The organism is Mesorhizobium sp. CA10 (assembly GCF_020165285.1).
Classification (GTDB): Bacteria; Pseudomonadota; Alphaproteobacteria; order Rhizobiales; family Rhizobiaceae; genus Mesorhizobium.
The window spans coordinates 1-54,679 of sequence record NZ_JAIUHV010000013.1; the positions used below are offsets into that span (position 1 = coordinate 1).

The following is a 54,679-nucleotide window of genomic DNA, read 5'->3' on the forward strand; positions in this document are numbered from 1 at the left end:
TATCATTCGCGACAAAACCGCATTCGCGTGAACACAGTTGCCATGCCGTGACGCCTGAGCGCCGCCACGGTGCAGAATGAGGTTTTCTGGGCGAAGCGGCCTGCCCAAGGCTTCTTTGTTCTGCATCGTTGCATCCTTCGGCACCGGTAACGGAATGGATCCTAGGGTCTGCGCGCCGCTACGCGGCGCTCCGCCCTAGGATGACGAACGCGAAGGTTTGCGTCTCTTAGCCGCCGACGTCCAACCTCAATCCAATTCAAATTTCGCAATCACCGGCACATGGTCGGACGGCTTCTCCCAGCCGCGCGCCGCCTGCAGGATCTCGTAGCCGGCAAAGCTCGACACCAGATTGGCGGATGACCAGACATGATCGAGGCGGCGGCCGCGGTTCGACGCCTGCCAGTCTTTCGCGCGATAGCTCCACCAGGTGTAGAGTTTCTGCTCGGCCGGCACGTTGAGCCGCATCAGGTCGACCCAGCCGCCGGCCGTGCGCATCGCCTCGAAATTTGTCGTCTCGACCGGCGTGTGGCTGACGACGTTGAGCAATTGCTTGTGCGACCAGACGTCGTGCTCCTGCGGTGCGATGTTCAGGTCTCCGACCAGGATCGAGGCGGACGATTCGTCCCCGCTCGCCGGTACGGAGTTCATCTCGTAGACGAAATCGAGCTTGTGCCTGAATTTGCGGTTGATCTCCGGATCCGGCTCGTCGCCGCCGGCGGGCACGTAGAAATTATGCACCAGCACCGACTTGCCGCCCGCCTGCACCCTGACCGACAGATGCCGGCTGTCATCGATCTCGCAGAACCGTCGCTTTTCGACCAGCTCGATCGGGCGGCGGGCGACGGTGGCGACGCCGTGATAGCCCTTCTGGCCGTGGAACAGCATGTGCTCGTAGCCCGCCTTGCGGAAGGCTTTTTCCGGGAACAGCTCGTCGGGAACCTTGGTCTCCTGCAGGCAGAGCACATCGGGCGCGTGCTCTTTCAGGAGCCGCTCGACGATCGGCATGCGCAGGCGCACGGAGTTGATGTTCCAGGTGGCGATGGTGAAGGGCATTCAGGCGGGGTCCGGCAAGAGATCGCCGATCTAGTGCCAGCCGCGCGCGGTAAAGACAAGCCGGACTATGCCCTTCGCCAGGTTGTAGGTTCGCTGAGATTCAGGTCAGGACGAGCCGAGAATGGTGGCTTCCGAGAACCGGAGCGGAGCGTACTTGAAGTACGTGAGCACCGGAAGCGCAGGAAGCCGCCATTCGCAGGCCGGCCTCACCTGAATATCGGCGGACCTACCTGGTCTTGGTATTGAGCTCTCTGTTCGCCGTATAGTCGATCGCGAAAGTGTCGGCCGGGAAGTTGCCGCCTTCCTTGACGTTGAAGATCATCACCGTCGTGTCTTTCCCTTGAGCGTCGGTGATCGTCCACTGGCGCAGCTCGTAGGTCTTCGGATCGAACATCATGGTGATCGTCGCATTGCCGAACACCGATTTGTCGGAAAGCTTGATGGTGGTGAGGTCGTCCTCTTCCTTGACCGCCTTGACGCGCCCGCCGGAGAGGTCGATCCGGTCGTCGAGCAGCAATTTCAGCGGCGTCTTCGACAGTGGGTAGAGGTCGGAGGTGTTGAGCTTCTTATTGAGGATCACCACCGACTTGCCGTCGGAGATGACGCGGAAGTTCGAGGATCCGTCATAGTTGAAGCGGATCTTGCCCGGACGTTCGAGGAAGAACTTGCCGCCGGTCTGCTCGCCTTTCGGCCCGAACTGGACGAACTCGCCGCTCATCGACTTCACCGAGGAGAAATGGTCGGCGATCTTCTGCGCCGCCGGCGGTACCGCGGCCTGCGCGGCGGCCACGAGCTGATAGCCCGGCACGAGATTGAGAGCGGCGGCTCCGCCAAGCATCAGGCCGAGGCCAAGGACCTGGCGGCGGGTGAGGGCGAATTTGGTCTGGGTCTTCATGCCGGTCACTTTCTGTGATTCGTGTGGTGGCAGTATCTGGACTCCCACTAGGGCCTAAGTTTGGCGGTGCGAGACAGCCCCAGCGCATGAACGCACAAGATGATTTCGAGTTGCTAGCCGAACCGTTTCGGCGTCTCACCGGGCCAGGGTTTGTCGAGATTCAGGTCAGGCCGAGTCGAAAATGGTGGCTTCCGAGAACCGGAGCGGAGCGCACTTAAAGGACGTGAGCACCGGAAGCGCAGGAAGCCGCCATTTGCAGGTCGGCCTCACCTGAATATCGGCAAACCCTAGAATTTGTCCTCTTCCGTCGGCACCAGGATCTCGCGTTTGCCGGCGTGATTGGCCGGGCCGACAATGCCTTCCTTCTCCATCTTCTCGATGATCGAGGCGGCGCGGTTATAGCCGATGCCGAGCCGGCGCTGGATGTAGCTGGTCGAGGCCTTGCCGTCGCGCAGCACCACCGCCACCGCCTGGTCGTAGGGGTCATCGGAATCCTCGAAATTGCCGCCGCCGCCGCCGGAACCGCCCTTGCCCGACGGACCGTCCTCGTCGTCTTCCTCGTCGTCCTCGGTGATGGCGTCGAGATATTCCGGCACGCCCTGCAGCTTCAGATGTCCGACGACCTTCTCGACCTCGTCGTCCGAGACGAACGGGCCGTGGACGCGCTGGATGCGCCCGCCGCCTGCCATGTAGAGCATATCGCCCATGCCGAGCAGCTGCTCGGCGCCCTGCTCGCCAAGAATGGTGCGGCTGTCGATCTTCGACGTCACCTGGAAGGAGATGCGGGTCGGGAAATTGGCCTTGATGGTGCCGGTGATGACGTCGACCGACGGGCGCTGCGTCGCCATGATGACATGGATGCCGGCGGCGCGCGCCATCTGCGCCAGGCGCTGCACCGCGCCTTCGATGTCCTTGCCGGCCACCATCATCAGGTCGGCCATCTCGTCGATGATGACCACGATATAAGGCATCGGCTCGAGATCGAGGTCCTCGGTCTCGTAGATCGCCTCGCCCGTCTGGCGGTCGAAGCCGGTCTGCACGGTGCGAGAGATCTTTTCGCCCTTCTTCTCGGCCTGCTGGACGCGCGCGTTGAAGCCGTCGATGTTGCGCACGCCGACCTTGGACATCTTGCGATAGCGGTCCTCCATCTCGCGCACCGTCCATTTCAGCGCGACGACCGCCTTCTTCGGATCGGTGACGACCGGCGTGAGCAAATGCGGGATGCCGTCATAGACCGACAGTTCCAGCATCTTGGGGTCGATCATGATCAGCCGGCATTCCTGCGGCGTCAGCCGGTAAAGCAGCGACAGGATCATGGTATTGATGGCGACCGATTTGCCCGAGCCGGTGGTGCCGGCGACCAGTACGTGCGGCATCTTGGCGATGTCGACGATGACGGCCTCGCCGTTGATCGTCTTGCCGAGCGCCAGCGCCAGCTTGGCCTTGGTCGTCTCGAAATCCCGGCTGGCCATGATCTCTCTGAGATAGACCGTCTCGCGCTTGGCGTTGGGCAGCTCGATGCCGATGGCGTTGCGTCCCGGAACGACGGCGACGCGGCAGGCGATCGCGCTCATCGAGCGGGCGATGTCGTCGGAAAGCCCGATGACGCGCGAGGACTTGATGCCGGGCGCCGGCTCGAGCTCGTAAAGCGTGACGACCGGGCCTGGGCGGACATGGATGATCTCGCCCTTGACGCCGAAATCTTCGAGCACGCCTTCGAGCAGGCGCGCGTTCTGCTCCAGCGCGTCCTTCGACAGGCTTGGATCCTTGGCGATGTTCTTCGGCTCGGACAGGAAATGCAGGGACGGCATCTCGAACGTGTCGGAACCGATCAGCGACGTCTGCGCCTCGCGCTGGACGCGGGCGCCCGGCACGGGTCGCGCCGCCGGAGCCGCGACGCGGGTAGCGGCATCGGAGCGGAAATTTTGTACTCTGGCGCCCGGCGCGGCGCGGCGCGGGGTGGGCGCCTCGTCGTCGAAATCGTCAACGTCGGCGTCTTCGTCCTCCTCGTCGCCGAAAATGTCTTCATCCACCGGGTCGACCGAAACGCTGCGGTCATTGACCATGGCGGCGAAGAATTCCGGCTCGACGCGGGCGCGGCCGCCGGGGCTCATGCGGGCCTCGGCGAACTCGGCCGATTCGACCCGCTCGGCCGCGCGCCGCCAGGCGCTTGCCTTCGGTTCCATCGGCGGTTCGAACTCGTCGCGCTCCCGCCTGCGCCGCTCGGCGCGGCGATGCAGGAAGGCGCGGAACGACAGCCACCAATGGGTGATGGCGCCGAGCGCAAGTATCCCCTCATCGCCCTCGTCCTCATCCTCGTCGAACAGCATCTCGTCCTGCTCGCGCGGATCGGGCCGGGTGGCGCGCTCCGTGACGGCAAAGCCGTTCTTGCGCGCGATCAGCGCCGAGCCATAGGCGAACAGCCACAACATCGGCGCGGCGAGGATGACCGCTATGATGCTGGCGAACAGGCCTTTCGGATAACCGCCGACCGCGATGCCAGGGATTTTCAGCACCATGTCGCCGAACACGCCGCCGAGGCCGGTGGGCAGCGGCCAGGTGTTTGGCGGCGTCACGCAGCCGGCGATGGCTGCGGCGGTGAGCGCAAAGCCGAACCATGCGAAGCCGCGCTTCGGCAATTTGTCGACGCCGCGCGCGGAAAACAGAAGGAAGCCCCAGATCACCGCCGGCACCAGCCCCGCGACGGCGGCAAGGCCGAAGAACTGCATGGCGAGGTCGGAGAACACCGCACCGGCATAGCCCATGGCGTTGGTGACGACGTTGCTGGTGGCGTGCGAGAAGCTCGGATCGGCGACATTCCATGTGGCTAGAGCGGCAATGCCGAAGGCGGTGAACAGGAACAGCCCCGCGCCGACCAGCCGCCCGACCTGACGCCGCGCGAATGCCTGGATGCCGTGCCCCGTATCGGTCAGCGCGAGCGGTGCTGAAGCGCCTGAACGCATGCTCTTCCCCGTGATCGTTGCCTGGCCGGGCGCATGGCGCATTCCGGCAGATTCGAACGCCAGACTATCGGGGGGAAGGTTAAGGCCGCATTAACCATGGGCCTTTACCCGCATGGCGCGGAGACCATGGCGCGGAAACAAAGATGGCAGGCCTCGCGGCCCGCCACCTCCCTGTCTTCAAACGCCGATAGGATCAGGCCCTTCCGGGACCTGACCTTCCACGATCACTTGTTGGCGCCGCCATAGGCCATGAGATTGGCGCAGAATTCGGCGTGAGGCTTGCTCATCGCCGCGTCCTGACATTCCTTCATCATCATGTCCTGCTTGTCCTTCGGCATCGAAGCCCAGGCCGCCTTGAATTCGGCTTCCGGCTTCATGGTCTTCATGCTGGAGTCGGTGAAGAACGGGGCCATGTTGGACGGCTCATCGAGAGCACCGGCGAGTGCAACGCCGCTGATCATCGAAAGAGCCATTGCTCCCAGGACGATGTTCTTGATGTTCATCAGGTGGTTTCCTTCCCTCTTGTTTTGACGCCTTGATGACGCTCGCTATCCCAGTACGGAATCTGACGGGCTGATGTTTCATGCCGACGGATCAAGTGAATGTGATCGAATGGCTTGGATGGTCGCCCGACAAAAAGGAGGCCCGGAAGGGTGTTCCGGGCCTCAAGGCGTGAGCCCCTTTCGAGAGCGTCACGACGGGATCTTGGGAGGAATTCCGGGCCGGCGGGAGGAGGATCCGCCGGCCCTTGGCGAAGTCTGCCTTACGGCACAACTTCGCCGTGCTGGGTGACGTCGAGGCCTTCGACCTCTTCCTGGGTCGACGGACGCAGGCCGACCAGAGCCTTGACGATGTAGAGGATTACGAAGGTGGCGATCGCGGTCCACAGGATGGTGAAGGCGATGCCGTAGAGCTGCTTGCCGACCGAGGCGTCCTTGCCGAGGGCGTTGATCGCCGGATCTGCCAGCGCGCCGGTGAGCAGCGCGCCGACGATGCCGCCGACGCCGTGGACGCCGAAAGCATCGAGCGAGTCGTCATAGCCGAACGCGTGCTTGAGCTTGACCGCCGAGAGGTAGCAAACCACGCCGGCGATGATGCCGATGATGAAGGCGCCGGTCGGGTTGACGAAGCCGGAAGCCGGCGTCACCGCGACGAGGCCGGCGACGGCGCCCGAGATGATGCCGAGCACCGAAGGCTTCCTGGCGACGACCCATTCGGCGAACATCCAGGCCAGCGCCGCGGCGGCGGTGGCGACCTGCGTGTTCATCATCGCCGCGCCCGCAAGGCCGTCGGCAGCCAGTTCCGAGCCGGCGTTGAAGCCGAACCAGCCGACCCACAGCAGCGACGCGCCGATCACCGAATAAACGAGGTTGTGCGGCGCCATGTTGGTGGTGCCGTAGCCCTCGCGCTTGCCGAGCACCAGCGCGCAGACCAGGCCCGCGACACCAGCGTTGATATGGACGACCGTGCCGCCGGCGAAGTCGAGCACGCCGGCCGAACCGAGGAAGCCGCCGCCCCACACCCAATGCGCGATCGGCGCGTAGACGAAGACCAGCCACAGGCCCATGAAGATCAGCAGCGCCGAGAATTTCATGCGCTCGGCGAAGGCGCCGGCGATCAGCGCCGGCGTGATGATGGCGAAGGTCATCTGGAACATCGAGAAGACGAATTCAGGAATGTTCGCCACGCCCGGCGCCCAAAGCGTCGAGACGGTGATGCCGTGATGGAAGAATTTCGAGAAGCCGCCGAGATAGGCGTTCGTGGCGCCGCCGTCGGAGAAGGCGAGCGAATAGCCGAACATGAACCACAGCACCGTCACCAGGCAGGTGATGGCGAAGCTCTGCATGATGGTGGCGAGCACGTTCTTCTTGCGCACCATGCCGCCGTAGAACAGCGCCAGGCCGGGAATCGTCATCATCAGCACCAGCGCCGTCGAGGTCAGCATCCAGGCGGTGTTGCCGGTGTCGAGCGCCGGCGCCGGCGCGGCGGGCGCCGCGGCAGTAGCTGCCGGGGCGGCCTCCTGCGCGATGGCGGCGACGGTGCTCATGGCCACGAGCGCGAGCGAAGCGGCCGCGCGTCCCGTCGTCTTCAAGGTGGAAGGAATATTCATTGAACTCTCCGTTGGAATGGATGGTCGCCGCTTAGAGCGCGTCGGTGTCTGTTTCGCCGGTGCGGATGCGTACCGCCTGATCGATGCCGAAGACGAAGATCTTGCCGTCGCCGATCTGGCCGGTCTTGGCGGCCGCGGTGATGGCTTCGACGGCCTTGTCGACCATGTCGGCGCCGACTGCGACCTCGATCTTGATCTTGGGCAGGAAACTGACCGCGTATTCCGCGCCGCGATAGATTTCGGTATGCCCCTTCTGACGCCCGTAGCCTTTGACCTCGGTGACGGTCAGGCCCTGGATGCCGACGGCGGTTAGCGCTTCGCGCACCTCGTCGAGCTTGAACGGCTTGATGATTGCCATCACGATTTTCATAAGGTTTCACCCTTTGCTGTTGCGGTCCCCCGCGTTTGCACACCTTCACCGATCCCGAGGAGCCGGAGAGTGCCCGATAGGATTCAAGCTCCGTGCCAATTGCCGAAGCAGGGTGTTAACCTATTGTAAACAAAGAGAATGGGCGATCGGTGCACATCATTCGCGCACGGGCATGGCAGCATGCCTGCTTATAAAATGGGCAAAAAATCGAAAATGCACGTATTCCAGGCAGTAGCCTGAAGCCGGCTCAGCGTTTCAGCCGAATCAGGCCTTCCTGGGCGACCGAGGCGATCAGCGTCCCATTCCGCGCGAACAGCGAGCCGCGAGTGAAGCCGCGCGACCCTTGCGTCGACGGGCTGTCCTGATTGTAGAGAATCCAGTCGTCCAGCGAATGGCTGCGGTGGAACCACATGGCGTGGTCGAGGCTGGCGGCCTGGATGTCGCGGTCGAAAATGGCGCGGCCATGCGCGAAGGTAGAGGTGTCGAGCAGCGTCATGTCCGAAAGATAGGCAAGCACGGCCGCCTGAATGGCGCGGTCTTCCGGCACCGGGCCGGTGGTGCGGATCCAGATGTTCTGCTGCGGCTCCAGTTTCTCGCGGCTCGTGTAGTGCTTCAGCATCACCGGCTTCATCTCGATCGGCCGGTCGCGCTCCCAGTAGCGCCTGATGCCTTCCGGCACCGCCTCGCCGAACTTGCCGAGCAGCTCGCGTTGTGTGAGCAGGGTGTCGGGCGCCGGCACGTCGCGCGGCATCGGCAGCTGATGCTCGAGCCCGACCTCGTCCTGCTGGAAGGACGCCTCCAGCGAGAAGATCGCCTGGCCATGCTGGATCGCCACCACCCGGCGCGTGGTGAAGGAGCCGCCGTCGCGGATGCGGTCGACCTCGTAGACGATCGGCAGCTTGGTGTCGCCCGGCCGCATGAAATAGCCGTGCAGCGAATGCACGTGGCGTTCGGGCTCCACCGTGCGCTGGGCGGCCACCAGCGCTTGGGCGATGGTCTGGCCGCCGAAGACGCGCTGCCAGTCGACCTTGGGGCTGCGACCACGATACAGATTGTGTTCGAGCTGCTCGAGATCGAGAATGTCGAGAAGCTCGTCCATGGCCGCGGTCATGTCTGAAATCCTTCAAGGATGTGCCATGGCCGGTTTCGGACAGGACGCGCAGGCCGTCAAGGCCGCAGACTGCAGCCGATCGAAGCCGCGAAAGGATGATGCCATGGTCGACCGCAAGCCGAAGGAAGCGGAAGCGAACGGGAGCCGCGAGGCGCCGCTCGACGTGCTCATCGCCGGCGCCGGCTATGTCGGCCTCACCGCCGCCGTGTCGCTGAAGCAGGCGCGCCCTAGCCTCGCCATAGCCATCGTCGATGCCGCCCCCGCCGGCGTCTGGCAGAAAGACGGCCGCGCCTCGGCCATCGCGGCGGCCGCCAGCCGCATGCTGGAACAGCTCGGCGTCTGGGAAGAGATCGCCCCGGAAGCGCAAGCGATCACCGAGATGATCATCACCGATTCGCGCGCCGCCGACCCGGTGCGTCCAGTGTTTTTGACCTTCGACGGCGAGGTGGCGCCTGGCGAGCCATTCGCCCACATGGTGGCCAACCGCGACCTGAACGGCGCGCTGCGCCGGCGCGCCGAAAAGCTTGGCATCGACATCATCGAAGGCATGGCGGTCAGCGCCTTCGACACCAATGGCGCCGGCGTCACCGTGCATCTGGCCGACGGCGCGACGCTCAAGGCGCGGCTGCTGGTCGCCGCCGACGGCGTCAATTCGAAGCTGCGCGACATGGCCGGCATCAAGACGGTCAAGTGGGAATACGGCCAGTCCGGCATCGTCTGCACCGTGGCGCATGAGCGCCCGCACAACGGCCGCGCCGAGGAGCATTTCCTCCCCGCCGGCCCCTTCGCAACGCTGCCGCTGAAGCCGGACAAGGACGGCACCAACCGCTCGTCGATCGTCTGGGTGGAGCGCACGCAAGATGCCAAGGCGCTGGTCGAGGGCGACGAGTTCGTCTTCGAGCACGATCTGGAGCAGCGCTTCGGCCTGAAGCTCGGCGAAATAAGAGTTGCCGACAAGCCGCGCGCCTGGCCGCTCGGCCTGACGCTCGCCCGCGCCTTCGTTGCACCGCGCTTCGCGCTGGCCGGCGACGCCGCGCACGGCATCCACCCGATCGCCGGCCAAGGCCTCAATCTCGGCTTCAAGGACGTGGCGGCGCTCGCCGAAGTGGTGGTCGAGGCCGACCGGCTCGGCCAGGATATCGGCGCGCTCGACGTGCTCGAGCGCTACCAGCAATGGCGCCGCTTCGACACGCTGCAGATGGGCATCACCACCGACGTCTTGAACCGCCTCTTCTCAAACGACATCGGCCCGCTGCGCCAGGTCCGCGACATCGGGCTGGGGCTGGTGGAACGCATGCCGAGGCTGAAGGAGTTCTTCATCCGCCAGGCCTCGGGCCTCTCCGGCGACACGCCGAGGCTGTTGAAGGGCGAGGCGATCTGAACGCCTTACTGGCCGAAGCCTACACGACGGTCGTCATCCACGGGCGGAGCGGGAGCGCAGCGGACGCGCAGACCATAGAATGACGAGGCGAGAGGCGTTTCGGCCAATCACGAAGTCAGGCGATCTGATCGCCTTGTGGCGCCGTGGCAAATTCAGGTCAGGCCGAGTCGAAAATGGCGGCTTCCGAGAACCGGAGCGGAGCGTACTTGAAGTACGTGAGCACCGGAAGCGCAGGAAGCCACCATTTGCAGGCCGGCCTCACCTGAATTCTAGTTCACCTCGAAGCCCAGCTTCTGCCGCAACCTCAGCATCCGCTGGTCGGCGATCCTGAGGCTCTGCCCGCCGCCTTGCGCGACGCGGTTCAACATCCTGAGCAGGTCGTCCCGCTCATGCGGATCGAGGCGCTCGCGCAGGAACGGCGCCAGCTTGTCGATGACGATCGTCGTGTCGTCGATCTGCGCAGCGGCCCATTTGGCGTAGACGACCGCCTCATCGGTCTTCTTCTGGCTGTCCGCGATCTGCGCGATCACCTCGCGAATGACCGCCTCGCGCTGCGGCAGGACCGGACCGTGCTCTGCGACGATCGCGGTGATCAGCGTCGCCGCCGCCACCACCGGATCGTCGATCGCCGTCAGCGGTGAGAGCGCGGCCTGATTGCGCAATTTCTTGCGACGGATGTTGCCCTGGACACGGCCGACGACATCGGCGACCTCGCGCGCGGCGTCGCTCATATATTTCAGCCGGTACCACCAGATGGCGGCCGCTCCGAGCAGGCCGAGGATGGCGATCAGAAAAGGCATGCCGAATTCCCCCGAAATCGCGGCGACGATAAAAGAAGCGCGGCACCGCTTCAACACGCAACGGTTGCGGCCGGTGAAGAAACCCTGAAGATGTTTCCTAAGAGACAACTTCAACCGGCGTCGCGCCCATGCTGACCGGCGGCTATGACCCCGGGACGTTGTAGATCGCCCTGATCTCGACCGTGCCGAGCTCCGCCAGCGGGATCTTGGCCGCGATGTCGAGCGCCTCGGCAAGATCCGCCGCCTCGACCATGACGAAGCCGAGCAATTGCTCCTTGGTCTCGGCGAAGGGGCCGTCAGTCACCAGCACCTTGCCCTTGCGCCGCCGGAGCGATTTCGACGTCTTCACCGACTGCAGCGCCTGCGCGATGACCAGCTTGCCTTGCCGGTCGAGCTCCCGATCATAGCCGAGCGAGTCGGCATCGAGCTTGGCCATACGCTCGGGGGTCAGCGCGTAGAGGTCCTTTTCCTCGCCATAGACCAGCAGCACATATTTCATTTCGAGCTTCCTTTCGTCGACGCATTATAGGAGGCGACGGTGCCGGTTTTGCCTGCCGTCGCCGCATGGTCGAGCAGGCATGTCGCGACGCCGATGATGGCGATGGCGGCCGCCAGCCGGCCGAAGCCAAGCGCCGGCGGATCGAGCCAGAACTCTTCAAGTCGCCTCCCTTTTCGCTCGGGCTTTCCCCAGACCGCAAGAAACAGATTGTCCATCTTAACCTCCATCGGCCGGGAGTGGCCGCCCGCAGGACGGTCGGGCAGACGGGAAGTCGACATTTTTGCATGCGTTTTCTTTGAGAATTTTCGAATCAACTCGCGCAAGCACAATCGTGCCGGGCCATGGATGGTCTTCCGCCGCGCCCGCGCTATAGTTCCCGGGAACGTCGGCGCCCGCCGGCGCAAACCCCGACAAGGCAGGAGGATTCCATGGACCGCACCGCAAACGCCGTCTGGAAAGGCAATCTGAAGGAAGGCAACGGCACGCTGGACACCCAGAGCGGCACCTTGAAGGGCACGCCCTATTCGTTCAAGGCGCGCTTCGAGGACGAGAGCGGGAAATCCGGCACCAATCCGGAAGAGCTGATCGCCGCCGCGCATGCCGGCTGCTACGCCATGCAGCTGTCGCACTTCCTGGCCGAAAACGGCACGCCGGCCGCCGAGCTCGACGCCAAGGCCGTGGTGACGCTGGTGCCCGGCACCGGCATCACCGGCAGCGCCATCACCCTGGTCGGCAAGGTGCCGGGCATCGACGCGGCGAAGTTCAAGGAGCTGGCCGAGAAGGCCAAGGCCGAATGCCCCGTGTCGAAGGCGCTGGGGGCGATCAAAGTGTCGTTGGATGCGAAATTGGGGTGATCAGTTTCGCGGGTAGCGATCCTTCGCCCCCCTCTCTGCCCTGCCGGGCATCTCCCCCTCAAGGGGGGAGATCAGATGTCGCGTCGGCTTTCGCCAATCGCCGACGGTGAAAGAAGGGCGCCGGCGCCGGAACTGCTAATCTCCCCCCTTGAGGGGGAGATGTCCGGCAGGACAGAGGGGGGCGGCTCGCGCCAGCCTTTCCAGTGAGCTAACCGCCCAGCGCCTCAATCTTGGCGCGCAACCCAGCGACCTCTTCCTCCAGCGCCTTGACCCGCGCCTCGAGGTCGGTGTCCGAAGATGTCGCCGCCGGCTGCCAGGGCGCCGCCGCCACCGCTGCCGCTTCCACCGGACCACTCAGCAGATGCACATAGCGCTCCTCGCGCTGGCCGGGCGCGCGTTCGAGCAGCTCGATCAGCGGCGGACGACGGCCGATCATCAGGTCGAGATTGCCGCGCAGCTCCTCGATCGAGGCAAAGCGCGCCATGCGTTCCGAACGGGCGAGCAATTCATGCGCCGTCTGCGCACCGCGCAACAGCAGCAGCCCGATCACCGCGATCTGCGGCGTGGTCAGCGAAAAGCGCTGCGCCATCAGATGCTCGTAGCGCTCAACCCGCGAGGCGAAGACCTGGCGCACCAGCCCCTTCTGCTCGAGCGTGCTCAGCGCCCGCCGGATCTCGGTCAGCTCCAGCGCCATGACAGGCTCGCGCGCCGTCTTCTGGTTGGCGGCGGCGTGCGCGCCGTTGAGCGTCAGTGGATAGACGTCCGGCGTCAGTTCCTTCTTCTCAATCAGGGAACCGAGGACTCGGGCTTCGACGGGTGAGAGGACGGGGAGATCGGTCATGGGTTGCCTATCCTTTCTGACGCTGGCGGGACAGCGCCCCCCTCTGTCCTGCCGGACGTCTCCCCCACTTGGGAGGAGACTAGCAGCTTCGCCGACGGCGCCTCATCCTTCAACCTTGGAGATTGGCGAAAGCCGCGGTGACGGCCAATCTCCCCACCTGTGGGGGAGATGTCCGGCAGGACAGAGGGGGCGCGAAGGATCGCTACCTGCGAGTAAGGCCGCGAGAACTATACCCTTCTCTCCACCATCATCTTCTTGATCTCGGCGATCGCCTTGGCGGGATTGAGCCCCTTCGGGCAGGTCTGCGCGCAGTTCATGATGGTGTGGCAGCGATAGAGCCGGAACGGGTCTTCGAGATTGTCGAGCCGCTCGCCCGTCGCCTCGTCGCGGCTGTCGATCAGCCAGCGATAGGCCTGCAGCAGCGTGGCCGGGCCGAGATAACGGTCGCCGTTCCACCAGTAGCTCGGGCAGGAGGTCGAGCAGCACGCGCACAGGATGCATTCGTAAAGCCCGTCGAGCTTCTCGCGGTCCTCATGGCTCTGCAGCCATTCCTTGGCGGGCGTCGGCGAGACCGTCTTCAGCCACGGCTCGATCGAGGCGTGCTGGGCGTAGAAATTGGTGAGGTCGGGCACCAGGTCCTTGATCACCGGCATATGCGGCAGCGGATAGATCTTCACCGCGCCGGAAATATCCTCGACGCCCTTGGTGCAGGCCAGCGTGTTGGAGCCGTCGATGTTCATGGCGCAGGAGCCGCAAATGCCTTCGCGGCAGGAACGGCGCAGCGTCAGCGTCGGATCGATCTTGTTCTTGATCCACAACAGCGCGTCGAGAACCATCGGCCCGCAATCGTCCATGTCGACGAAATAGGTGTCCATGCGCGGGTTCGCGTCATCGTCCGGCGACCAGCGGTAGACGCGGTATTCGCGCAGGTTGGTCGCGCCTTCCGGCTTCGGCCAGGTCTTGCCTTGCTGGACCTTCGAGTTCCTGGGAAGCGTGAGTTCGACCATTACCTGCGGTCCTTTCGGATGACGAGCTTCAGCCCGGACCAGATTTCGTTCACGGCGGCGACCTTGACGTCGACTAGGTCGCGCTTCAGCGCCTCGGCGCGGATCACGGCCTCGGTGACGTCGGTCGGCACTTGCGACGCCTTCTTCGGCCAGGAGACCCAGACCATGCCGTCGCGCTTGATCGCGGTCTCGATGCCGGCCAGGCCGTCCTCGATCTCGGCGCGTTGCCGCGTGAAGGCGTGCACGGCGTCATATTTCCGGCTGCCCGAGATCGCCGACCACTCGGCGAGCCGGTCGATGCCGGCAAAGGATACCGCCTCGGTCAGTTCATCGAGTTCCGGCGGCAACGCGATGAAAGCGGCGACCATGCCGTCCTTCAGGCCGAGCTTGGCCGGAAGAGGCGTGCCGGAATATCCGGTGGCCGCGAGCGCCATGATCAGTACACCCGCGCCTTCGGCGCGATCTTGGCCAGGCTGATGCCGCCGTCCTTTTCCGCCAGCAGCGGCTCGGTATGCACCGGCCTGTAGGTCAGCGTCACCTTGCCGTCCTCGCTCAGATGGGCCAGCGTATGCTTGCGCCAGTTGGCGTCGTCGCGCGCCGAGAAATCCTCGCGCGCATGCGCGCCGCGGCTCTCCTTGCGCGCCTCGGCGCCGTAGACCGTGGTGATGGCGTTGGCCATCAGGTTTTCCAGCTCCAGCGTCTCGACGAGGTCGGAATTCCAGATCATCGAGCGGTCGGTGACCTTGATGTCCTTGAGCTCGCGCCAGAGTTCCGAAATGCGCCTGCAGCCGTTCTCCAGCGATTCCTGCGTGCGGAATACGGCGGCGTCTTCCTGCATGGCGCGCTGCATCTTCTCGCGCAGCACGGCCGTCGGCGTCGAGCCGTTGGCGTGGCGCAGCCTGTCGAAGCGCTCCATGATCTTCTCGACCGAGGCCGCGTTGGGCGACGGGATCGCCGACTTGCGGTCGATCACATGGCCGGCGCGGATCGCCGCCGCGCGGCCGAACACGACGAGGTCGATCAGCGAGTTGGAGCCGAGCCGGTTGGCGCCGTGCACCGAGGCGCAGCCGGCCTCGCCGACCGCCATCAGGCCGGGCGACACGCGGTCCGGATTGTCGAAGGTCGGATTGAGCGCCTCGCCCCAGTAATTGGTCGGCACGCCGCCCATATTGTAGTGCACCGTCGGCAGCACCGGGATCGGCTCCTTGGTGAGGTCGACGCCAGCGAAGATCTTGGCCGACTCGGAAATACCCGGCAGCCGCTCGTGCAGCACCGCCGGGTCAAGATGGTCGAGATGCAGGAAGATGTGGTCCTTGTTCTTGCCGACGCCGCGGCCCTCGCGGATCTCCAGCGTCATGCAGCGCGAGACGACGTCGCGCGAGGCGAGGTCCTTGGCCGACGGCGCGTAGCGCTCCATGAAGCGCTCGCCCTCGGAATTGACGAGATAGCCGCCTTCGCCGCGCGCGCCCTCGGTGATCAGGCAGCCGGCGCCGTAGATGCCGGTCGGATGGAACTGCACGAACTCCATGTCCTGCAGCGGCAGCCCGGCTCTGGCCGCCATGCCGCCGCCGTCGCCGGTGCAGGTATGCGCCGAGGTGGCGGAGAAATAGGTCCGCCCATAGCCGCCGGTCGCCAGCACCACCATCTTGGCCGAGAAGCGATGGATTGTGCCGTCGTCGAGGTTCCAGGCCACGACGCCGGTGCAGGTGCCGTCCGGCTCTATGATCAGGTCGAGCGCGAAATATTCGATGAAGAACTGCGCGTTGTTCTTCAGCGATTGGCCGTAGAGCGTGTGCAGGATGGCGTGGCCGGTGCGGTCGGCGGCCGCGCAGGTGCGCTGCACCGGCGGACCGTCGCCATAGTTCATCATATGGCCGCCGAACGGCCGCTGGTAGATCTTGCCTTCCTCGGTGCGTGAGAACGGCACGCCATAATGCTCGAGCTCGTAGACGGCGGCCGGCGCCTCGCGCACCATGTATTCCATGGCGTCGACATCGCCCAGCCAGTCCGAGCCCTTGACGGTGTCGTACATGTGCCATTGCCAGGAGTCCGGCCCCATGTTCGACAGCGAGGCGGCGATGCCGCCTTGCGCCGCGACGGTATGCGAGCGCGTCGGGAAAACCTTGGTGATGCAGGCCGTGCGCAGCCCCTGCTCGGCCATGCCGAGCGTGGCGCGCAGGCCGGCGCCGCCGGCGCCAACGATCACGACGTCGAACTTGTGGTCGACAAAAGTATAGGCGGAAGCCGTGCTGGCTGTATTTGCGTTGGCCAAGACGTCAGCCTCCGAATGCGAGTTTGAGCAGGGCAAACAGCGAAGCGACGCCGACTGCCACGCAGAAGAAGGTGTTGAGCGCGATCAGCGCCAACTTCATGCCCTCGCCATGCACGTAATCCTCGATGATCACCTGCATGCCGATGCGCATGTGGTAAAGCGGCGAGATCAGCACCAGCCCGAGCATGACCACCACGAACGGGTTCGCAAGCGCCGCCCGCACATCCGTGTAGTCATGGCCGTTGACCGCGATGAGGAAGCCGACGAAGAACAGGATCAAAGGAATGTTGGCGATGGCGGTCAGCCGCTGCCGCCAGAAATGACCGGTGCCCTCGCGGGCCGAACCGAGGCCGCGGACCTTCGCCAGCGGCGTGCGCATGTCCGAATTGTTGGCGCTCATCACAAAGCTCCCCGCGCCATATAGCCGGCGATCCAGATCAGCAGCGTCAGCACGATCGAACCGGCGAGCGTGGCCCAGGCGATCCTGGACGCGGTGTGTTTTTCCAGTCCCGCGCCGGTGTCCCAGATAAGATGGCGCAGCCCGCCCAGCATGTGGTGCATCAGCGCCCAGGTGTAGCCGAACAGAACCAGCCGGCCGAGCCAGGAGCCGAAGGCCCAGTTGACCCAGTCGAAGGCGGCCTGCGAGCTCGCAGCGGCGATCAGCCACGCCGCCACCAGGAGCGTTCCGAAATAAAGCGCGCCGCCGGTGATGCGATGGATGATCGACATCGTCATCGTGATCGGCGGCCGGTAGATCGTCAGATGCGGCGAGAGCGGCCGTTCACGTCTGGCAACTGCGCGGGTGGCTGGTGATTTGCTCATGGCTCCCCCAGATCGGCATCCTGGAGCCGCGATGCGGCCTTTGCCGCCCTCATATGTGGCTCCGGACAGCCGGTTTCTAATGCTCTTTTTGCACCGCGTCAAAGCCGGAAAATCGTTTTGGAAACATCATTTAGTCTGACAAATTGAGGGCCGCGCGCTTCAATCGATTAGCGGCTGTTTCGAAGCCGGCGCAGCGTTCGCTGCAGCGCAGCAATCAGATGACCGACGCGGCGGCCGGGCGGGTCGGGATCCGGGCGGGGCCGGCCTCTCCCGAATATCGCGCACCTCAGCGCCTGCAAGTCTGCGGGGTAGATCCCCTCTTCATCACCAGCGCCTCGCGTCCGTCGATCACGATTGCGTCATGGGTCGCTGCTTCCTGGTAGCGGCTGCTCTGGTTGGCGGGCGAGGCCGCGAACTCTTCGGCCGTGCCATCGGGCCGCATGACGCGCAATGCGTTGCCCAGATTCTGGATGGTGATCAGGCCGCCATTGCCGCATCTGTAGGTGGCCGTGCCGACGCCGGAACGCGGCACGGTAAGGTCGGTGACGATCCTGGTTGCGGGCGCAGGCGTTGCAGGCGCCTTCGCCCTCGCAGGTACTGGCGCCGTTGTGACTGCCGGGGCCGTTGCAGGTATGGCGGGCGTTGCAGCTGGCGGCGTCGTCGCGGGTGCGGCGGATTGCGGGGGAGGAGCAGGCGAGGCGGCGGGCGCCGCGGCATTCGCCACCTTCGGCGCGCCGTCCTGCGGCACGCAGGCGGCGGCCGCCAGAAGCAGCGGGATGGCGATCGACACTCGAACCGTGCAGCCAAAGCTCATGCGCTGCCCTTTCGTGTGCGGCACGCTACAGCAATTCCAGGAAAAGTGTGAACGGTTGGGTTCGGCGCCTTCGCCATGGCCTTCCGTCCGGAATTGCATCGAAACAACGAGATAGGCGGTTGCCCTTTCCGTGAGACGGCGGACCGCTGTAGCCATGCAGCGCCGCAAGATCAAGTTGACCCTGGGTCAGCCGGCTATCCAGAACCGCGCCCGTCGCCTGATGGAGCTCGATCCTCGAAAATTAACCATGTTCCTTGAGAAGCGGCGCCGAAAGCCTCCCGCCTCTTAACAAAGGTTAAGAAAGGGTTAATTTCCGATTCGAACCGGATTCCAGGCGCGCGATCTGCGCGCCGACCAGGGAGAGCAACATGCGTTCGAATTCAGGGCGGATAAGCCTCGCGGCCGCAACGCTGGCGGCGCTGGCGATCGCCGCGCCGGCCGAGGCCGGCTTGCGCCATCACGACCGCGTCTATGCCGATTCCTTCGGCAATCTCGTCATCGACAGCGCCGCCGGCTACAAGCGCATCATTGTCGGCGAAGGCAAGCTCGCGAAAGAACTTTCCCAATACACCGGCGGCCAGCCGGATGTGATCTATGACGATGCGGACGAGGCTGGCGCGCCCGGCTGCTACCAGCCGCCGGTGCTGGTCAAGGGCCGTTCCTATATGTACGGGCTTTCCGACGGCGAGATGCCCAATCTCAATCCTTGCCGCTGAAGGCCGTCGGCTTTTGGCTCCGCCACAGCCGGACACGCGCACGCAATCGCGGCCGGCAAGGCCCGGCCTGTCGTCATTCTAGGGCGAAGCAAGGAGCGGAGCGACGCGCGCAGACCCTAGAAACCATGCCGTTCCATTAAGGCGTTGCGGCGGTTACGGAATTTGCGCCGCAGCATTCTACGACGGAGGTAACGGCATGGATCCTCGGGTCAAGCCCGAGGATGACGAAATTGCAGGAGCGTCGGGCAATCGCGAACGTTGCGATCGCCTTCTGGACTAGCAGGGGGTTGCGCCGGGCCTGGATGTATCAGCCGACGGCGAGCGGCTCGGCAGCGAAGGCGGTTTCAGGTCTCTCATAGGAAAGCCGCACGCTGTCGCGGCCATTCTTCTTGGCTTTGTAAAGCGCCTCGTCGGCGCGCCGCATTAACGGCATCAGCCCTTCCCTGCCGGAGCGGGCGGCGACGCCGAAGCTGGCGGTCACCCTGACGCCTGGCGGCAGGCCCTCGATCGCGCCGGCCGAATAGAAGGCGCGGATCGCTTCGGCAAAGAGCCTTGCCGCCCCCAGGTCGCTGAGCGGCAGAAGCACGGCGAACTCTTCGCCGCCGATGCGGCCGGCAGCCCCGCGCGCGCCGGTGGCGGAGCGCAGCTTGGCGGCGAAGTCGGCGATCACCCGGTCGCCTGCCTCATGGCCGTGCTGGTCGTTCAGCGCCTTGAAATGATCGAGATCGGCAAGCACCAGAGCGACGGGAAATCCGGCCTTGCCGCACTGGTCGAGCAAGAGGGTCGCCCTCTCCTCGAAGCCGCGGCGATTGAGGATGCCCGAGAGCGGGTCGGTATGGGTCTCGGCCTTCAATGTCTTCATCACGTCGAGCGCCGCTGCCGTGAACAGGCTAAGCGCGATCAGCAGCGACAACAGCGCGTGCGAAAGCAGCGCCGTCGTCCAGTAGGACGAGCCGTAGAAGCCGTCATAGCTGGGGAACGGCCCGTGCGCGATGACGACGACCAGCGTGCGGGCGATGAAGTTCAGTCCCGAAAGCAGCGACAGCACGAGCAGGATTTTCTCGGTTGGGCCGTTGTGGCGCACCGTTCTCAGCTCGGCGCCGACCAGCAGGCTGAGCGCGCCGAAGCCGAAATTCATGACAAGCACGCGCCAAGTGAGGTCCGGCTGGACGAACATGAACCAGATGAAGGCGGCGAGCCCGCCGCCGGTCACGATGCCGATCCCGACATAGGGCACGCGCCGCCCGTAGCGCGCGATGATCGCGCTGGAGAGGCAGCAGGCCGCGATCGTGAAGCAGATGTTGGAAACGAGTTTGGTCAGCGCCACGCCGATCGGAAGCGTGAAATATTGCAGCAGGAAACCCGGCGCCGACAGGCAGTAGCTCGCGCCGAGCACAGCCAGATACGGTCGATGGCGCTGATAGGACCACAGCACGAGGAACGCAGCGCCGAGCGCCAGCGCTATCGTCGGATTGAGCAGCGCTATGAGCAGACCGGTGTCCAAAAGACTGCGACTTTTCCCAACTTACCCAACGGGAGATACTAGGACGCAAGCCCAAACAAGCGGTTAAGTCTCGATAGATACATCGCATGCCACGCGGAACCGGCCTGCCGGAGCTGCGTTGTCCGGCCAGACAGGAGACGCCAGACGGGAGACGATCGAGATGGCGGGCACGATCACTTTGACGAACCACGATGAAATCCGCTCCTGGGCGGCGGCGCGCGCCGGCTTCCCGGCCATCGTCGACGTCTCGCCCGAAGCCGGAACGCAGCCCATGCTGCGGCTGGTTTTTGGGCAGCAGGCCTATGAAGACACCGACCGCCCGGAGCGTCCGATCAACAGCGGCGGCTACGAGCTCGTGGAGTGGGACGAGTGGTTCAGGATCTTCGACGAGCGGCAGCTGGCCTTGGTCGTCGCCGCCGACGAGCCCGGCCGGCGCGAGGAATTTCACGAGATCATCCGCAGATAGATCGCTGAACGCAAAAGGCCCGGACGTCCTGTCCGGGCCTTTGTTGAGAGACGCGGCCGGCTGTTACTTCCAGTCGCGGATGTCGACGAAGTGGCCGGCGATCGCCGCCGCCGCCGCCATTGCCGGCGATACCAGGTGGGTACGGCCCTTGAAGCCCTGCCGGCCCTCGAAATTGCGATTCGAGGTCGAGGCGCAGCGTTCATGCGGCTTCAGCCGGTCGTCGTTCATGGCCAGGCACATCGAGCAGCCCGGTTCGCGCCAGTCGAAGCCGGCGGCGACGAAGATCTTGTCGAGGCCCTCGGCCTCCGCCTGTTCCTTGACCAGGCCCGAACCCGGCACGATCATGGCATTGACGCGCGGGTTGACCTTCTTGCCCTCGACCACTTTGGCTGCGGCGCGCAAGTCCTCGATGCGGCCATTGGTGCAGGAGCCGATGAAGACGCGGTCGAGCTCGATGTCGGTGATCTTGGTTCCGGGCGTCAGCCCCATATAGTCGAGCGCGCGGATCTTCGAGGTGCGCTTGTTCTCGTCCGCAATCTCTTGCGGATCGGGCACAGTGCCCTGCACCGAGACGACGTCCTCGGGCGAAGAACCCCAGGAGACGATCGGCGGCAGCTTCTGCGCGTCGAGCACCACGACCTTGTCGAAATGCGCGCCTTCGTCGGACTGCAGCGTCTTCCAATAGGCGAGCGCCGCATCCCAGGCGGCGCCCTTCGGGGCGCGCGGCTTGTCCTTGACATAGGCGAAGGTCGTCTCGTCCGGCGCGATCAGGCCGGCGCGGGCGCCGCCTTCGATCGACATGTTGCAGATCGTCATGCGGCCTTCCATCGACAGCGAGCGGATCGCTTCGCCGGCATATTCGATGACGTAGCCGGTGCCGCCGGCGGTGCCGATCTCGCCGATGATGGCGAGGATGATGTCCTTGGCGGTGACGCCTTCCGGCAGCTGGCCGTCGACGCGCACCAGCATGTTCTTGGCCTTGCGCTGGATCAGCGTTTGCGTCGCCAGCACATGCTCGACCTCGGACGTGCCGATGCCATGCGCAAGCGCGCCGAACGCCCCATGCGTGGAGGTATGGCTGTCGCCGCAGACGATGGTCATACCGGGCAGCGTGAAGCCTTGCTCGGGCCCGATGATGTGGACGATGCCCTGGCGGATATCGTTCTCGGAATAATAATCGATGCCGAAATCCTTGGCATTCCTGGCGAGCGCCTCGACCTGGATGCGGCTTTCCTCGTTCTTGATGCCGAACTTGCGCTCGGGCGAGGTCGGCACGTTATGGTCGACGACGGCCAGCGTCTTTTCCGGATGCCGGACTTTTCTGCCGCTCATGCGCAGGCCTTCGAAGGCCTGCGGGCTGGTGACCTCGTGCACGAGGTGGCGGTCGATATAGAGCAGGCAGGTGCCGTCGTCCTGGCGGTCGACCGTGTGGTCGTCGAAGATCTTGTCGTAGAGGGTGCGCGGTGCGCTCATGTGCGTAAATCCGTCGATATGAGAATGGGAAAAGGACGCCGGCAATCCGGCGCGACGACTGCAATCGGTCGGTTCAGCGAAGTCGGCTGGTGAGCGCGCCGCAGACGCGCGCGGAGAAACGCGACGGCAGGCGCTTTCTGTCCTGCAGCACGAAACCCTTATAGGCCGGATCGCTGAAAAGCTTTTCCATGGCGCGGTAGATAGCAATGTTTTGGCTTTTCGGCAATTAGCGCGACTTCCCCTTCTCCCCTTGTGGGAGAAGGTGGATCGGCGCGCAGCGCCGAGACGGATGAGGGGTGTTCCAGCGGAGTGAGACGCTGGTTTTGCCTGGAGCACCCCTCATCCGGCCGCTTCGCGGCCACCTTCTCCCACAAGGGGAGAAGGTGAAGGCTGCGCTCACACCACCTCGAACACAAACGTCTTCACCAGCGCGTCCGGATCGCCGATGGCATAGCAGCGGAACCACGGACTTTCCTCGACCAAGCGCCATTTCCTCGCCTCTGCCAGCTCGTCGAACACTGCCTGGAAGCCGCCGCTCTCGAAAACCTGGTCGCGCACCGTGAAAATGGCGTGGCCGCCGCTCTTGGTAATGCGCACCAGCTCATGCAGGCCCGAAGCCGGCGCGTGGCCGATGGTGAAGACGCCGGTCGAGAAGAAGGCGCGGAAATGCCGGTCGGGCCAAGGCAGCGGGCCGCCGAGCATCGCTTTCTTCAGCTCGCTATAGGCCGGCTTGCCATTGGCCTGACGGCTGCCGGCGATCTTCAGCATGTCGTCGGAGAGGTCGAGCCCGGCGATGTCGCCATAGCCCAGAGCCTTCAGCGACGGCCCCGACAAGCCCGTGCCGCAGCCGGCGTCGAGCAACGGGCCTTCGCCCGCCGGCACGTGCCGCGCCACCCAGGCGGCGATGAGGAAAGGCAGAAGGTAGCCCAGCGAGGCGGTCTCGCTGTCGTAAGTCGCCGCCCAGTCGGCATAGGCCTTTGCGAGCCCTTCCGGCGAATCGGCCGAATAGACGGAATCCAGCGCCGCATTGGCTTTGTCGAAATTCATGGGCGTCTCCTCCGCCGGATGCACATGACCCAAGCTAGAGCAATTCCAGGAAAAGTGGGAACCGGTTTTCCGTCCGGAATTGCGTCAAACAAAGAGGTAGCGGACTTTTCCAGCCGGCTATTGCTGATGCTGGCGGCGCAGCCGCTGTTCCAGCGCCCGCAGCGCCAGCGACAGGCCGACGGTGAGGATCAGATAGATATAGGCGACGATCGAATAGGTCTCGAAGAAGCGGAAGGAGCCTGCGGCATAGACCTTGCCCATCTGGGTGATGTCGGCGACGCCGAGCACCGAGACCAGCGAGGAATCCTTGACCATGGCGACGAAGTCGTTGCCGAGCGGCGGCAGGATGGTGCGGATCGCCTGCGGGAAGACGATCAGCCGGAAGCGCTGGACTCGGCTGAGCCCGAGCGCCTTGGCCGCCTCGATCTGGCCCTTCTCGACCGACTGGATGCCGGCGCGGAACACTTCCGAGATGAAGGCCGAGTAGCCGATGGTCAAAGCCATGATGGCGCGCCAGAGCAGCGAGACGTCGCGCACCAGCAGCTCGCCCATCAGGCCGGCGCCCTGCAGCGGCGTGGTCAGTGCATTCCAGGCGGCGACGAAGGCCGGCGCGCCGGCAAAGGCGATCCAGAACAACAGCACCAGGATCGGCACGCCGCGGATGATCTCGACATAGAAGCGCGCGGTCTGGCGCAGCCACTGCGATCCCGACAGCGCCATCAGCGCGATGCCAAGCCCGAAGGCGGAGGCTAAAGCGAAAGCGACCGCGGTGACGAAGATGGTGATGCCGATGCCCTTGGCGACGGTAGCGAAGACTTGCGCATAGAGGTCGCTGGAGGCGATTGCGATGGCGGCGGCCAATGCCAGCACGAGGGCGGCGGCCAGCCACCAGGGGAATTCGGGTTTGGAGGTGGGTGTCGGCATCAGGCGGTGCCGGCAAGATAGTTGCGAAGGTCGCGTTCCGGCACACCCCCCTCTGCCCTGCCGGGCATCTCCCCCGCAAGGGGGGAGATCAGATGTCGTGTAGACTTTCGCCAATCTCCAACGCTGAAGGACGAGCGCCATCGGCTAAGCTGCCAATCTCCCCCCTTGCGGGGGAGATGTCCGGCAGGACAGAGGGGGGTGTCAAGGAATGAGGCCTTTGCAAGCTCCGGCCCGCCACTGTCGCGCATCATTGGCAGCAACAGCGCCTACTGCCCCATCTTGTAATCGAGGAACCACTTCTTGTTGAGCTTGTCGAACGTGCCGTCGGCCTTGAGCGCGGCGATGGCGGCGTTGACCGGCTTCACCAGGTCCGAGCCCTTCGGGAAGATGAACCCAAAGTCCTCGGTGCCGAGCGGTCCGCCAATCAGCTTGAGCTTGCCTTCGGAGGCATCGACATAGCCCTGGCCGGCGGTGCCGTCGGTGAGCACCACGTCGACGTCGCCCGATTTCAGCGCCTGCACGGTCGCGCCGAACGTCTCGAACAGCTTTATGCGCGGGTTCTGCTCATTGCCGTCGAGCACGCTGTAGACGGCGGTGTAGAAGGGCGTGGTACCGGGCTGGGCGCCGATCAGCCCGTCCTTGAAGGCACCGAAGCTCTTGGCGTCGGAGAAGCGGCTTTCGTCGCCGCGCACCAGCATGAACTGCTCCGAGCGCATATAAGGATCAGAGAAGTCGACCTTCTCCTTGCGGTCGTCCTTGATGGTGATGCCGGTCATGCCGATGTTGTACTGGTTGTCGGAAACCGCCTGGATCATCGCGTCCCAGGAGGTGTTCTGGTACTCGACCTTGAAGTTCAGCCGCTTGGCGATCTCGTCCATCGCGTCATATTCCCAGCCGATCTGCTTGCCGGTCTTCTTGTCGATGAACTGCAGCGGCGGATAGGCGTTTTCCGTCACCACCACGACCTTTTTGCCGCCGAGATCGGGCAGCGTATCGGCGAGCGCCGCGACAGGCGCGAGAAGCCAGGCCACCATGGCGGCCAGCAGCAGTTTCGACTTGGTCATGACAAACTCCCCGAAGATGATTGGCCGCGCGATGTTCACGCGCCAAGAGAAAATCCGGCGCCGACTTTAGCTTGCCGCATACGCCTTGCAAGCCGCTCCGCACTGCCGCGGCGCGTGAATGCGCAATCCAGTGCTCTTCAAGGATGGTTTCGAAACGCGAAGGCTTCGATCAAATTCCGCACGCTTGCGACAGCTGCACAACGAAAAAAGGCGGCCGAAGCCGCCTTTCCAGAACCTGTCTGGCAGAAACCTTATTCGGCCGAAGCGGCCTCGGCGGCAGCCTTCTTCTCGGCGGCTTCCTTGGCGGCCGTCTCGGCGGCCAGCGCCTGGGCGGCGGCGACCTTCTCGGCCTCGATGCGGGCGCGCTCGGCGTTCAGCGCATCACGTTCTTCGTCGTTCAGCTTGCGGGCGCGCACGCCGGTGTTTTCCGAAATGCGGGCCGACTTGCCGCGACGGTCGCGCAGATAATAGAGCTTGGCGCGGCGAACCTTGCCGCGGCGCACGATCTCGACGCCCTCGACCATCGGCGAGTAGACCGGGAAAACGCGCTCCACGCCTTCGCCATAGGAGATCTTGCGTACGGTGAAATTCTCCTGGAAGCCCGAGCCGGCGCGGGCGATGACGACGCCCTCATAGGCCTGGACGCGGGTGCGGGTGCCTTCGGTGACGCGCACCTGGACGCGCACGGTGTCGCCAGGCTGGAATTCGGGCAGCTTGCGCTTGGCTTCGATCTTGGCGGCCTGTTCGGCCTCGAGCTGACGAATGAGATCCATCTCAAATATCCACTTCTTGTTCTTCCGACAGTCAGAGCGTCCTCAGCTCGCCTTGCAGTTCCAATGACCGCTCGGCTATGCCCTTTGTCGAAACACCGGGCAGGGACGGCTACACCGCACTTGTTGACGGGTCCGAAAGATTGTTCTTCCGGTTCGGGCGGGCACATACAGCCATTTTGCCGCTTTGTCACGCCCTAATGCATGTCGCCCGGAAGTGCGCGCGGTTCGGGGACCCCGACATGCATCAAGACAAGGGCGTTGCGGCATATTTGCGCCCATGGCCCACACTTACTGCGGCCGTGCCGGGTTGCGCGCGGCTCGCAAGCTTCCTAAGCGGGGAAATGACTTTTTTCGATGCCGCCTTGCTCTTTCTCTCGGGTTTTGTCTCCGGCGCGGTCAATGCCGTCGCCGGCGGCGGCACCTTCGTCACCTTCGGCGCCATGAGCTTGGTCGGCCTGCCGCCGATTGTCGCCAATGCTACCTCCTCGGTGACGCAATTTCCCGGCTATATCACCTCGACGCTCGCCTATCTCGACGACATCAGGCATTTCTGGCGCCAGGCGCTGCTGCTCTGCGTCATCTCGGCCCTCGGCGCGCTGGTCGGCTCGCTGATCCTGCTTGCGCTCTCCAACCCGTCCTTCCGCGCGCTGGTGCCCTGGCTGCTGATCGCCGCCACCGCGCTGTTCGCCGCCGGGCCGTGGCTGAAACCGGCGCCCAAGCCTGGGGCCGAAGCCAAGGTCGGCTCATTCGCCGGATCGCTCGCCCAGTTCGCGACCTCCGTCTATGGCGGCTTTTTCGGCGCCGGCATGGGCGTGATGATGTTGGCGATGCTCGGCCTGACGCAGGCCGGCGACTACCACCGGCTCAACGCGCTGAAGAACATGCTGGCCGTGGTGATCGCAGCCATCGCCATCCTGGTCTTCGTTTCGGGCGGCGTTGTCGCCTGGCCGCAGGCGATCGTCATGATCCCGGGCGGCGCGCTCGGCGGCTATGCCGGCGTCTGGATCGCCAAGCGCGTGCCGCAGGGCGTCGTGCGCGGCTTCGTCGTCGCCGTTGGCCTGTTCCTGGCCTTTTATTATTTCACCAAGGGCTGAGCGCGCAGCAAGTCAGGCCGCCGTTCCCGCGTCAGCTTCTCGGCCTCCGCGCGACGCCATTCTGCAATCTTCTTGTGGTTGCCGGAAATCAGCACGTCGGGTATCGGCCTGCCTTCGAATTCCTGCGGCCGCGTGTAATGCGGATGCTCGAGCAGCCCGTTCTCGAAACTTTCTTCCTCGCCCGAGACGGCATTGCCCATGACGCCCGGCAGCAGCCGCACCACGGCATCGAGCAGCACAAGTGCTGCCGGCTCGCCGCCCGACAGGATGAAATCGCCGACCGAGACCTCCTCCAGTCCCCGCGCCTCGATCAGCCGCTGGTCGACGCCTTCGAAGCGGCCGCACAGGATGACCGCGCCCGGGCCGGCGGCGAGCTCGCGCACGCGCGCTTGCGTCAGCGGTTTGCCGCGCGGACTCATCAGCAGCCTTGGGCGCTTATCACCCGGAGGCGCGGCGTGGTCGATGGCCTTGGCCAGCACATCGGCGCGCATCACCATGCCGGCGCCGCCGCCGGCCGGCGTGTCGTCGACGGTGCGATGCCTGTCGGTGGCGAAATCGCGGATCTGGATCGCTTCGAGCGACCAAGTTCCGGCCTCCAGCGCGCGGCCGGCCAGCGACAGGCCGAGCGCGCCCGGAAACATCTCCGGATAGAGCGTCAGCACCGAGGCGGCAAAGCTCACCGATTGCCCCCGGCATCCTTCGGTCCGCGCGGCCGACCCTTCGGGTCGAAGCCGGCATCCCTGGGCGCTTCGTCGCCTTCTTCGTCTTCGACCAGCCCCGCCGCCTGAGGGTTGACCTCAACGAATCCGTCGGCGATCGAGACATGCGGCACCGCGGCCTGCGTGAACGGGATCAGCACGCCCTTGCGACCGGCAAGCGTGACGTCGAGTATGTCGCCGCCACCGAAATTATGCACGGCGACGACCCTGCCGATGACGCCCGTATCGTCCCTTACATCGAGGCCGATGAGATCGGCGTGATAGAACTCGTCCTCCTCGCCGTCGTCGGGCAACACCGAGCGGTCGACGAAAAGCTCGGTGCCGGCCAGCGCCTCGGCGGCGTTGCGGTCACCGACGCCTTTGAAACGCACGACCACCACAGTCCCGGCCGGTCTGATATCGGTGATCTGGAAGGCGCGGCCGTCCCTGGCATAAAGCGGGCCGTAATCGGCCAGCGCCAGCGGGTCTCCGGTGAAAGTTTTCACCCGCAATTCGCCCTTGATGCCGTGCGCGGCACCGATCACGGCCATCTGTACGGGGTTTTCGAGCTTCGGCATCGGCGGCGCTTCCTTTGCCCTGCTCTAATCCCCTCAAGCCGTCATTTCAATGACGCCTCTTCACCGCTTCCTAACCCGCATGCCCGAAACTGCCACCATGCAGGAATTCCTCATCCCGGCAAAACCCGACCTTCAGGCGGCCCGCGAGACCTGGCTGAAAACGCTGGCGCATGAGCGCCGCCTGTCGCCGGAGACGGTCGAGGCCTATGAGCGCGACACCCGCCAGTTCCTGCACTTCTTGACCGGCCATTGCGGCGGCGCGCCGGGTATCTCCGACATCGCGGACCTGCGGCCGGCCGATCTGCGCGGCTTCCTCGCTGCGCGGCGCAATGAAGGCGCTGGCGCCCGCACGCTGGGGCGCGGCCTTGCCGGCATCCGCTCGCTGCTGCGCTTTCTCGAAAAACGCGGGATGGTCAACGCGGCAGGCGCCGCAGCCCTGCGCGCGCCGCGCCAGCCGAAATCGCTGCCCAAGCCGCTGACGGCAAGCGACGCCAGGCAGGTCGTGGCGATGGAGGGCCAACTGGCGGAAGAGCCGTGGATCGCCGCACGCAACGCCGCCGTGCTGACGCTGCTCTACGGCTCCGGCCTGCGCATCTCCGAGGCGCTGGGCCTGACCGGCGCTGACCTCGCAACGGAAGCCGACAGTGTGCTGCGCGTCACCGGCAAGGGCGGCAAGACGCGGCTGGTGCCGGTGCTGCCGGTGGCCCGCAGGGCGGTGGCGGAATACCGCAGGCTCTGCCCTTTCCATATCGGTCCTGAGGGCCTTTTGTTCCGCGGCGCCCGCGGCGGCACGCTCAACCCCGCCATCGTCCAGCGCGAGATGGCGAAGCTGCGCTCGGCGCTGAACCTGCCCGACACCGCGACGCCGCATGCCCTGCGCCACTCCTTCGCCACCCATCTGCTCGGCCGTGGCGGCGACCTGCGCACCATCCAGGAGCTGCTCGGCCACGCCAGCCTGTCGACCACGCAGATCTATACCGGCGTCGACACCGCAAGGCTGCTCGACATCTACGAGAAAGCGCATCCAAGGGCGTGATCGCTTCTGAGGCCATTCGGAGCCCTCCGAACTCGTCATTCTAGGGCGAAGCAAGGAGCGGAGCGACGCGCGCAGACCCTGGAATCCATGCCGTGCACTATGCCGTGGGGTGCAACGGTGCAGAATTCTGGGCCGCAGCGGCGCTTTGAAGGCACGGCATGGATCCTCGGGTCTGCGCGCGTCGCTTCGCTCCTTGCTCCGCCCGTGAATGACGACGTGATGGGCGTTTCCGCTAACCACCAAGGCGCGCCATGTCCATACGCGTCGCCAACCCGCAGAACGTCTACGCCGCAAACCAGAACCGACCGAAGACAATTTCCCCGATCCGATTAACCGTTTTGCCGCTTTTCGGCGCTAAGATGCTTCTTCATGAAACGCGTCATCGCCATCGCCGACCGCGCGGCCCTGGTCTCGTTGAAGCTGCTTGCAGCGCTCAACCTGCTGTTCTTCCTGTCTTTCCTGGCCGTCCTGCTGCTTGCCGGCCGGGCGCTTGCCGCAGCGCCCAATTGCGCTGGCGCCGATCTGTTGACGGCGCTGGAGAAGAACGATCCCGCCGCCTTCAAGAAGGTCGAGACCGAGGCCGCGGCCGTACCCAACGGCAAGGGCCTGCTGTGGAAGCTGGAGAAGCCCGGCGAAAAACCGTCCTATCTGTTCGGCACCATGCACATGACCGATACGCGCGTCACGACGCTGCCGGCCGCGGCGCAGAAAGCCTATGACGGCGCCGGCACAATCGTCATTGAAACCACCGACGCAATGGACAAGGCGAAGATGATGGCCGCGATGGCCAGCGAACCCGGCCTGATGATGTTCACCGACAACACCACCCTGTCGTCGCTGTTGTCGCCGGACGATGCGGCGGCGCTGGACAAGGGGCTCGACGCGCGCGGCATCCCGCCGGCGACGGTCGCCAAGATGAAGCCGTGGATCCTGTCGGCGATGATGGCGTTGCCGGCCTGCGAGGTGGCGCGCCAGAGCGCCGGCGAACCCGTGCTGGACGTCAAGCTTGCCTCGGATGCCAAGGCCTCGGGAAAGGATGTCGAAGGGCTCGAAACCGCCGTCGATCAATTGCGCGCCATGGCTTCGCTGCCGATCGAATTCCACATGAAGAGCCTGGTCGAGACGATGAAGCTCGGCGACAAGGTGAACGACGTCAACGAGACGATGATCGTGCTCTACCAGCGTGGCGAGGTCGGCATGTTCTGGCCGCTGTTCCGTGCCGTGCTGCCGGAGACGGCGGACGACAAGGCCGGCTATGCCGCCTTCGAGCAGACCATGATCACCAGCCGCAACAAGGTGATGGCGGCGCATGCCGGGCCGATTTTGGCCAAAGGCAATGTCTTCATGGCCGTCGGCGCCATGCATCTGCCCGGCCCGGAAGGACTGGTCGAGGATTTTCGCAAGGCAGGGTATAGTGTTACCGCCGTCAACTGAGTCGTCTGGCGGCTGGCGGACCTGAAAACGCCGGTTTTTCAGCGCTTTCCGTCCGTCCGCGTGAAACCCGATGCGGGCTCAGCGCGTTGATGGCTGTTATTTTGATGACTTTCATCCAAGGAGGACACGTTTCATGGCGAACCCTAACGATCCCTACACCCCTTCGAGCACGCCTCCCCCAACGCGCGGCGGTGGTGGCGGCAGCGGGTGGCTGATCGCCCTTGTTGTCATTATCCTGGCCGTGGTTGCGTATTATGTCTTTGGCAGAAGCGGCGGCGAGCATGCGCCCGCCCCGGCTGAGCCGCCGGCGGCCAGCACGCCGGCTCCGGCGCCTGCAACGCCTGCCCCAGCCCCTGAGCCAACTCCGGCGCCTACCCCGGCTCCCGCGCCAACTCCGGCGCCTGCGCCCGCGCCGACCCCTGCGCCGGCTCCGGCACCTGCGCCGGCTCAGTAACCGGGCTGCAGCTTGACGGCAAACGGCCCGCCGATGGGCGGGCCGTTTTGGTTGGGGGCAACTACGGCGGCCTTCGTCATACCCGGGCTTGACCCGGGTATCCATGCCGCGACTAGCGCAACAGCGCAAAATTCTGCAACCGTCGCAATGCCTTAGCGTCACGGCATGATCCTGGGGTCTACGCGCGTCGCTTCGCTCCTTGCTTCGCCCTAGGATGCCGAAGCGATGGCGCTGGCGCGCAGCTAAATATGAATCGGCTTGAAGAATGTCGCCAGCGCCGCTTCCTTCACCGCTTCCGACATCGTCGGATGCGCGTGGCAGGTCCGCGCCAGGTCTTCGGACGAACCGCCGAATTCCATCAGCACCGCCGCCTCGTGGATCATCTCACCGGCGCCGAAGCCGACGATATGGACGCCGAGCACGCGGTCGCTCGCCTTATCGGCCAGGATCTTCACGAAGCCGTCGGTGTGCAGCATGGCGCGCGCGCGGCCATTGGCGCTGAACGGGAATTTGCCGGCCTTGTAGTCGATGCCGGCCTTCTTCAGCTCTTCTTCGGTCTTGCCGACCGAAGCGATTTCCGGGCTGGTGTAGACGACGCTCGGGATGACGTCGTAATTCACATGGCCGGCCTGGCCGGCGATCGTCTCGGCCACCGCGACGCCCTCATCCTCGGCCTTGTGCGCCAGCATCGGCCCGGCAATGACGTCGCCGATGGCATAGATGCCGGGTACATTGGTCCTCAAATGCCCGTCGATCTTGACGCGGCCGCGCTCGTCGACCTCGACGCCGGCTTCCTTCAGCCCCAGGCTGTCGGCATAGGGGCGCCGCCCGGTGGCGACCAGCACGACATCCGCCTCGATGGTTTCGGCCGCGCCGCCCTTGACCGGCTCGAAGGTGACGCTGGCGCCCTTCTTGACCTTGGAGACGCCGGTGACCTTGGCGCCGAGCTTGAACTCGAAACCCTGCTTGGAGAGCAGCCGCTGGAACTGCTTCGACACCTCGCCGTCCATGCCGCCCAGGATAGTGTCGAGGAACTCGATGACCGTGACCTTGGCGCCGAGCCGGGCCCACACCGAGCCGAGCTCCAGCCCGATGACGCCGCCGCCGACGACGACGAGGCTGGCGGGCACCTTGGCCAGCGACAACGCGCCGGTGGAGGAGACGATCGCCTTCTCGTCGAAATCGACCTTGACGCCCGGAATGCCGGCGACATCCGAGCCGGTGGCGATGACGATGTTCTTGGTCTCGATCTCCTCGACCTTGCCGTCCTCGCCCGTTACCGAAACCTTGCCGGCTCCGACCACTTTGCCGGTGCCGCGGAAGGAATCGATCTTATTCTTCTTGAACAGGAAGGCGACGCCGTTGACGTTGGACGTCACCGTCGCGTCCTTATGCGCCATCATCTTCTTCAGATTGAGCTTCGGCGCCGATAGCTCGACGCCCAGCGTATCGAAGGCATGGCCGGCTTCCGCGAACATTTCGGAGGCGTAGAGCAGCGCCTTCGACGGGATGCAGCCGATGTTGAGGCAGGTGCCGCCGAAGGTGGCGTTCTTCTCGACCACCGCCGTCTTCAGTCCGAGCTGCGCAGCCTTGATGGCGCAGACATAGCCGCCCGGGCCCGATCCGATGATAACGACGTCATAAGCCATGATGGTGTCCTTCTGGTCTGGCCTTGGAGCGGTTCGATCTCGAACCGCTCCAGGTTTTCTTCATACGCAATTCCGGACGAAAAACCGCTGGGCACTTTTCCTGGAATTGCGCTAGCGGCCGCCGCTCACATTCAGGATCGCGCCCGTTATATAGGAGGCAGCATCCGACAAAAGATAGAGAACCGCGCTGGCGACTTCGTCGGCCGTTCCCGCGCGTTTCATCGGCAGCAAATCCTGCAGCCGCGCCACGCGATCGGGCTGGCCGCCCGAGGCATGGATTTCGGTCTCGGTGATGCCGGGGCTGACCGCGTTGACGCGAATGCCTTCGAGCACCACCTCACGCGCCAGACCGATGGTCATGGTGTCGATCGCGCCCTTGGAGGCGGCATAGTCGACATATTCGCCGGGCGAGCCCAGCCTAGCCGCCGCCGAGGACAAGTTGACGATGGCGCCCCCCTGGCCGTCATGTCGCGTCGACATGCGCTTGACCGCTTCGCGGGCGCAGAGAAAGGAGCCGACGACATTGATGTGCATCATGCGCTCCAGCCGCGCCGCGCTCATCTCGTCGACCCGCGCCTTGACGTCGACGATGCCGGCATTGTTGACGAAGGCGTCGAGCCGGCCGAAGGCCCGGTCGACGGCTTCAAACATCGCCAGGACATCGGCCTCGTTCCCGACATCGCCTCTGACCGCGAAAGCATCGCCGCCACCGGCTTTAAGCCCGGCGACCAGCGTGTCCGCCGCCGACTGATTGGAGACGTAATTGACCGCCACGCGGTAGCCGGCCTGGCTCGCCTGCCGGCAGATGGCGGCGCCGATGCCGCGGCTGCCGCCAGTGACCAGCAGCGTCTTTCTGTGCGCGCTCATTCCTGGCAGCCTTTCAGCACGAAAATGTCCCATGGCACCTTGGAGAAGCCGGCCGGGCCATAGGCGGCCGACATCTCCAGCGACGCTCCGAGATCGGGAAAGATCAGGCTTTTCGGCGCGTCGGCGCCTTCGGCCGGCAAGAGGCCGACGCCGCCCCTTTCATCGGCGCTGTAGATCACGCCTTCCCAGACCGTGCAGGCGGCAAGCTCCTCGCCGGTGACGTCGCCGGTCGGGCATTTGTACATCAGCGAGCCACGCGGCCGCGCGGCGCTGCCTTCAGTCCACATCGCGATGCCGTCGAGCACGACATTGTTGTCGAGGATCATGCGGAAAGCGTTGGTGATCGTCGCCGAGCTGCCGGCCGGGGTGAAGTCGATCTCGGCGCCGCTCTGCGCCTCGCCATAGACGGCAAGCTGGATCGGGCAGGCGGCATGGGCGCTGGAAGCCGACAACAAAACCGCCGATCTAGCCATCCACCGGATTATGGGTGAGGCAAGTATCCTCATCGATCGGCCTCGTTACGGCCATCGGCGTTTTCGAGCACTTCGAAGTCGGTCATCAGGAGCAGTGGTTCGCCGGATGCGTCCAACCCCCAGAAAGACCGATACGCGCCGTCGCCATAGCCAGTGTCGAACATGGCTACATTGATCGGGTTGCCTTCAATCGGACTGTCGATAGAAAACCTGTCGATAGTGCACGCGACGTCGGCGAGATAGTCGTCAAGTTCCTCTTGGTCAGACATTATCGTCAGGAACGACTTGTCCATAAACGACGCAACCGCGTCATCAACGATAAATTCAAACTCATAGCCCGATGGGCGGTCTCGAGCAAAGGTGGCCAATTCCCAACGCACCGGCAAGCCAGAGCCGAAACGCAATGCCGCCACGGCAATCTTGGTCCGAACCTGAAGCAATATGACCGGGTAGCGCCCCGGCTTTACCTTGCGGCTAAATGGCGGCCGTCCCAGTCCGGTGATGAGCGGGTCGCAGGCAACGATTTCGCCGGTGGGCAATTCAAGCTCACCGATCGTGGTGACGGTGATCTTCCGTTCCGCCATCTCGGCAGAGCTGAGAGCGAAGACGCCGAGGTTGCTGCTGATCTCGGAGGCCTCCCAATCGGCGGGCGAAGCGACCACGGGCAAGTCGGAGAAAAGCCAGACGCGTCCACGCCGAAGGAATCGGCGTAAGGCATCTGACCAACCACTCATTGCGGATCGGCTCCGATCACAGATCGAGCACCAGCCGCTCGGGATCCTCCAGGCTTTCCTTGACGCGCACCAGGAAGGTCACTGCTTCCTTACCATCGACGATGCGGTGGTCGTAGCTGAGCGCCAGATACATCATCGGGCGGATGACGATCTGCCCGCCGACGACCACCGGCCGCTCCTGGATCTTGTGCATGCCGAGAATGCCCGACTGCGGCGCATTCAGGATCGGCGTCGACATCAGCGACCCGTAAACACCACCGTTGGAAATCGTAAACGTCCCGCCTTGCATATCCGCCACCGACAGCTTGCCGTCGCGCGCTGCGAGGCCCAGGCGGCCGATCTCCTTCTCGATCTCGGCGATGGACATCTGGTCGGCATCGCGCACCACCGGCACCACCAGCCCCTTGTCGGTGCCGACGGCAACGCCGACATGGGCGAAGTTCTTGTAGATGATGTCGGTGCCGTCGATCTCGGCATTGACCGCCGGGATCTCCTTCAGCGCATGCGTCACCGCCTTGGTGAAGAAGCCCATGAAGCCGAGCTTCACGCCATGCTTCTTTTCGAACACGTCCTTGTATTTGGCCCTCAGCGCCATCACCGCGCTCATATCCACCTCGTTGAAGGTGGTGAGCATGGCGGCGGTGGACTGCGCTTCCTTCAAGCGGCGCGCGATGGTCTGGCGCAACTTGGTCATGCGCACGCGCTCCTCGCGCGGCGCATCCTCGGCCGTGGACGGCGCGCGGGCCGCGACGGGCGCCGGCGCCGGAGCTGCCTTCGGCGTCTCGGCCGGCTGCGACGGCGCGCCCTTGGCGATGGCATCGAGCACATCGCCCTTCAGCACCTGGCCGCGCTTACCCGAACCGGACAGCTGGTCGACCGAGAGATTGTGTTCCGCGATCAGTTTGGCCGCGGCCGGTGCCGGCGGCATGGTGCGCGGCTCGACCGGACCGGCGTCGCCGGCCATCTTGGCGGTTTCGGCCGCGGCCTGCTTGGTGGTGGACGCGGCGTCCGGGCTGGAGGCCTGCGCCACCGCCTGCGGCTTCGTCGCGGGAGCGGAAGCCGCGCCGCCCACCGAAATCGAGCCGAGCAGCGCGCCGACATTGACCGTCTCGCCTTCCTTGACCGCGATCTCGGCCAGCGTTCCGGCGCCCGCGGCGGGCACTTCCACCGTCACCTTGTCGGTTTCGAGCTCGACCAGCGGCTCGTCGGCGGCGATCGCGTCGCCGACCTTCTTGAACCACTTGCCGACAGTCGCCTCGGTGACGGATTCGCCGAGAGTGGGGACGCGGATTTCGGTAGCCATTGTGCCTGTCCGTTGTCTTCTTGAGGTCTGTTTCGTCCGGTCTGCTTACCCGCCCAGCGCCCTTATTCGCCGAGCGCGTCGTCGAGCAGCGCGGCCAGCTGGCTGAGATGCTTCGACATCAACCCTGTCGCCGGCGAGGCAGAGGCCGGCCGGCCGGTGTAGCGCACCCGCTGATGCTTGGCGTCGATATGCGCCAGCACCCATTCGAGATAGGGATCGATGAACGACCAGGCGCCCATGTTCTTGGGCTCCTCCTGGCACCACACCATCTCGGCATTGCGGAAACGCGACAGCTCGGTGATCAGCGCCTTGGCCGGGAACGGATAGAGCTGTTCGACGCGCAGCAAATAGATGTCGTTGATGCCGCGCTTCTCGCGCTCCTCGTAGAGGTCGTAATAGACCTTGCCCGAGCACAGCACGACGCGGCGGATCTTGGAGTCTTTCACCAGCTTGATCGGCTGGTCGGCCAAGAGCTGCGCATCGTCCCAAAGCAGTCGGTGGAACGAGCTTTCGCCCGACATCTCCGACAGAGTCGACACCGCCCGCTTGTGGCGCAGCAGCGACTTCGGCGTCATCAGGATCAGCGGCTTGCGGAAGTCGCGCTTCAGCTGCCGGCGCAGGATATGGAAATAGTTGGCCGGCGTGGTGACGTTGGCGACCTGCATATTGTCTTCGGCGCAAAGTTGCAGAAAGCGCTCCAGCCGCGCCGACGAGTGCTCCGGCCCCTGGCCCTCATAGCCATGCGGCAGCAGGCAGACGAGACCCGACATGCGAAGCCACTTGCGCTCGCCCGACGAGATGAACTGGTCGAACACCACCTGGGCGCCATTGGCGAAGTCGCCGAACTGCGCTTCCCACAGCGTCAGCGCCTTGGGCTCGGCCAGGCTGTAGCCGTATTCGAAGCCGAGCACCGCCTCTTCCGACAGCATCGAGTTGATGACCTCGTAGCCGGCCTGCGCCGCCGACAGGTTGTTGAGCGGAATGTAGCGGGTCTCGTCGCGCTGGTCGTAAAGCACCGAATGGCGCTGCGAGAAGGTACCGCGCTCCGAATCCTGCCCGGAAAGCCGGATCGGATTGCCGTCGAGCAGGATAGCGCCGAAAGCCAGCGCCTCGGCTGTCGACCAATCGATGCCTTCGCCCGACTCGATTGCCTGGCGGCGGTTTTCAAGGAAGCGCAGGATGGTCTTGTGGGCCTCAAAATCCTTCGGCACCTCGGTCAGCTTCTTGCCGATCTCCTTCAGCGTGCGCACCGGCACGGCGGTCTTGCCGCGCCGCTGTTCGTCCTGGTTGTCGGCGGTGCGCAGGCCCGACCACGCGCCGTCCAGCCAGTCGGCCTTGTTGGGCTTGTAGTGCTGGCCGACTTCCCATTCGGCTTCCAGATGCGCGCGCCAGTCGGCCCGCATCTTGTCGACCTCGGCCTGGGTGACGTGGCCTTCGGCAATCAGCCGGTCGGCATAGATCTGCACCACCGTCTTATGGCTGCGGATGTTTCGGTACATGATCGGCTGGGTGAAGGACGGCTCATCGCCCTCATTGTGGCCGAAGCGGCGGTAGCAGAACATGTCCACCACCACCGGCTTGTGGAACTTCATGCGGAATTCGGTCGCAACCTTCGCGGCATGCACCACCGCTTCCGGATCGTCGCCATTGACGTGGAAGATCGGCGCCTCGATCATCTTGGCCACATCCGACGGATAGGGCGAGGAGCGCGAGAAGCGCGGATTGGTGGTGAAACCGATCTGGTTGTTGATGATGAAATGCAGCGTGCCGGCGACGCGATGCCCGCGCAGGCCCGACAGGCCGAGGATTTCCGCGATCACGCCCTGGCCGGCAAAGGCGGCGTCGCCGTGCAAAAGCAGCGGCATGACCTTGGCGCGCTCAGACAGCGGCACGATCTCGCCGCGCTCACGGCCGGACAACTGATCCTGCTTGGCGCGCGCCTTGCCCATCACGACAGGGTCGACGATTTCCAGATGCGAGGGATTGGCCGTCAGCGACAGGTGCACCTTGTTGCCGTCGAACTCGCGGTCCGACGAGGCGCCGAGGTGATACTTGACGTCGCCCGAGCCTTCGACTTCGTCGGGAGCCGCCGAGCCGCCCTTGAATTCGTGGAAGATGGCGCGGTGCGGCTTGGCCATCACCTGGGAGAGCACGTTGAGGCGGCCGCGATGCGCCATGCCGAGCACGATTTCCTTCAAGCCGAGCTGGCCGCCGCGCTTGACGATCTGTTCCAGCGCCGGGATCAGCGACTCGCTGCCATCGAGGCCGAAACGCTTGGTGCCCTTGTACTTGACGTCGATATATTGCTCGAAGCCCTCGGCCTCGACCAGCTTCGACAGGATCGCCTTCTTGCCGGTGGCGGTGAAGGTGATCTCCTTGTCGGCGCCTTCGATGCGCGCTTGGATCCAGGCCTTCTCTTCCGGGTCGGAGATGTGCATGAACTCGACGCCGAGCGTCGAGCAATAGGTGCGGGTCAGGATATCCAGCATCTGCCGGATGGTGCCGAATTCGAGGCCCAGCACATTGTCGAGGAAGATCGGCCGATCGTAATCGGCTTCGGTGAAGCCATAATTCTCCGGCGACAGCTCGTTGTAATCCTCGAGCGGCTTGGCGATGCCGAGCGGGTCGAGATTGGCGTGCAGGTGGCCGCGCATGCGGTAGGCGCGGATCATCATGATGGCGCGCACGGAATCGCGCGTCGCCTGGTGCACGTCGGCGTCGGAAAGCATCGCGCCGTTGATGACGGCCTTTTCCTTGACCTTCTTTTCGATCGCCTTTTCGACGAGACCCCAATTGCCGTCTAGCGCCGAGACCAGCTCGCCATTGGCCTGCAGCGGCCAGGAAGGCTTCGCCCAGGACGCACCCTTGGCGTTCTTGCGGACATCGCCCGCGTCGTCCTTCAGCGCCGCGAAGAAATCCTGCCACTCCGGATCGACGGAGGCGGGATTGTCCTCATAGGCCGCGTAGAGCGCGTCGATATAGTCGGCATTGCCGCCATAAAGAAATGAGGTGAGCGAGAATTGGTCGTTGGCCTGATCTTGTCTTGCCATTTTCGTCTGCGGAGCCTGGCTCCGTCTCCTTTTTGGAGCGAATAGTGAGTAGCGAATAGCGAGTAGGGACTGCCCGGATCGCGCTGCTACTCTGTTTTTCCTATTCGCTATTCGCTACTCACTATTCGCTACTCACTTAACCCTTGATCGCCTCGACCAGCGTCGTCCCGAGCCGCGCCGGCGAGGGCGAAACTTTTATTCCGGCCGATTCCATCGCCGCGATCTTGTCTTCCGCGCCGCCCTTGCCGCCCGAGATCACCGCGCCCGCGTGGCCCATGGTGCGGCCGGCCGGCGCGGTGCGCCCGGCGATGAAGCCCGCCATTGGTTTCTTGCGGCCGCGCTTGGCTTCGTCCTTGAGGAACTGCGCGGCGTCTTCCTCGGCCGAGCCGCCGATCTCGCCGATCATGATGATCGACTTGGTCTCGTCGTCGGCGAGGAACATCTCCAGCACGTCGATGAATTCGGTGCCCTTGACCGGATCGCCGCCGATGCCCACCGCTGTGGTCTGGCCGAGGCCGACATTGGTGGTCTGGAAGACTGCCTCATAGGTAAGCGTTCCCGAGCGCGAAACAACGCCGACCGAGCCCTTGCGGAAGATGTTGCCGGGCATGATGCCGATCTTGCATTCGTCGGGCGTCAGCACGCCCGGGCAGTTCGGGCCGATCAGCCGCGAGGTGGAGCGGTCGAGCCGGGCCTTGACCTTGACCATGTCCATCACAGGAATGCCTTCGGTGATGCAGACGATGAGTGGGATCTCGGCCTCGATCGCCTCGATGATGGCTTCGCCGGCTCCCGCAGGCGGCACGTAGATGACGGAAGCGTTGGCGCCGGTCTTTGCCTTGCCCTCGGCGACGGTGGCGAAGATCGGCAGGCTTTCGCCTTTCGAACCGGTCCAGGTTTCGCCGCCCTTCTTGGGATGGATGCCGCCCACCATCTTGGTGCCGTGATAGGCCAGCGCCTGCTCGGTGTGGAACGTGCCGGTCTTGCCGGTCAGACCCTGAACCAAGACCTTGGTGTTCTTGTCGACGAGAATGGACATGGGTGGGAACGCCTCTGAATTCAGCGATTACAAGAAAGGATTGACGGCCCGGACCGAGCCATAGACCTGGTTGTGGTTGAGATCTTCGGTGTAGAAAATCGGCGCGCCGAGCCGTTCCGCGGCTGCAAGCAACGCCGCGTCGTAATATTTGAGCTGATAGCGACGCGCGAGACGAAGCCCCGCGATGACATAGGCCTGATCGACCGGGACAAAAGGAAGCGTGCCGAGAAAGACCAGCCATTGGTCGACCACAGCATCGGCCGAGACCGACTTCCGCCTTGCCACGTTGGCGAACTCTGCCAAGGTCTGGCCAGAGACGCCGAACACGGTCCCGAGGACCAGGCCTTGCGCGATATCGTGGCGGCGAGGATCACTCGTCCTCTCCGAAGCCGCGTACAGGAGGACGTTCGAGTCGAGAAAGCATTCTATCCTCTCGTTCGGCATAGATCTCGTCCCGGTTCCATTTGTATGCAGGGCCTAGATCGAGCGGCGATTCTTTCATCAACCTGCGCATGCCTTCCCGCGCCCAGGCGATCCGGTCTTCCTGCTCGACCTCATGCGCGAGCAGCGTGCGAATAAGGGCATTGAGCGTCGTCTGGCGACGCCCAGCGAGGCCGCGCGCCTTTTCAAGGAGGGCCTCGTCAATGGCCAAGGTGACATTCTTCATTGTCCGTCTCCACATAAATACACAGGTATAATATGTGTGATTATGTGTGACCCTTCAACCGTCCTGATCTCCATCGCTCAGCCTTCCTTCATCTCGGAAGGCGAAACGCGCCGGTAGAGGCCGCTCACCATGTCTTGCCACGCATCGCTGCCGGCGGGCTTGAACTGAAGTTTCATGCGGTAGGCGTCAGTGCCGTCAAAGCTGTACGCCATGCGCGCGGCGCCGCGCGGCGACGAACGTTCCAGCATCAGCTCGCTGCGGTTCCACGTGCCGGTAGCCGGCGACATCGGCACGAACCCCATCGAGTCGAACTGATGCATGGTGACGAGGCCGCTCTGCTGGTCGAAGCCGAACACATTATGCGCGCCGAACGAGACGGTGCCGTCGCGGCGCTGGCGATAACGCTGCACCACGAACAGGCCGCCGAACTCAGCCTCGGCCTGCAGTTCCGACGTTGCCGTGCCGGCATCGGTCCATTGCGTGGCCGCGACCTCTTCCTCGCCGCGCCACGCGCCGACCAGCGCCTGCAGGCGTTGGTGACCGTCCGAGAGGGAGGAGAAGGGTGACGCGTTCATGGCTCAGAGCCGCTTCAGGTCGGTGACGGTGAGGTCACTCCGGGCGTTGCCGGTGTTCAAGGTCGTCGCCGGCTCGAACATCAGCACCACCGGCTCCGGCGTCAGCGAGCGCGGGCGGTGCTCGACGCCGCGCGGCACGACGATGAAATCGCCCTCGCCGAGTTCGACCGGCCCGTCGCGAAAATCGATGGCGATCCTGCCGCGCAGCACGAGGAAAGCTTCGTCCTCATGGTCATGCGCATGCCAGTCGAAGGTCTCGCCGAACTTGGCGACCTTGGCCTGAGCATCGTTGACATCGCCGGCGATATACGGATCGAAGACCTTGGCGATCTTCGCGTCCGCCGCCTCGACTAGGTTTATCTTGCGCGGAGGCATCCGCTTTAGCCCTTCACCGCCTTGACGATCTTCTTGGCCGCATCGTCGAGATCGTCGGCCGACACGACGTTGAGGCCGCTGTCGTTGATGATCTTCTTGCCGAGCTCGGCATTGGTGCCTTCCAGCCGCACCACCAGCGGCACCTTCAGGCCCACCTCCTTGACCGCGGCGATCACACCTTCGGCGATGACATCGCATTTCATGATGCCGCCGAAGATGTTGATCAGGATGCCTTCGACCGCCGGATCCTTGGTGATGATCTTGAACGCCGCCGTGACCTTTTCCTTGGAGGCGCCGCCGCCGACGTCGAGGAAGTTAGCCGGCTCAGCACCGTAGAGCTTGATGATGTCCATCGTCGCCATGGCAAGGCCGGCGCCGTTGACCATGCAGCCGATATTGCCGTCGAGCGCGACATAGGCGAGGTCGTATTTCGACGCCTCGATCTCCTTCTCGTCCTCCTCGGAGGTGTCGCGCAATTCCATCACGTCCGGGTGGCGGAACAGCGCGTTGTTGTCGAACGACACTTTGGCGTCCAAGACGCGCAGATGGCCGTCCTTCATGACGATCAGCGGATTGACCTCGAGCAGGCTCATGTCCTTCTCGACGAAGGCCTTGTAGAGGATCGGGAACAGCGTGCCGCCATCCTTCGCCGCATCGCCGTCGAGCTTCAGCGCGGCGTTGAGCTTCTTCACGTCGTCGGCGCTCACGCCCTTTTCCGGATCGATGGCAACGGTGACGATCTTTTCCGGCGTATCGTGCGCGACCGTCTCGATGTCCATGCCGCCCTCGGTCGAGACGACGAAGGCGATGCGGCCGACCGAGCGGTCGACCAGGATCGACAGATAGAGCTCGCGCTCGATGTCGGCGCCGTCCTCGATATAGAGGCGGTTGACCTGCTTGCCGGCAGGTCCCGTCTGCTTGGTGACCAGCGTGTGGCCGAGCATCTCGTTGGCATTGGCGACGACTTCCGCCGCCGACTTCGCCAGGCGCACGCCGCCCTTGGCATCGGGGCCGAGCTCCTTGAACTTGCCCTTGCCGCGGCCGCCGGCGTGGATCTGGCTCTTCACGACATAGAGCGGGCCGGGCAGCGCTTCTGCCGCGGCTTCCGCCTCGCTGGCTTTGAACACCGGAACGCCGCTTGCGACCGGCGCGCCAAACGTCTTCAGCAGCGCCTTGGCCTGATACTCATGGATGTTCATGCGCTTGGTCTCCGGAGAGGGTTGCTAGCCGCGAGATTACTTGCCGGCGAGATGCGGGGCGATCTTGGTGCAGGCCTCGGTGAGGCCCTGCACGGCCGCCACCGAATTGTCGAACATCTTCTGCTCAGCCTTGGAGAGATCGATCTCGATGACGCGCTCGACGCCGCCGGCGCCGATCACCACCGGGACGCCGACATAGGTATTCTTCACGCCATACTGGCCCGAGAGATGCGCGGCGCAGGGCAGCACGCGCTTCTTGTCCTTGAGATAGGATTCGGCCATCGCGATCGCGGAAGCCGCCGGCGCGTAATAGGCCGAGCCGGTCTTCAACAGGCCGACGATTTCGGCGCCGCCATCGCGGGTGCGCTGCACGATCTGGTCGAGCTTCTCCTTCGAGGTCCAGCCCATCTTGACGAGGTCGGGCAGCGGGATGCCCGAGACGGTCGAATAGCGGATCATCGGCACCATGGAATCGCCGTGGCCGCCGAGCACAAAGGCGGTGACGTCCTCGACCGAGACCTTGAACTCTTCGGCCAGGAAATAGCGGAAACGCGCGCTGTCGAGCACACCGGCCATGCCGACGACATGGCTGGTCGGCAGGCCGGAGAACTTCTGCAGCGCCCACACCATGGCGTCGAGCGGGTTGGTGATGCAGATGACGAAGGCCTTCGGCGCATATTTCTTGAGGCCGGCGCCAACCTGTTCCATCACCTTCAGGTTGATGCCAAGAAGGTCGTCGCGGCTCATGCCGGGCTTGCGCGGCACGCCGGCGGTGACGATGCAGACATCCGCGCCCTCGATGCCGGCATAGTCGTTGACGCCGGTCAGCCGGGAATCGAAGCCGTCGATCGGCGAAGACTGCGCGATGTCGAGACCCTTGCCCTGCGGAATGCCCTCGGCGATATCGAACAGCACCACGTCGCCGAGATCCTTGAGGCCGATCATATGGGCGAGCGTGCCGCCGATCATGCCCGAGCCGATGAGCGCTATCTTGTTGCGTGCCATGTGAGGATGTTTTCCTTTGTCTGTGACGAAGTCGTGACGGGCCGGAGGGGCCGAAAGGATGCGGGAAACCGCGAGATTTGGCCGCACCGAATAACTCCGGCGCGCAAGAAATTCAAACGATTATTTTGAGCCTAACGTTTTCAATCGGTTAGATGCACTGGGAATTACGTAAACGTCAAAGTTTATGAGCCGACTGAGGAGAATTTACACAATGAACGTCGAAATCAGAAGGCTTCATCCGGGCGATGACGCGGTTGTGACTTAAGCAGGGCACCGCTGAACGAAATTCAGGCTTGCGCCTGCCTCACCTCTGCAGCCGCCACCTCCTTTTTTCGCCGTTCCGCCCAGCCGTCCAGCCAGTCGCGGCTCTGCATCTCGACCAGGCGCGAGGCTGTACGCTCGAATTCGAACACTTCCGTGCCGCGCTTGGCCGTATAAAGCCGTTCGGGCGGCGCCGCCGCGCTCATCACCAGCCGCATGCGGTGGTCGTAGAGCGTGTCGATCAAAAGGATGAAGCGCTTGGCCTCGTTGCGCTTGCCTTCGCCCAGCACCGGCACATGGTCGATGAAAACGGTCGAGAAGCGGCCGGCGATCGCCAGATAGTCGCGCGCGCCGAGCGGCTTTTCGCAGAGGTCGGCAAAGGAAAAGCGCGCCGCGTCGCCGGCGGCGCGCGGCACGACGAGGTGGCGGCCTTTCAGCGTCAGCGTCACCTCGCCGATCGGCTGGCCATGCGTCATCGCCTTCCAGGCCTCGTCGAGCGCGCGCTCGGCCGCGGCGTCGTCCGGCGTGACATAGACCGGCTGGCGGTTGAGCTTTTCCTGCCGGTAATCCTTCTCGGCATTCAGCGTCATCACATGTGCATTGCGCTCGAGCAGCGAGATGAACGGCAGGAAGAGCTGGCGGTTCAGCCCGTCGCGATAAAGATTCTCCGGCGCCACATTGGAGGTGGCGACCAGCACCACGCCGTTGGCGAACAGCGCCGAGAACAGGCGCGACAGGATCATCGCGTCGGCGATGTCGGTGACCGAGAATTCGTCGAAGCACAGCACCCAGGCTTCATCGGCGAGCGCCCGCGCCACCGGCGGGATCGGGTCGTCTTCCTTGACGTCGCCATTCTTGCGCGCCTGCCGGTGCTTCTGGATACGATCCTGCACATCGGCCATGAAGTCGTTGAAATGCACGCGGCGCTTGCGCCGGACCGGCAACAGCTCGAAGAACATGTCCATCAGCATGGTCTTGCCGCGACCAACGCCGCCATGGATGTAGAGGCCTTTGACCGGCTCGCGCGGCTGACGCTTGGCCGCGAACAACCAGCCCAGCGCGCTCGATTTATGCGCCAGCCTTTTGGCCGAGATCTCGTCTATCAACCGATCGAGCGCAGCGACGATCCGCTCCTGCGCCGGGTCGCGCTCGGCCGCCCCGCTTTGGACGAGATGCTCGTAGCGCTGCCTGACGGTCGCGTGGGTCTGGATACCGTCGCGCAGACGCATGGGTAAGTCATTCCAGAGCAATCCGGGGGAAACGGTTCCCATCCGGAATTGCGTAAACAGGGGCGGTTTCGCGTTATCTTGTAAGCGAGATCGGCTGCCCGTTGGAAGTCTGGCCGTCGAACTTTTCGCCGCCGGACGAATAGAGCCTGGCCAGCGTGCCGCCGTTTTCGTCGTAAAGCGTCAGCTGCTTGCCGGCGACATTCCACGATTTGATGCCGTCGATCGGCGCCGGGCAGTGCAGCGGACCGGCGCGGTAGCCGGCGCCGAACTTGGTCTGCGGCGTCGCCACCTTGCAGCTCTGCCCGGAGACATTGACGTTCCAGACGCCGGCGACGCTGGCCGCGGTGAGATCGGTGGCGCCGGCGGGCGCCGTGCCGTCCGGCGGCAGCGACGCGACCTGAGTGTTCTTCGGAGCGGTCGGAAATTGCGACGGATCGGCGGCGCCGGGGGAAGCCGGCGGCGGCAGCTGATTCTGCGTCACCGTGCCGGAGGGTGCCGGGGTCAACGGTGTCGGCTGCTGGTCGTCCATCGACGAGAAGCGCGAAGTCGAGCAGCCGCTCGCAACGAGCACGGCCAGCGATACGGCCACAAGGCCAGTCCTTGAAAAATGCATTTACCACCTCCGTCGGATCTGGCCGGGGGGAGCCATCCGCGTAATCTCCGCTTCACCAAGACGGCGAAGGTGGCAGAATTTCAACCCGATATGGTTAAAATAGGGTTTTCGAAATGGCTGTTGCAAATTTATCGCAGCGGAGGGCCACAGTCGGGAAGCCGCCGCTGAAAACCTTGTAATCTATTGAAATATCAATATTAAATCCTGGTGCTCGGCACGAACACATAACCATCCGGGCCGACGATGTAGCATTCGCGCAAGCCATGCGGCTTGTCGATCGAGCCGGCCAGCACGATGTGGCCGAGCGCGGCCGCCTTTTTCTCGACCGAGTCCGGATCGGCGCCGTAAAGGCGCAGTTCGATACCGGCCCCGCGAGTCTCGGCGCCTGCGGTGACGCCGATCATCGGATTGTCCAGATAGGAATGATCGGCGTGCAGCATGAAGATCGAGCCCAACAGCTCGATCGCCGCGAAATCCTCGTCGCCATAGATGATCCGGGCGCCAAGCACGTCGCGGCAGAAAGCCTCCATCGCCGTCAGGTCGGTAACCAACAGGTTGATGCCGACCCCAGGCGGCAGCGAGCGGCCGAAATCCTCGGCCTTCATCCACGGCGTCTTGGTCCGTTTCATCGCCATGACGGTTCCCCCTCTCTGCCCGATCCTAATTGAACGGGGCTTCGCCCGTTGGCATTCGCCAGCAAAATGCTTGCGCCAGGCCGGCGCGTCCTTATCTCAGGAGACGACACAAGCGGGCGGGAGACAGAATGGCCGCGAGGAAAGGAACCGCCAACCGCTACTACAGCGGGCCGCCCAGCGATCATTTCGACGGCGCCCTGTTCTTCAATCCCGGCGGCAAGCCGCCCGGGAGCTTCACCGATCTTCTCAAATGGCAATTCGGCGGCAGGCGGGCGAAATGGCCGGCTTCGGTTCCGAGCCCGTTTCCCCCGGCGAAGCCGGATAGACGGGTGGAAGGCAGCGCGCTGAGACTCACTATGGTCGGCCATGCTTCGCTTCTCATCCAGACGGCGGGGTTGAATATCCTGACCGACCCGGTCTGGTCGGAGCGCGCCTCGCCTTTCGCCTTCGCCGGGCCGAAGAGGGTCAATGCGCCGGGGATTGCCTTTGCCGACCTGCCGCCGATCGACCTGGTCCTGATCAGCCACAATCACTACGACCATCTCGACCTCGCCACACTGAAGCGGCTGAGGGAGAGACACGATCCGCTGGTGATCGCGCCGCTCGGCAATGACGCCATCATCGGCCGCGCGGCGCCCGGCATGCGGCTCAGCGTGCATGATTGGGGCGACAGGCTCGATGCCGGCACGGCTGCCATCCATGTCGAACCGGCGCATCACTGGTCGGCGCGCGGCGGGCGCGACCGCCGCATGGCGCTGTGGGCGGGCTTCGTCATCGAGACGATGGCCGGCAATATCTATTTCGCCGGCGACACCGGCTTCCATGACGGCATCAACTACCGGCTGATGGCGCAAAAGCATGGCGGCTTCCGCCTCGCCATCCTGCCGATCGGAGCCTATGAGCCGCACTGGTTCATGGCGCCGCAGCACCAGAATCCGCAGGAGGCCGTTCAGGGCATGAAGCTGTGCAACGCCGCCTTCGCCGCCGGCTGCCACTGGGGCACCTTCCACCTCACCGACGAGCCGGTCGATGAGCCGGCCCGGAAACTGGCCGAGGCTTTGGTCGCCGAAGACCTGCCGCCAGAGCGTTTCCGTGCCATGCGACCGGGAGAGCTGTGGGACGTGCCGGACCATCTACAAAGGAACCCAAACCGGCCAAACGCGTTGATCGGACGACGCAAACCGCTGGAGCTTCCCCATGATCAGGTGGATCATCATCCTTCTCATCATTGCCGCCGCCGCGAGCCTGCTCGGCATGCCGGCTTTGGCAGGCGCGGCCGCTACCGGCGCGCGCATCCTCATCGGCATCGTGCTGATCATCTTCCTGCTGATCGTGCTCGGCGTCTTCGCGGTAACATAAGCGCGACCACTTGGTCGTCGCTGGCGCGACCACCTGGTCGTCGCTGGCGCGACCACTTGGTCGTCGCGGCGCGACCGGTCGCTGCGCGGCCTCTTCTTCGTCGTCGCCAGAGCCACGCCGGACTGGTAATTCCCGCCCGTTTCCGCCATATAGCGCCCAAACGGATTGGCCAACGGATTGGAACGACCGGTTAGATGGCAGGCAGCGCCCCCTTCGCCAAGATGAACGGCATCGGCAACGAGATCATCGTTGCCGATATGCGCGGCCGCGCCGACAAGGTGACAGCGGCGGCCGCGATCGTCCTCAATGGCGACGCGGCGACGAAGTTCGACCAGATCATGGCGATCCACGACGCGAAGACGCCGGGCACAGCCTATTATATCGACATCCTGAACTCCGACGGCACCAGCGCGCAGGCCTGCGGCAACGGCATGCGCTGCGTCGTGCAGGCTTTGGCCGCCGAGACGGGCAACAAGAGCTTCACCTTCGAGACCCGCGCCGGCGTCTTGAACGCGCAGGAGCATGCGGACGGTCTTATTTCGGTCGACATGGGCAAGCCGCGTTTCGGCTGGCAGGAGATCCCGCTGGCGGAAGAATTCCGCGACACCCGCATGATCGAGCTGCAGATCGGCCCGATCGATGCCCCGGTGCTGCATTCGCCCTCGGCGGTGTCGATGGGCAACCCGCACGCGATCTTCTGGGTCGACAACGACGTCTGGTCTTATGAGCTGGACCGCTTCGGCCCGCTGCTCGAAAACCATCCGATCTTCCCCGAGCGCGCCAACATCACCATTGCCCAGGTGACTTCGCCCGAAACCATGATCATCCGTACCTGGGAGCGCGGCGCCGGCCTCACCAAGGCCTGCGGCTCGGCGGCTTGCGCCGCCGCGGTCGCGGCGGCCCGCACCAGGCGCACCGGCCGCAGCGTCTCGCTGGTCGCGCCCGGCGGCGGCGAGCTCAATGTCGAATGGCGCGACGACGATCACGTCATCCTGACAGGTGCCGCTGAATGGGAATTTTCCGGCAGCTTCGATCCCTCGACCGGCGCCTGGGCCCGCGACACCGAAAGCGCCGCCTGATGTCCGCCCTTCAAAAAGGCGTGGTATCCCAAGCCTCCACCACGACAGGTATCGACGTCGTCACCTTCGGCTGCCGGCTGAACACCTATGAATCCGAAGTGATGCGCCGCGAGGCCGAAAGCGCCGGCCTGGGCGAGCTCAATGGCGGCGCCTTCATCTTCAACACCTGCGCCGTCACGGCGGAAGCGGTGCGCCAGGCCAAGCAGGCGATCCGCAAGGCCCGCCGCGAGAACCCTTCAGCCCGCATCATCGTCACCGGCTGCGCGGCCCAGACCGAGCCGCAGAATTTCGCCGCAATGGACGAGGTCGACCTGGTGCTCGGCAATGAGGAGAAGCTCAAGGCCAACTCCTACCGCGCGCTGCCCGATTTCGGCGTCAACGACACCGAGAAGGCGCGCGTCAACGACATTTTTTCGGTGCGCGAGACGGCAAGCCACATGGTCGACGCCATCGAGGGCCGCGCGCGCGCCTTCGTGCAGGTGCAGAATGGCTGCGACCATCGCTGCACCTTCTGCATCATCCCTTACGGCCGCGGCAACTCGCGCTCCGTGCCTATGGGCGCGGTGGTCGAGCAGGTCAAGCGCCTCGCCGGCAACGGCTATGCCGAGATCGTGCTGACCGGCGTCGACATGACCAGCTTCGGCGCCGACCTGCCGGGCAGCCCGAAGCTGGGAAAGCTGGTGAAGACGATCCTGCGCCAGGTGCCCGACGTGAAGCGGCTAAGATTGTCCTCCATCGATTCCATCGAGGCCGACGACGACCTGCTTGACGCCATCGCCACTGAACAGAGACTGATGCCGCATCTGCATCTGTCGCTGCAATCGGGCGACGACATGATCCTGAAGCGCATGAAGCGCCGGCATTTCCGCGACCAGTCGATCCGCTTCTGCGAGGACGTGCGCAAGCTGCGTCCCGGCATCGTCTTCGGCGCCGACATCATCGCCGGCTTTCCGACCGAGACCGAGGCGATGTTCGAGAATTCGGAGAAAATCGTCGAGGAATGCGGCCTGACGCATCTCCACGTCTTTCCGTTCTCGCCACGCGAAGGCACGCCGGCCGCGCGCATGCCGCAGGTCCGCCGTGAAGTGGTGAAGGCGCGCGCCGCCAGGCTGCGCGCCGCCGGCGAGGCCGCCTATCGCCATCATTTGTCGTCGCTCTCCGGCACACGGCAATCGATCCTGGTCGAGCGCGACGGGCTCGGCCGCACCGAAGGTTTTACGCTGGCCGCGATCGACGCCGGCGCGCCCGGCGAGATCGTCGATGCCATGGTCGCCGGCCATGACGGCACCCGGCTGATTGCGGCCCCGCTTGCCGCGCAAGCCGCCTAAGAACTGCGAGACGTATGGCTGGTTTCTTCAAGAAGATATTTTCGTTCGGCAGCAAAGAGGTCGTCGAGGAGCGCGTCGACGAAGCGCTGCCGCCGATCAAGTGGGACGCGCTGGACGCGCTGAAGCCGGAGACTGGGCCTCAACCGGTTCCCGAAGAGCCGAAGCCCGAGCCTGCTCCATCCATCCCGCCGGTGCCAGAGCCCACCATTCCCGCCGAGCCGGAACCGCTGCCGCAGCCTGAGCCGGAAGAAGAGCCGCAGCCGGCGCCCGAGAAGCCGGAGCCGCCGGCCCCCGAGGAAGTGCCGCCGGCAAAACCCGAGCCTCAACCTGCGCCGACGCCCGAACCTGCTCCGCAGGAAGTGCCCGCACCTGCGCCGACGCAACCTGACATCGAGCCTTCGCGTCCGGAACCGCTGCCTGAGCAGCCACCGGTCGAAGTGCCGACGCCGCCTGCCGAAGTCCCGGTCGAAACGCCAGTGCCCATCGAGGTGCCACCAGCGGCGCCGCCCTCTGTGGAACCATCCGCCGAAGCCGTAGCGGAAATCGCGCCTCCTATTCGACAGCCCGCGCCCGTCGAGCTGCAGCCGATCCATGCCGAGATCGCACCGGAGCCGGAGGCTTTGCCGTCGCCGCCGACACCCGCGCCCTCTGCCGGCAAGGTAACCGTCTCAAAAAAGGTCGAGCAGAAGGCCGAACCGGTGAAGGCGCCGGAGCCGGCGCCGCGGCGCTCCTGGTTCCAGCGCATGCGCGAAGGGCTTGCCCGCTCATCGCGCGAGCTTACCGGCAACATCGCCGGCGTCTTCACCAAGCGAAAGCTGGACGAGGACACGCTGCAGGACCTGGAGGACGTGCTGATCCGCGCCGATCTCGGCGTGGAGACCGCGCTTCGCGTCACCGATTCGCTTGCCTCCAGCCGCTATGGTCGTGACGTCTCCGATTCCGAAGTCCGCGCCGTGATGGCGGCGGAGGTGGAGAAGGTGCTGACGCCGGTGGCAAAACCGCTCGAGCTCGACCTCAGCCACAAGCCGCATGTCGTCCTGGTCGTCGGCGTCAACGGCACCGGCAAGACCACCACCATCGGCAAGCTCGCCGCCAAGCTCACCGATGGCGGCCTGAAGGTGATGCTGGCCGCCGGCGACACGTTCCGCGCCGCCGCGATCGAGCAGCTCAAGATCTGGGGCGAACGCACGAAATCGCCCGTCATCGCCACCAAGCTCGGCGCCGATGCAGCGGGCCTTGCCTATGACGCCTTCGAGAAGGCCAAGGAGGCCGGCTCCGACGTGCTGATCATCGACACGGCCGGGCGCCTGCAGAACAAGACCGAGCTGATGGCCGAGCTGGAGAAGATCGTGCGCGTGCTGGGCAAGCTCGATCCCGAAGCGCCGCACACGGTGCTGCAGACGGTCGATGCCACCACCGGCCAGAACGCACTGAACCAGGTTGAGATCTTCCGCAACGTCGCCGGCGTCAACGGCCTGGTGATGACCAAGCTGGACGGCACGGCGCGCGGCGGTATTCTGGTGGCGATCGCCGCCAAGCACCGGCTGCCGGTCTATTTCATCGGCGTCGGCGAGCAGGTCGACGACCTTGAACCGTTTTCCGCCAGCGAATTCGCGAGAGCCATCGCCGGCGTGGCTTGAACAAGGCGCGATCTTGCAAGGCCGCCTGCTTTTCGGCCAGATCGTGCGCAAGAAGGACTTTTATGAACATCCTCGAACGCGACCCGTCCGATCCACGCCGCAAGCCGATCAACCCCGGCTTGAAGTTCCTGCTCGAGCTTGGCCCTGGCCTGGTGTTCTTCTTCACCACCATTCGCGGCGAGTGGCTGGCCGAGAAATTCCCGGTGCTCGCCCATCTCGGCGAGCCGATCCTGATCGCCACCGCCTTCTTCATGGTCGCGACGGCGCTTTCGCTCGGCGTCTCCTGGCTGCTGACGCGCAGCCTGCCGCTGATGCCGCTGGTCTCGGCGATCGTCGTGTTCGTTTTCGGCGCGCTGGCGCTTTACCTGCAGGACAAGACCTTCGCTTTCATGAAGCCGACGATCATCAATTCGCTGTTCGGCGTCACGCTGCTCGGCGGGCTGCTGTTCGGCCGCTCGCTGCTCGGCTACGTCTTCGATTCCGCCTTCCAGCTCGATGCCGAAGGCTGGCGCAAGCTGACCTTCCGCTGGGGGCTGTTCTTCCTGTTCCTCGCCGTGCTCAATGAGGTCGTGTGGCGCAACTTTTCCGAGGCGACCTGGCTTTATTTCAAGGTCTGGGGCACGATCCCGATCACTTTGCTGTTCACCTTCAGCCAGATGCCGCTGATCATGCGCCACTCGCTGGAGGAAAAAGCCAAGGAAGAGAAGGCCGGGAATTAAAGCAATTCCAGGAAAAGAGTGCAGCGGTTTCCGTCCGGAATTGCGCCAGAATGAGGGGCAGCATGGAATTCCTCACCACGCATGACGAGCTGAGGACGATCTACAAGACGCCCCGGCCGACCGACGGCTCTATCCGCAAGGAGCTCAAGGCTCTCGACGGCCATTGCCGATCCTTCATCGGCAAGAGCCCCTTCGTGCTGATCGGCTCCTCCGACGGCGCCGGCAATGCCGACGTGACGCCGAAAGGCGACAAGCCCGGCTTCACCGCCATCCTCGACAACGCCACCATCGCCATTCCCGACCGTCCAGGCAACAACCGCCTGGACACGCTGGAAAACATCATCCGCAACCCATCGGTCGGACTGCTCTTCCTCATTCCCGGCATGAACGAGACGCTACGCGTCAATGGCGACGCCCGCATCACTGTCGACCCGACCTTGCGCGAACGGCTGGCCGTCGACGGCAAGGAGCCGCAGAGCGTGATCCTGGTGACGGTCAAGGCCGCCTATATGCATTGCGCCAAGGCCTTCATGCGCTCCGATTTGTGGAAGCCGGAGACCTGGTACGACCGCGCGGCCCTGCCGACCCTCGGCCAGATCATCCGCGACCAGCTGGCGCTCAGCGAAAGCGCCGGCGAGATCGACCGCGAGCTGGACCACGATTACCGCCAGACCATGTGGTAGGCTTGCCGGACGACTCAACCCTTCGTCCGGCTCTCCCTTGATCGAGATCATCGCCATATCGGGCAGCCTGCGCGCCGCCTCGACCAACTCGGCCCTGGTTGCCGCATTGGCTGCCAACGCGCCCGCGGCCTGCCGTGTCCAGGTCTATGATGGCCTCGGCCGCTTGCCGATCTTCAACCCCGACGACGAGGGCGAGCGCACGCCGCCCGAAGCGGCAAAGTTGATCGAGATGATCACCCGCGCCGACGGTTTCATCGTCTCCTGCCCGGAATATGCGCATGGCGTGCCGGGCGGCATGAAGAATGCGCTGGACTGGCTGGTCTCGCGCGACGCAGCGGTGGGCAAGCCGGCGGTGCTGGTCCACGCCTCGCCCCGCTCGCTCTATGCGCGGGCAGCACTTGCCGAGATCATGCGGACGATGTCCTTCGCGATGTATGAGGAGACGGCGCTGGAGATCGCGCTGCTGGGCAAGAAGCCGGCCGAGGTGGAGACAATCCTCAGCGAGGACACGAACCGGCAGGCGATGCGCGGTGCGGTGCGGGATTTTGTGGAATTTATACGCGGGCGGTGAGTGGCGCGTCTTCCCCTTCTCCCCTTGTGGGAGAAGGTGGATCGGCGCGCAGCGCCGAGACGGATGAGGGGTGTTCCAGCGGAGTGAGACGACGGCAACCTCATCGCTGGACAAACGGCGTCGCCAAGCTGGAACACCCCTCATCCGAACCTCGCTTCGCGAGGCCACCTTCTCCCACAAGGGGAGAAGGGAGAGCCCCTACCCCTTCCTCCGCGTCTCGACATCGGTCTTGCCGACATACCAGTCGCGGGCGTTGACCTCCTCGAACACCACCCAGACGTCGTCATTGCCGAGCCCGGTGGCGTCCATGATGGCCGCAGTCACCTTCCTGGCGATGTCAGCCTTCTTGCCGACCGGATCGGCGGCAATCACTTCCTTGACGATGCGGATGTTGACGAACGGCATTTTTCTCTCCCGCTGATATGCCTCGCTGTCAGTACGTCTTAGCCCCGTTCACCATGAGCCGCACCATGTAGAGCGAGGTGGTGCCGGCGATGTAGAGGCAGTTGAGTTTGTTGCCGCCGAACACGCAGTTGGCGGTCACTTCCGGCACCTTCACCTTGCCGATCAGCG

The 54,679-nt window shown here is 64.5% G+C and carries 58 protein-coding genes and 1 pseudogene (1 of these 59 cut by a window edge); 15 read left to right on the top strand and 44 right to left on the bottom strand.

What is annotated here, in order from left to right:
• Nucleotides 1-246: 246 nt before the first annotated feature.
• From xth to tesB, 7 genes are all read right to left on the bottom strand, one after another.
• Nucleotides 247-1,053 carry an exodeoxyribonuclease III gene (gene xth / locus LB535_RS23670; protein ID WP_224633923.1) on the bottom strand — a complete coding sequence of 269 codons (807 nt, stop codon included), beginning with the start codon at nucleotides 1,051-1,053 and terminating at the stop codon, nucleotides 247-249.
• A 226-nt stretch (nucleotides 1,054-1,279) separates the two neighbouring features.
• Nucleotides 1,280-1,948: an outer-membrane lipoprotein carrier protein LolA gene (locus tag LB535_RS23675; RefSeq protein ID WP_224633924.1), complete on the bottom strand. Its 669-nt coding sequence runs from the start codon at nucleotides 1,946-1,948 to the stop codon at nucleotides 1,280-1,282.
• A gap of 287 nt (nucleotides 1,949-2,235) precedes the next feature.
• The gene (locus LB535_RS23680) at nucleotides 2,236-4,911 is read right to left on the bottom strand and encodes a DNA translocase FtsK (protein ID WP_224633925.1); all 2,676 of its coding nucleotides are present in this window, start codon (nucleotides 4,909-4,911) and stop codon (nucleotides 2,236-2,238) included.
• Nucleotides 4,912-5,135: 224 nt separating this feature from the next.
• Nucleotides 5,136-5,414 (bottom strand): hypothetical protein, encoded by a 279-nt coding sequence (locus LB535_RS23685; protein ID WP_095769569.1) that lies wholly within the window; start codon nucleotides 5,412-5,414, stop codon nucleotides 5,136-5,138.
• A 260-nt stretch (nucleotides 5,415-5,674) separates the two neighbouring features.
• The gene (locus LB535_RS23690; RefSeq protein WP_281409021.1) at nucleotides 5,675-6,958 is read right to left on the bottom strand and encodes an ammonium transporter; all 1,284 of its coding nucleotides are present in this window, start codon (nucleotides 6,956-6,958) and stop codon (nucleotides 5,675-5,677) included.
• Between the two features lie 94 nt (nucleotides 6,959-7,052).
• Nucleotides 7,053-7,391 carry a P-II family nitrogen regulator gene (locus LB535_RS23695; protein WP_006327120.1) on the bottom strand — a complete coding sequence of 113 codons (339 nt, stop codon included), beginning with the start codon at nucleotides 7,389-7,391 and terminating at the stop codon, nucleotides 7,053-7,055.
• A 247-nt stretch (nucleotides 7,392-7,638) separates the two neighbouring features.
• Nucleotides 7,639-8,502 (bottom strand): acyl-CoA thioesterase II, encoded by an 864-nt coding sequence (gene tesB, locus LB535_RS23700; protein ID WP_224633926.1) that lies wholly within the window; start codon nucleotides 8,500-8,502, stop codon nucleotides 7,639-7,641.
• A 103-nt stretch (nucleotides 8,503-8,605) separates the two neighbouring features.
• Between tesB and LB535_RS23705 the strand changes: the two genes are divergently transcribed.
• Nucleotides 8,606-9,883, top strand: coding sequence for a ubiquinone biosynthesis hydroxylase (locus LB535_RS23705; protein WP_224634030.1), 1,278 nt, complete (start codon nucleotides 8,606-8,608; stop codon nucleotides 9,881-9,883).
• Between the two features lie 269 nt (nucleotides 9,884-10,152).
• On the opposite strand, the gene LB535_RS23710 is transcribed toward LB535_RS23705, so the two are convergent.
• The 3 genes from LB535_RS23710 to LB535_RS23720 all read right to left on the bottom strand — a co-directional run bounded on the left by LB535_RS23710 (nucleotide 10,153) and on the right by LB535_RS23720 (nucleotide 11,397).
• A complete protein-coding gene (locus tag LB535_RS23710) occupies nucleotides 10,153-10,683 on the bottom strand; it encodes a hypothetical protein (RefSeq protein ID WP_140700723.1) in 531 nt (176 codons plus the stop codon).
• Between the two features lie 142 nt (nucleotides 10,684-10,825).
• A complete protein-coding gene (locus tag LB535_RS23715; RefSeq protein ID WP_095769565.1) occupies nucleotides 10,826-11,182 on the bottom strand; it encodes a YciI family protein in 357 nt (118 codons plus the stop codon).
• Entirely contained in the window at nucleotides 11,179-11,397 is a 219-nt protein-coding gene (locus LB535_RS23720; protein WP_224633927.1) for a hypothetical protein, read from the bottom strand. Before LB535_RS23720 ends, LB535_RS23715 begins: the two co-directional genes overlap by 4 nt.
• A gap of 213 nt (nucleotides 11,398-11,610) precedes the next feature.
• Here LB535_RS23720 and LB535_RS23725 point away from each other — a divergent pair, with 213 nt between their 5' ends.
• Entirely contained in the window at nucleotides 11,611-12,036 is a 426-nt protein-coding gene (locus tag LB535_RS23725; RefSeq protein WP_224633928.1) for an OsmC family protein, read from the top strand.
• Nucleotides 12,037-12,244: 208 nt separating this feature from the next.
• On the opposite strand, the gene LB535_RS23730 is transcribed toward LB535_RS23725, so the two are convergent.
• The 7 genes from LB535_RS23730 to LB535_RS23760 all read right to left on the bottom strand — a co-directional run bounded on the left by LB535_RS23730 (nucleotide 12,245) and on the right by LB535_RS23760 (nucleotide 17,816).
• Nucleotides 12,245-12,877 (bottom strand): YceH family protein, encoded by a 633-nt coding sequence (locus LB535_RS23730; protein ID WP_224633929.1) that lies wholly within the window; start codon nucleotides 12,875-12,877, stop codon nucleotides 12,245-12,247.
• Nucleotides 12,878-13,104: 227 nt separating this feature from the next.
• Complete coding sequence (locus LB535_RS23735) at nucleotides 13,105-13,884, bottom strand: succinate dehydrogenase iron-sulfur subunit (RefSeq protein WP_224633930.1); 780 nt, start codon at nucleotides 13,882-13,884, stop codon at nucleotides 13,105-13,107.
• Nucleotides 13,884-14,318: a DUF3052 domain-containing protein gene (locus LB535_RS23740; RefSeq protein ID WP_224633931.1), complete on the bottom strand. Its 435-nt coding sequence runs from the start codon at nucleotides 14,316-14,318 to the stop codon at nucleotides 13,884-13,886. Before LB535_RS23740 ends, LB535_RS23735 begins: the two co-directional genes overlap by 1 nt.
• A gap of 2 nt (nucleotides 14,319-14,320) precedes the next feature.
• Complete coding sequence (sdhA, locus tag LB535_RS23745; protein ID WP_224633932.1) at nucleotides 14,321-16,156, bottom strand: succinate dehydrogenase flavoprotein subunit; 1,836 nt, start codon at nucleotides 16,154-16,156, stop codon at nucleotides 14,321-14,323.
• Nucleotides 16,157-16,160: 4 nt separating this feature from the next.
• Nucleotides 16,161-16,556: a succinate dehydrogenase, hydrophobic membrane anchor protein gene (gene sdhD, locus LB535_RS23750; RefSeq protein WP_224630623.1), complete on the bottom strand. Its 396-nt coding sequence runs from the start codon at nucleotides 16,554-16,556 to the stop codon at nucleotides 16,161-16,163.
• Nucleotides 16,556-16,978, bottom strand: coding sequence for a succinate dehydrogenase, cytochrome b556 subunit (gene sdhC / locus LB535_RS23755; protein WP_224633933.1), 423 nt, complete (start codon nucleotides 16,976-16,978; stop codon nucleotides 16,556-16,558). Before sdhC ends, sdhD begins: the two co-directional genes overlap by 1 nt.
• Before the next feature lie 286 nt (nucleotides 16,979-17,264).
• Complete coding sequence (locus tag LB535_RS23760) at nucleotides 17,265-17,816, bottom strand: hypothetical protein (RefSeq protein WP_224633934.1); 552 nt, start codon at nucleotides 17,814-17,816, stop codon at nucleotides 17,265-17,267.
• A gap of 344 nt (nucleotides 17,817-18,160) precedes the next feature.
• Between LB535_RS23760 and LB535_RS23765 the strand changes: the two genes are divergently transcribed.
• Entirely contained in the window at nucleotides 18,161-18,508 is a 348-nt protein-coding gene (locus tag LB535_RS23765; RefSeq protein WP_224633935.1) for a hypothetical protein, read from the top strand.
• A gap of 307 nt (nucleotides 18,509-18,815) precedes the next feature.
• Here LB535_RS23765 and LB535_RS23770 read toward each other — a convergent pair whose 3' ends face one another.
• Complete coding sequence (locus tag LB535_RS23770; RefSeq protein ID WP_224633936.1) at nucleotides 18,816-20,012, bottom strand: sensor domain-containing diguanylate cyclase; 1,197 nt, start codon at nucleotides 20,010-20,012, stop codon at nucleotides 18,816-18,818.
• A gap of 160 nt (nucleotides 20,013-20,172) precedes the next feature.
• Here LB535_RS23770 and LB535_RS23775 point away from each other — a divergent pair, with 160 nt between their 5' ends.
• On the top strand, nucleotides 20,173-20,478 hold the full coding sequence (locus LB535_RS23775; RefSeq protein ID WP_095769553.1) for a hypothetical protein: 306 nt from the start codon (nucleotides 20,173-20,175) through the stop codon (nucleotides 20,476-20,478).
• 63 nt (nucleotides 20,479-20,541) lie between these two features.
• On the opposite strand, the gene leuC is transcribed toward LB535_RS23775, so the two are convergent.
• The 6 genes from leuC to rplS all read right to left on the bottom strand — a co-directional run bounded on the left by leuC (nucleotide 20,542) and on the right by rplS (nucleotide 25,759).
• Complete coding sequence (gene leuC, locus LB535_RS23780; RefSeq protein ID WP_224601896.1) at nucleotides 20,542-21,951, bottom strand: 3-isopropylmalate dehydratase large subunit; 1,410 nt, start codon at nucleotides 21,949-21,951, stop codon at nucleotides 20,542-20,544.
• Nucleotides 21,952-22,024: 73 nt separating this feature from the next.
• A complete protein-coding gene (locus LB535_RS23785) occupies nucleotides 22,025-22,177 on the bottom strand; it encodes a hypothetical protein (RefSeq protein WP_181174941.1) in 153 nt (50 codons plus the stop codon).
• Nucleotides 22,178-22,347: 170 nt separating this feature from the next.
• A complete protein-coding gene (locus LB535_RS23790) occupies nucleotides 22,348-22,998 on the bottom strand; it encodes a class I SAM-dependent DNA methyltransferase (protein WP_224633937.1) in 651 nt (216 codons plus the stop codon).
• A 117-nt stretch (nucleotides 22,999-23,115) separates the two neighbouring features.
• Nucleotides 23,116-23,922, bottom strand: coding sequence for an amino acid ABC transporter permease (locus LB535_RS23795; protein WP_224633938.1), 807 nt, complete (start codon nucleotides 23,920-23,922; stop codon nucleotides 23,116-23,118).
• 266 nt (nucleotides 23,923-24,188) lie between these two features.
• Nucleotides 24,189-24,986, bottom strand: coding sequence for a transporter substrate-binding domain-containing protein (locus LB535_RS23800; protein WP_224633939.1), 798 nt, complete (start codon nucleotides 24,984-24,986; stop codon nucleotides 24,189-24,191).
• 251 nt (nucleotides 24,987-25,237) lie between these two features.
• Nucleotides 25,238-25,759 (bottom strand): 50S ribosomal protein L19, encoded by a 522-nt coding sequence (rplS, locus tag LB535_RS23805; protein ID WP_095769549.1) that lies wholly within the window; start codon nucleotides 25,757-25,759, stop codon nucleotides 25,238-25,240.
• Nucleotides 25,760-26,100: 341 nt separating this feature from the next.
• Between rplS and LB535_RS23810 the strand changes: the two genes are divergently transcribed.
• Complete coding sequence (locus LB535_RS23810; RefSeq protein WP_224633940.1) at nucleotides 26,101-26,853, top strand: sulfite exporter TauE/SafE family protein; 753 nt, start codon at nucleotides 26,101-26,103, stop codon at nucleotides 26,851-26,853.
• Here LB535_RS23810 and trmD read toward each other — a convergent pair.
• Nucleotides 26,835-27,533, bottom strand: coding sequence for a tRNA (guanosine(37)-N1)-methyltransferase TrmD (gene trmD / locus LB535_RS23815; RefSeq protein WP_224532134.1), 699 nt, complete (start codon nucleotides 27,531-27,533; stop codon nucleotides 26,835-26,837). The two genes, LB535_RS23810 and trmD, sit on opposite strands and share 19 nt — an antisense overlap.
• Complete coding sequence (gene rimM, locus LB535_RS23820; protein ID WP_224532133.1) at nucleotides 27,530-28,129, bottom strand: ribosome maturation factor RimM; 600 nt, start codon at nucleotides 28,127-28,129, stop codon at nucleotides 27,530-27,532. The genes trmD and rimM overlap by 4 nt, the downstream gene beginning before the upstream one ends.
• Nucleotides 28,130-28,226: 97 nt before the next feature.
• On the opposite strand from rimM, the gene LB535_RS23825 reads away from it, so the two are divergent.
• Both LB535_RS23825 and LB535_RS23830 read left to right on the top strand, forming a co-directional pair.
• The gene (locus LB535_RS23825; protein ID WP_224633941.1) at nucleotides 28,227-29,165 is read left to right on the top strand and encodes a tyrosine recombinase XerC; all 939 of its coding nucleotides are present in this window, start codon (nucleotides 28,227-28,229) and stop codon (nucleotides 29,163-29,165) included.
• A 369-nt stretch (nucleotides 29,166-29,534) separates the two neighbouring features.
• Complete coding sequence (locus tag LB535_RS23830) at nucleotides 29,535-30,599, top strand: TraB/GumN family protein (RefSeq protein ID WP_224633942.1); 1,065 nt, start codon at nucleotides 29,535-29,537, stop codon at nucleotides 30,597-30,599.
• Between the two features lie 696 nt (nucleotides 30,600-31,295).
• Here the strand turns inward: LB535_RS23830 and lpdA are convergent.
• From lpdA to LB535_RS23910, 16 genes are all read right to left on the bottom strand, one after another.
• The gene (gene lpdA / locus LB535_RS23835) at nucleotides 31,296-32,702 is read right to left on the bottom strand and encodes a dihydrolipoyl dehydrogenase (RefSeq protein WP_224633943.1); all 1,407 of its coding nucleotides are present in this window, start codon (nucleotides 32,700-32,702) and stop codon (nucleotides 31,296-31,298) included.
• Between the two features lie 111 nt (nucleotides 32,703-32,813).
• The gene (locus tag LB535_RS23840; protein ID WP_224633944.1) at nucleotides 32,814-33,569 is read right to left on the bottom strand and encodes an SDR family oxidoreductase; all 756 of its coding nucleotides are present in this window, start codon (nucleotides 33,567-33,569) and stop codon (nucleotides 32,814-32,816) included.
• Nucleotides 33,566-34,042 carry a hypothetical protein gene (locus tag LB535_RS23845; protein ID WP_411969605.1) on the bottom strand — a complete coding sequence of 159 codons (477 nt, stop codon included), beginning with the start codon at nucleotides 34,040-34,042 and terminating at the stop codon, nucleotides 33,566-33,568. The genes LB535_RS23840 and LB535_RS23845 overlap by 4 nt, the downstream gene beginning before the upstream one ends.
• 29 nt (nucleotides 34,043-34,071) lie before the next feature.
• Entirely contained in the window at nucleotides 34,072-34,704 is a 633-nt protein-coding gene (locus LB535_RS23850) for a DUF4241 domain-containing protein (protein WP_224633946.1), read from the bottom strand.
• A gap of 88 nt (nucleotides 34,705-34,792) precedes the next feature.
• A complete protein-coding gene (odhB, locus tag LB535_RS23855; RefSeq protein ID WP_224633947.1) occupies nucleotides 34,793-36,079 on the bottom strand; it encodes a 2-oxoglutarate dehydrogenase complex dihydrolipoyllysine-residue succinyltransferase in 1,287 nt (428 codons plus the stop codon).
• 62 nt (nucleotides 36,080-36,141) lie between these two features.
• Nucleotides 36,142-39,129 (bottom strand): 2-oxoglutarate dehydrogenase E1 component, encoded by a 2,988-nt coding sequence (locus tag LB535_RS23860; RefSeq protein ID WP_224630546.1) that lies wholly within the window; start codon nucleotides 39,127-39,129, stop codon nucleotides 36,142-36,144.
• Between the two features lie 136 nt (nucleotides 39,130-39,265).
• On the bottom strand, nucleotides 39,266-40,168 hold the full coding sequence (gene sucD / locus LB535_RS23865; RefSeq protein ID WP_095820284.1) for a succinate--CoA ligase subunit alpha: 903 nt from the start codon (nucleotides 40,166-40,168) through the stop codon (nucleotides 39,266-39,268).
• A 27-nt stretch (nucleotides 40,169-40,195) separates the two neighbouring features.
• On the bottom strand, nucleotides 40,196-40,612 hold the full coding sequence (locus tag LB535_RS23870; protein ID WP_095769536.1) for a PIN domain-containing protein: 417 nt from the start codon (nucleotides 40,610-40,612) through the stop codon (nucleotides 40,196-40,198).
• Nucleotides 40,539-40,835: a hypothetical protein gene (locus tag LB535_RS23875; RefSeq protein WP_140846351.1), complete on the bottom strand. Its 297-nt coding sequence runs from the start codon at nucleotides 40,833-40,835 to the stop codon at nucleotides 40,539-40,541. Before LB535_RS23875 ends, LB535_RS23870 begins: the two co-directional genes overlap by 74 nt.
• 77 nt (nucleotides 40,836-40,912) lie before the next feature.
• The gene (locus tag LB535_RS23880) at nucleotides 40,913-41,410 is read right to left on the bottom strand and encodes a DUF1579 family protein (RefSeq protein WP_224633948.1); all 498 of its coding nucleotides are present in this window, start codon (nucleotides 41,408-41,410) and stop codon (nucleotides 40,913-40,915) included.
• A 3-nt stretch (nucleotides 41,411-41,413) separates the two neighbouring features.
• Entirely contained in the window at nucleotides 41,414-41,785 is a 372-nt protein-coding gene (locus LB535_RS23885; RefSeq protein ID WP_224633949.1) for a cupin domain-containing protein, read from the bottom strand.
• A gap of 5 nt (nucleotides 41,786-41,790) precedes the next feature.
• The gene (sucC, locus tag LB535_RS23890; protein ID WP_224633950.1) at nucleotides 41,791-42,984 is read right to left on the bottom strand and encodes an ADP-forming succinate--CoA ligase subunit beta; all 1,194 of its coding nucleotides are present in this window, start codon (nucleotides 42,982-42,984) and stop codon (nucleotides 41,791-41,793) included.
• Between the two features lie 36 nt (nucleotides 42,985-43,020).
• A complete protein-coding gene (mdh, locus tag LB535_RS23895; protein ID WP_224633951.1) occupies nucleotides 43,021-43,989 on the bottom strand; it encodes a malate dehydrogenase in 969 nt (322 codons plus the stop codon).
• Nucleotides 43,990-44,276: 287 nt separating this feature from the next.
• Complete coding sequence (gene zapE, locus LB535_RS23900) at nucleotides 44,277-45,479, bottom strand: cell division protein ZapE (protein ID WP_224633952.1); 1,203 nt, start codon at nucleotides 45,477-45,479, stop codon at nucleotides 44,277-44,279.
• 73 nt (nucleotides 45,480-45,552) lie between these two features.
• Nucleotides 45,553-46,092, bottom strand: a complete 540-nt coding sequence (locus LB535_RS23905; protein ID WP_224633953.1) for a protease inhibitor Inh/omp19 family protein — start codon at nucleotides 46,090-46,092, stop codon at nucleotides 45,553-45,555.
• Between the two features lie 197 nt (nucleotides 46,093-46,289).
• A complete protein-coding gene (locus LB535_RS23910) occupies nucleotides 46,290-46,727 on the bottom strand; it encodes a VOC family protein (protein WP_224633954.1) in 438 nt (145 codons plus the stop codon).
• 128 nt (nucleotides 46,728-46,855) lie between these two features.
• Here LB535_RS23910 and LB535_RS23915 point away from each other — a divergent pair.
• The 8 genes and pseudogenes from LB535_RS23915 to LB535_RS23950 form a co-directional block, all read left to right on the top strand.
• Nucleotides 46,856-47,854 (top strand): annotated as a pseudogene (locus LB535_RS23915) (MBL fold metallo-hydrolase); the annotation flags it as partial.
• A gap of 70 nt (nucleotides 47,855-47,924) precedes the next feature.
• Nucleotides 47,925-48,086 (top strand): DUF1328 family protein, encoded by a 162-nt coding sequence (locus tag LB535_RS23920; RefSeq protein ID WP_031195454.1) that lies wholly within the window; start codon nucleotides 47,925-47,927, stop codon nucleotides 48,084-48,086.
• Between the two features lie 194 nt (nucleotides 48,087-48,280).
• Nucleotides 48,281-49,165: a diaminopimelate epimerase gene (gene dapF, locus LB535_RS23925; protein ID WP_224633955.1), complete on the top strand. Its 885-nt coding sequence runs from the start codon at nucleotides 48,281-48,283 to the stop codon at nucleotides 49,163-49,165.
• Nucleotides 49,165-50,493 carry a tRNA (N(6)-L-threonylcarbamoyladenosine(37)-C(2))-methylthiotransferase MtaB gene (mtaB, locus tag LB535_RS23930; RefSeq protein ID WP_224633956.1) on the top strand — a complete coding sequence of 443 codons (1,329 nt, stop codon included), beginning with the start codon at nucleotides 49,165-49,167 and terminating at the stop codon, nucleotides 50,491-50,493. The genes dapF and mtaB overlap by 1 nt, the downstream gene beginning before the upstream one ends.
• Nucleotides 50,494-50,507: 14 nt before the next feature.
• Nucleotides 50,508-52,133: a signal recognition particle-docking protein FtsY gene (ftsY, locus tag LB535_RS23935; protein ID WP_224633957.1), complete on the top strand. Its 1,626-nt coding sequence runs from the start codon at nucleotides 50,508-50,510 to the stop codon at nucleotides 52,131-52,133.
• Between the two features lie 62 nt (nucleotides 52,134-52,195).
• A complete protein-coding gene (locus LB535_RS23940) occupies nucleotides 52,196-52,852 on the top strand; it encodes a septation protein A (protein WP_224633958.1) in 657 nt (218 codons plus the stop codon).
• Between the two features lie 62 nt (nucleotides 52,853-52,914).
• Complete coding sequence (locus LB535_RS23945) at nucleotides 52,915-53,535, top strand: pyridoxamine 5'-phosphate oxidase family protein (protein ID WP_224633959.1); 621 nt, start codon at nucleotides 52,915-52,917, stop codon at nucleotides 53,533-53,535.
• A gap of 37 nt (nucleotides 53,536-53,572) precedes the next feature.
• Entirely contained in the window at nucleotides 53,573-54,106 is a 534-nt protein-coding gene (locus LB535_RS23950; protein WP_224633960.1) for an NADPH-dependent FMN reductase, read from the top strand.
• 198 nt (nucleotides 54,107-54,304) lie between these two features.
• Here LB535_RS23950 and LB535_RS23955 read toward each other — a convergent pair whose 3' ends face one another.
• Both LB535_RS23955 and LB535_RS23960 read right to left on the bottom strand, forming a co-directional pair.
• On the bottom strand, nucleotides 54,305-54,511 hold the full coding sequence (locus LB535_RS23955) for a tautomerase family protein (RefSeq protein WP_224633961.1): 207 nt from the start codon (nucleotides 54,509-54,511) through the stop codon (nucleotides 54,305-54,307).
• 28 nt (nucleotides 54,512-54,539) lie between these two features.
• Nucleotides 54,540-54,679, bottom strand: the 3' end of a protein-coding gene (locus LB535_RS23960) for an SMP-30/gluconolactonase/LRE family protein (protein WP_224633962.1). It continues 781 nt past the right edge of the window; only the last 140 of its 921 coding nucleotides appear in the window; its start codon lies off the right edge, out of view; it ends in the stop codon at nucleotides 54,540-54,542.

What these genes read in the sequence shown, in the direction of transcription:
- leuC (WP_224601896.1), bottom strand. Translation starts at nt 21,951, where the DNA reads ATGAGCGCACCGCGCACCCTCTACGACAAGATCTTCGACGACCACACG.
- sucC (WP_224633950.1), bottom strand. Translation starts at nt 42,984, where the DNA reads ATGAACATCCATGAGTATCAGGCCAAGGCGCTGCTGAAGACGTTTGGC.
- LB535_RS23825 (WP_224633941.1), top strand. Translation starts at nt 28,227, where the DNA reads ATGCAGGAATTCCTCATCCCGGCAAAACCCGACCTTCAGGCGGCCCGC.
- LB535_RS23875 (WP_140846351.1), bottom strand. Translation starts at nt 40,835, where the DNA reads ATGAAGAATGTCACCTTGGCCATTGACGAGGCCCTCCTTGAAAAGGCG.
- LB535_RS23690 (WP_281409021.1), bottom strand. Translation starts at nt 6,958, where the DNA reads ATGAGCACCGTCGCCGCCATCGCGCAGGAGGCCGCCCCGGCAGCTACT.
- LB535_RS23955 (WP_224633961.1), bottom strand. Translation starts at nt 54,511, where the DNA reads ATGCCGTTCGTCAACATCCGCATCGTCAAGGAAGTGATTGCCGCCGAT.
- LB535_RS23870 (WP_095769536.1), bottom strand. Translation starts at nt 40,612, where the DNA reads ATGCCGAACGAGAGGATAGAATGCTTTCTCGACTCGAACGTCCTCCTG.
- LB535_RS23740 (WP_224633931.1), bottom strand. Translation starts at nt 14,318, where the DNA reads ATGGCGCTCGCGGCCACCGGATATTCCGGCACGCCTCTTCCGGCCAAG.
- LB535_RS23810 (WP_224633940.1), top strand. Translation starts at nt 26,101, where the DNA reads ATGACTTTTTTCGATGCCGCCTTGCTCTTTCTCTCGGGTTTTGTCTCC.
- LB535_RS23710 (WP_140700723.1), bottom strand. Translation starts at nt 10,683, where the DNA reads ATGCCTTTTCTGATCGCCATCCTCGGCCTGCTCGGAGCGGCCGCCATC.
- LB535_RS23765 (WP_224633935.1), top strand. Translation starts at nt 18,161, where the DNA reads ATGCGTTCGAATTCAGGGCGGATAAGCCTCGCGGCCGCAACGCTGGCG.
- sdhD (WP_224630623.1), bottom strand. Translation starts at nt 16,556, where the DNA reads ATGAGCGCCAACAATTCGGACATGCGCACGCCGCTGGCGAAGGTCCGC.
- LB535_RS23720 (WP_224633927.1), bottom strand. Translation starts at nt 11,397, where the DNA reads ATGGACAATCTGTTTCTTGCGGTCTGGGGAAAGCCCGAGCGAAAAGGG.
- LB535_RS23840 (WP_224633944.1), bottom strand. Translation starts at nt 33,569, where the DNA reads ATGAGCGCGCACAGAAAGACGCTGCTGGTCACTGGCGGCAGCCGCGGC.
- LB535_RS23945 (WP_224633959.1), top strand. Translation starts at nt 52,915, where the DNA reads ATGGAATTCCTCACCACGCATGACGAGCTGAGGACGATCTACAAGACG.
- sucD (WP_095820284.1), bottom strand. Translation starts at nt 40,168, where the DNA reads ATGTCCATTCTCGTCGACAAGAACACCAAGGTCTTGGTTCAGGGTCTG.
- LB535_RS23920 (WP_031195454.1), top strand. Translation starts at nt 47,925, where the DNA reads ATGATCAGGTGGATCATCATCCTTCTCATCATTGCCGCCGCCGCGAGC.
- LB535_RS23715 (WP_095769565.1), bottom strand. Translation starts at nt 11,182, where the DNA reads ATGAAATATGTGCTGCTGGTCTATGGCGAGGAAAAGGACCTCTACGCG.
- LB535_RS23845 (WP_411969605.1), bottom strand. Translation starts at nt 34,042, where the DNA reads ATGGCTAGATCGGCGGTTTTGTTGTCGGCTTCCAGCGCCCATGCCGCC.
- LB535_RS23725 (WP_224633928.1), top strand. Translation starts at nt 11,611, where the DNA reads ATGGACCGCACCGCAAACGCCGTCTGGAAAGGCAATCTGAAGGAAGGC.
- rplS (WP_095769549.1), bottom strand. Translation starts at nt 25,759, where the DNA reads ATGGATCTCATTCGTCAGCTCGAGGCCGAACAGGCCGCCAAGATCGAA.
- LB535_RS23680 (WP_224633925.1), bottom strand. Translation starts at nt 4,911, where the DNA reads ATGCGTTCAGGCGCTTCAGCACCGCTCGCGCTGACCGATACGGGGCAC.
- LB535_RS23860 (WP_224630546.1), bottom strand. Translation starts at nt 39,129, where the DNA reads ATGGCAAGACAAGATCAGGCCAACGACCAATTCTCGCTCACCTCATTT.
- LB535_RS23905 (WP_224633953.1), bottom strand. Translation starts at nt 46,092, where the DNA reads ATGCATTTTTCAAGGACTGGCCTTGTGGCCGTATCGCTGGCCGTGCTC.
- LB535_RS23705 (WP_224634030.1), top strand. Translation starts at nt 8,606, where the DNA reads ATGGTCGACCGCAAGCCGAAGGAAGCGGAAGCGAACGGGAGCCGCGAG.
- LB535_RS23675 (WP_224633924.1), bottom strand. Translation starts at nt 1,948, where the DNA reads ATGAAGACCCAGACCAAATTCGCCCTCACCCGCCGCCAGGTCCTTGGC.
- LB535_RS23830 (WP_224633942.1), top strand. Translation starts at nt 29,535, where the DNA reads ATGAAACGCGTCATCGCCATCGCCGACCGCGCGGCCCTGGTCTCGTTG.
- LB535_RS23940 (WP_224633958.1), top strand. Translation starts at nt 52,196, where the DNA reads ATGAACATCCTCGAACGCGACCCGTCCGATCCACGCCGCAAGCCGATC.
- LB535_RS23730 (WP_224633929.1), bottom strand. Translation starts at nt 12,877, where the DNA reads ATGACCGATCTCCCCGTCCTCTCACCCGTCGAAGCCCGAGTCCTCGGT.
- LB535_RS23695 (WP_006327120.1), bottom strand. Translation starts at nt 7,391, where the DNA reads ATGAAAATCGTGATGGCAATCATCAAGCCGTTCAAGCTCGACGAGGTG.
- LB535_RS23880 (WP_224633948.1), bottom strand. Translation starts at nt 41,410, where the DNA reads ATGAACGCGTCACCCTTCTCCTCCCTCTCGGACGGTCACCAACGCCTG.
- ftsY (WP_224633957.1), top strand. Translation starts at nt 50,508, where the DNA reads ATGGCTGGTTTCTTCAAGAAGATATTTTCGTTCGGCAGCAAAGAGGTC.
- LB535_RS23790 (WP_224633937.1), bottom strand. Translation starts at nt 22,998, where the DNA reads ATGAATTTCGACAAAGCCAATGCGGCGCTGGATTCCGTCTATTCGGCC.
- odhB (WP_224633947.1), bottom strand. Translation starts at nt 36,079, where the DNA reads ATGGCTACCGAAATCCGCGTCCCCACTCTCGGCGAATCCGTCACCGAG.
- LB535_RS23885 (WP_224633949.1), bottom strand. Translation starts at nt 41,785, where the DNA reads ATGCCTCCGCGCAAGATAAACCTAGTCGAGGCGGCGGACGCGAAGATC.
- mdh (WP_224633951.1), bottom strand. Translation starts at nt 43,989, where the DNA reads ATGGCACGCAACAAGATAGCGCTCATCGGCTCGGGCATGATCGGCGGC.
- sdhC (WP_224633933.1), bottom strand. Translation starts at nt 16,978, where the DNA reads ATGAGCAAATCACCAGCCACCCGCGCAGTTGCCAGACGTGAACGGCCG.
- LB535_RS23910 (WP_224633954.1), bottom strand. Translation starts at nt 46,727, where the DNA reads ATGGCGATGAAACGGACCAAGACGCCGTGGATGAAGGCCGAGGATTTC.
- zapE (WP_224633952.1), bottom strand. Translation starts at nt 45,479, where the DNA reads ATGCGTCTGCGCGACGGTATCCAGACCCACGCGACCGTCAGGCAGCGC.
- LB535_RS23775 (WP_095769553.1), top strand. Translation starts at nt 20,173, where the DNA reads ATGGCGGGCACGATCACTTTGACGAACCACGATGAAATCCGCTCCTGG.
- rimM (WP_224532133.1), bottom strand. Translation starts at nt 28,129, where the DNA reads ATGCCGAAGCTCGAAAACCCCGTACAGATGGCCGTGATCGGTGCCGCG.
- LB535_RS23735 (WP_224633930.1), bottom strand. Translation starts at nt 13,884, where the DNA reads ATGGTCGAACTCACGCTTCCCAGGAACTCGAAGGTCCAGCAAGGCAAG.
- tesB (WP_224633926.1), bottom strand. Translation starts at nt 8,502, where the DNA reads ATGACCGCGGCCATGGACGAGCTTCTCGACATTCTCGATCTCGAGCAG.
- lpdA (WP_224633943.1), bottom strand. Translation starts at nt 32,702, where the DNA reads ATGGCTTATGACGTCGTTATCATCGGATCGGGCCCGGGCGGCTATGTC.
- LB535_RS23685 (WP_095769569.1), bottom strand. Translation starts at nt 5,414, where the DNA reads ATGAACATCAAGAACATCGTCCTGGGAGCAATGGCTCTTTCGATGATC.
- LB535_RS23795 (WP_224633938.1), bottom strand. Translation starts at nt 23,922, where the DNA reads ATGCCGACACCCACCTCCAAACCCGAATTCCCCTGGTGGCTGGCCGCC.
- mtaB (WP_224633956.1), top strand. Translation starts at nt 49,165, where the DNA reads ATGTCCGCCCTTCAAAAAGGCGTGGTATCCCAAGCCTCCACCACGACA.
- xth (WP_224633923.1), bottom strand. Translation starts at nt 1,053, where the DNA reads ATGCCCTTCACCATCGCCACCTGGAACATCAACTCCGTGCGCCTGCGC.
- LB535_RS23800 (WP_224633939.1), bottom strand. Translation starts at nt 24,986, where the DNA reads ATGACCAAGTCGAAACTGCTGCTGGCCGCCATGGTGGCCTGGCTTCTC.
- dapF (WP_224633955.1), top strand. Translation starts at nt 48,281, where the DNA reads ATGGCAGGCAGCGCCCCCTTCGCCAAGATGAACGGCATCGGCAACGAG.